Annotated in this window: 51 protein-coding genes, 24 tRNA genes, 1 other RNA gene, 1 riboswitch and 1 other annotated feature (2 of these 78 running past the window's edge); of the genes, 17 read left to right on the plus strand and 59 right to left on the minus strand. The window is 45.4% G+C overall.

The features are described from left to right. The 4 genes in view from IGI71_RS15440 to IGI71_RS15455 are tightly spaced (at most 16 nt apart) and all read right to left on the minus strand, a layout consistent with a single transcriptional unit that may run on beyond the window. On the minus strand, positions 1-162 hold the beginning of the coding sequence (locus IGI71_RS15440) for a 16S rRNA (uracil(1498)-N(3))-methyltransferase (RefSeq protein ID WP_005227767.1). 594 nt of this gene lie to the left of the window's left edge; the window shows 162 of its 756 coding nt (coding positions 1-162); it begins with the start codon at positions 160-162; its stop codon lies beyond the left edge, outside the window. A gap of 1 nt (position 163) precedes the next feature. Further along, the gene (gene prmA, locus IGI71_RS15445) at positions 164-1,111 is read right to left on the minus strand and encodes a 50S ribosomal protein L11 methyltransferase (protein ID WP_010749037.1); all 948 of its coding nucleotides are present in this window, start codon (positions 1,109-1,111) and stop codon (positions 164-166) included. An 11-nt stretch (positions 1,112-1,122) separates the two neighbouring features. After that, the gene (locus IGI71_RS15450) at positions 1,123-1,611 is read right to left on the minus strand and encodes a DUF3013 family protein (protein WP_005227763.1); all 489 of its coding nucleotides are present in this window, start codon (positions 1,609-1,611) and stop codon (positions 1,123-1,125) included. 16 nt (positions 1,612-1,627) lie between these two features. Beyond that, positions 1,628-2,248 carry a DNA-3-methyladenine glycosylase gene (locus IGI71_RS15455; protein ID WP_151195732.1) on the minus strand — a complete coding sequence of 207 codons (621 nt, stop codon included), beginning with the start codon at positions 2,246-2,248 and terminating at the stop codon, positions 1,628-1,630. Positions 2,249-2,464: 216 nt separating this feature from the next. On the opposite strand from IGI71_RS15455, the gene IGI71_RS15460 reads away from it, so the two are divergent. From IGI71_RS15460 to IGI71_RS15475, 4 genes are all read left to right on the plus strand, one after another. Further along, positions 2,465-3,742: a replication-associated recombination protein A gene (locus IGI71_RS15460; RefSeq protein WP_123834770.1), complete on the plus strand. Its 1,278-nt coding sequence runs from the start codon at positions 2,465-2,467 to the stop codon at positions 3,740-3,742. A gap of 84 nt (positions 3,743-3,826) precedes the next feature. Next, positions 3,827-4,021: non-coding RNA, 6S RNA (ssrS, locus tag IGI71_RS15465), on the plus strand. A gap of 167 nt (positions 4,022-4,188) precedes the next feature. Continuing rightward, positions 4,189-4,479, plus strand: a complete 291-nt coding sequence (locus tag IGI71_RS15470; protein ID WP_430615886.1) for a hypothetical protein — start codon at positions 4,189-4,191, stop codon at positions 4,477-4,479. Positions 4,480-4,543: 64 nt separating this feature from the next. After that, positions 4,544-5,023, plus strand: coding sequence for a universal stress protein (locus IGI71_RS15475; RefSeq protein WP_118215366.1), 480 nt, complete (start codon positions 4,544-4,546; stop codon positions 5,021-5,023). Between the two features lie 284 nt (positions 5,024-5,307). Here IGI71_RS15475 and IGI71_RS15480 read toward each other — a convergent pair whose 3' ends face one another. Continuing rightward, positions 5,308-6,888, minus strand: a complete 1,581-nt coding sequence (locus IGI71_RS15480) for an ABC transporter (protein ID WP_430615887.1) — start codon at positions 6,886-6,888, stop codon at positions 5,308-5,310. Beyond that, positions 6,889-7,644: an ABC transporter ATP-binding protein gene (locus IGI71_RS15485; RefSeq protein WP_430615888.1), complete on the minus strand. Its 756-nt coding sequence runs from the start codon at positions 7,642-7,644 to the stop codon at positions 6,889-6,891. Between the two features lie 270 nt (positions 7,645-7,914). Here IGI71_RS15485 and IGI71_RS15490 point away from each other — a divergent pair, with 270 nt between their 5' ends. The 3 genes from IGI71_RS15490 to abc-f all read left to right on the plus strand — a co-directional run bounded on the left by IGI71_RS15490 (position 7,915) and on the right by abc-f (position 11,812). Next, positions 7,915-9,915 (plus strand): KUP/HAK/KT family potassium transporter, encoded by a 2,001-nt coding sequence (locus tag IGI71_RS15490; protein ID WP_005227748.1) that lies wholly within the window; start codon positions 7,915-7,917, stop codon positions 9,913-9,915. A gap of 80 nt (positions 9,916-9,995) precedes the next feature. Beyond that, the gene (locus IGI71_RS15495; RefSeq protein ID WP_010749031.1) at positions 9,996-10,124 is read left to right on the plus strand and encodes a hypothetical protein; all 129 of its coding nucleotides are present in this window, start codon (positions 9,996-9,998) and stop codon (positions 10,122-10,124) included. Between the two features lie 104 nt (positions 10,125-10,228). Further along, a complete protein-coding gene (gene abc-f / locus IGI71_RS15500) occupies positions 10,229-11,812 on the plus strand; it encodes a ribosomal protection-like ABC-F family protein (RefSeq protein ID WP_430615889.1) in 1,584 nt (527 codons plus the stop codon). Between the two features lie 95 nt (positions 11,813-11,907). On the opposite strand, the gene IGI71_RS15505 is transcribed toward abc-f, so the two are convergent. From IGI71_RS15505 to IGI71_RS15575, 15 genes are all read right to left on the minus strand, one after another. Further along, on the minus strand, positions 11,908-13,368 hold the full coding sequence (locus IGI71_RS15505; protein ID WP_430615890.1) for a peptide MFS transporter: 1,461 nt from the start codon (positions 13,366-13,368) through the stop codon (positions 11,908-11,910). 357 nt (positions 13,369-13,725) lie between these two features. Beyond that, a complete protein-coding gene (locus tag IGI71_RS15510) occupies positions 13,726-14,910 on the minus strand; it encodes an acetate/propionate family kinase (RefSeq protein ID WP_005233419.1) in 1,185 nt (394 codons plus the stop codon). Between the two features lie 24 nt (positions 14,911-14,934). Then, positions 14,935-15,939 carry a class I SAM-dependent methyltransferase gene (locus IGI71_RS15515; RefSeq protein WP_430615891.1) on the minus strand — a complete coding sequence of 335 codons (1,005 nt, stop codon included), beginning with the start codon at positions 15,937-15,939 and terminating at the stop codon, positions 14,935-14,937. Between the two features lie 167 nt (positions 15,940-16,106). After that, complete coding sequence (gene comGG, locus IGI71_RS15520; protein WP_015510479.1) at positions 16,107-16,478, minus strand: competence type IV pilus minor pilin ComGG; 372 nt, start codon at positions 16,476-16,478, stop codon at positions 16,107-16,109. Next, positions 16,441-16,866, minus strand: coding sequence for a competence type IV pilus minor pilin ComGF (gene comGF, locus IGI71_RS15525; RefSeq protein ID WP_142964475.1), 426 nt, complete (start codon positions 16,864-16,866; stop codon positions 16,441-16,443). Before comGF ends, comGG begins: the two co-directional genes overlap by 38 nt. Next, positions 16,856-17,170, minus strand: coding sequence for a hypothetical protein (locus IGI71_RS15530; RefSeq protein WP_430615893.1), 315 nt, complete (start codon positions 17,168-17,170; stop codon positions 16,856-16,858). The genes comGF and IGI71_RS15530 overlap by 11 nt, the downstream gene beginning before the upstream one ends. Next, complete coding sequence (comGD, locus tag IGI71_RS15535; RefSeq protein WP_034857584.1) at positions 17,151-17,624, minus strand: competence type IV pilus minor pilin ComGD; 474 nt, start codon at positions 17,622-17,624, stop codon at positions 17,151-17,153. The genes IGI71_RS15530 and comGD overlap by 20 nt, the downstream gene beginning before the upstream one ends. After that, on the minus strand, positions 17,599-17,904 hold the full coding sequence (gene comGC, locus IGI71_RS15540) for a competence type IV pilus major pilin ComGC (RefSeq protein WP_015510483.1): 306 nt from the start codon (positions 17,902-17,904) through the stop codon (positions 17,599-17,601). Before comGC ends, comGD begins: the two co-directional genes overlap by 26 nt. Then, complete coding sequence (gene comGB / locus IGI71_RS15545) at positions 17,901-18,929, minus strand: competence type IV pilus assembly protein ComGB (RefSeq protein ID WP_430615894.1); 1,029 nt, start codon at positions 18,927-18,929, stop codon at positions 17,901-17,903. The genes comGC and comGB overlap by 4 nt, the downstream gene beginning before the upstream one ends. Then, on the minus strand, positions 18,883-19,845 hold the full coding sequence (comGA, locus tag IGI71_RS15550; protein WP_430615896.1) for a competence type IV pilus ATPase ComGA: 963 nt from the start codon (positions 19,843-19,845) through the stop codon (positions 18,883-18,885). Before comGA ends, comGB begins: the two co-directional genes overlap by 47 nt. Positions 19,846-19,933: 88 nt before the next feature. Continuing rightward, the gene (gene trmB / locus IGI71_RS15555) at positions 19,934-20,590 is read right to left on the minus strand and encodes a tRNA (guanosine(46)-N7)-methyltransferase TrmB (protein WP_333718797.1); all 657 of its coding nucleotides are present in this window, start codon (positions 20,588-20,590) and stop codon (positions 19,934-19,936) included. A 57-nt stretch (positions 20,591-20,647) separates the two neighbouring features. Continuing rightward, entirely contained in the window at positions 20,648-21,427 is a 780-nt protein-coding gene (locus IGI71_RS15560; protein ID WP_005227730.1) for a phosphotransferase family protein, read from the minus strand. A gap of 104 nt (positions 21,428-21,531) precedes the next feature. After that, positions 21,532-22,743, minus strand: coding sequence for an ABC transporter permease (locus IGI71_RS15565; RefSeq protein ID WP_275853834.1), 1,212 nt, complete (start codon positions 22,741-22,743; stop codon positions 21,532-21,534). Continuing rightward, on the minus strand, positions 22,740-23,474 hold the full coding sequence (locus IGI71_RS15570) for an ABC transporter ATP-binding protein (RefSeq protein ID WP_005227728.1): 735 nt from the start codon (positions 23,472-23,474) through the stop codon (positions 22,740-22,742). Before IGI71_RS15570 ends, IGI71_RS15565 begins: the two co-directional genes overlap by 4 nt. Positions 23,475-23,552: 78 nt before the next feature. Further along, positions 23,553-24,032, minus strand: a complete 480-nt coding sequence (locus IGI71_RS15575) for a hypothetical protein (RefSeq protein WP_430615897.1) — start codon at positions 24,030-24,032, stop codon at positions 23,553-23,555. A 212-nt stretch (positions 24,033-24,244) separates the two neighbouring features. On the opposite strand from IGI71_RS15575, the gene IGI71_RS15580 reads away from it, so the two are divergent. The 3 genes from IGI71_RS15580 to IGI71_RS15590 all read left to right on the plus strand — a co-directional run bounded on the left by IGI71_RS15580 (position 24,245) and on the right by IGI71_RS15590 (position 26,195). Beyond that, complete coding sequence (locus IGI71_RS15580) at positions 24,245-24,670, plus strand: HIT family protein (RefSeq protein WP_005233401.1); 426 nt, start codon at positions 24,245-24,247, stop codon at positions 24,668-24,670. Continuing rightward, positions 24,671-25,045, plus strand: coding sequence for a YtxH domain-containing protein (locus IGI71_RS15585; RefSeq protein ID WP_005227717.1), 375 nt, complete (start codon positions 24,671-24,673; stop codon positions 25,043-25,045). Positions 25,046-25,160: 115 nt separating this feature from the next. After that, entirely contained in the window at positions 25,161-26,195 is a 1,035-nt protein-coding gene (locus IGI71_RS15590; RefSeq protein ID WP_373193519.1) for a peptidylprolyl isomerase, read from the plus strand. Between the two features lie 170 nt (positions 26,196-26,365). Here the strand turns inward: IGI71_RS15590 and IGI71_RS15595 are convergent, their stop codons facing one another. The 5 genes from IGI71_RS15595 to IGI71_RS15615 form a co-directional block, all read right to left on the minus strand. Continuing rightward, positions 26,366-27,310 (minus strand): 3'-5' exoribonuclease YhaM family protein, encoded by a 945-nt coding sequence (locus IGI71_RS15595; RefSeq protein ID WP_034872173.1) that lies wholly within the window; start codon positions 27,308-27,310, stop codon positions 26,366-26,368. Between the two features lie 16 nt (positions 27,311-27,326). Further along, positions 27,327-30,002 (minus strand): AAA family ATPase, encoded by a 2,676-nt coding sequence (locus IGI71_RS15600; protein ID WP_430615899.1) that lies wholly within the window; start codon positions 30,000-30,002, stop codon positions 27,327-27,329. Next, the gene (locus IGI71_RS15605; protein ID WP_430615900.1) at positions 29,999-31,189 is read right to left on the minus strand and encodes a metallophosphoesterase family protein; all 1,191 of its coding nucleotides are present in this window, start codon (positions 31,187-31,189) and stop codon (positions 29,999-30,001) included. Before IGI71_RS15605 ends, IGI71_RS15600 begins: the two co-directional genes overlap by 4 nt. A 193-nt stretch (positions 31,190-31,382) precedes the next feature. Next, positions 31,383-31,724, minus strand: a complete 342-nt coding sequence (locus IGI71_RS15610; protein ID WP_005227708.1) for a YlbF family regulator — start codon at positions 31,722-31,724, stop codon at positions 31,383-31,385. A 70-nt stretch (positions 31,725-31,794) separates the two neighbouring features. After that, a complete protein-coding gene (locus IGI71_RS15615) occupies positions 31,795-33,957 on the minus strand; it encodes a PBP1A family penicillin-binding protein (protein ID WP_430615901.1) in 2,163 nt (720 codons plus the stop codon). 191 nt (positions 33,958-34,148) lie between these two features. Here IGI71_RS15615 and IGI71_RS15620 point away from each other — a divergent pair, with 191 nt between their 5' ends. Continuing rightward, positions 34,149-35,003, plus strand: a complete 855-nt coding sequence (locus IGI71_RS15620; protein WP_430615902.1) for an RluA family pseudouridine synthase — start codon at positions 34,149-34,151, stop codon at positions 35,001-35,003. Positions 35,004-35,097: 94 nt separating this feature from the next. Here the strand turns inward: IGI71_RS15620 and IGI71_RS15625 are convergent, their stop codons facing one another. The 3 genes from IGI71_RS15625 to IGI71_RS15635 all read right to left on the minus strand — a co-directional run bounded on the left by IGI71_RS15625 (position 35,098) and on the right by IGI71_RS15635 (position 38,752). Further along, complete coding sequence (locus IGI71_RS15625; RefSeq protein WP_087628081.1) at positions 35,098-36,120, minus strand: M23 family metallopeptidase; 1,023 nt, start codon at positions 36,118-36,120, stop codon at positions 35,098-35,100. A gap of 196 nt (positions 36,121-36,316) precedes the next feature. Further along, positions 36,317-37,036, minus strand: coding sequence for a pseudouridine synthase (locus tag IGI71_RS15630; protein ID WP_074934655.1), 720 nt, complete (start codon positions 37,034-37,036; stop codon positions 36,317-36,319). A 69-nt stretch (positions 37,037-37,105) separates the two neighbouring features. Next, a complete protein-coding gene (locus IGI71_RS15635) occupies positions 37,106-38,752 on the minus strand; it encodes a putative polysaccharide biosynthesis protein (protein WP_430615904.1) in 1,647 nt (548 codons plus the stop codon). A 199-nt stretch (positions 38,753-38,951) separates the two neighbouring features. Between IGI71_RS15635 and murE the strand changes: the two genes are divergently transcribed. After that, entirely contained in the window at positions 38,952-40,472 is a 1,521-nt protein-coding gene (gene murE / locus IGI71_RS15640; protein WP_333718798.1) for a UDP-N-acetylmuramyl-tripeptide synthetase, read from the plus strand. A 71-nt stretch (positions 40,473-40,543) separates the two neighbouring features. On the opposite strand, the gene IGI71_RS15645 is transcribed toward murE, so the two are convergent. Continuing rightward, positions 40,544-40,843 carry a DUF5960 family protein gene (locus IGI71_RS15645; RefSeq protein WP_005227682.1) on the minus strand — a complete coding sequence of 100 codons (300 nt, stop codon included), beginning with the start codon at positions 40,841-40,843 and terminating at the stop codon, positions 40,544-40,546. Positions 40,844-41,063: 220 nt separating this feature from the next. Between IGI71_RS15645 and IGI71_RS15650 the strand changes: the two genes are divergently transcribed. Continuing rightward, on the plus strand, positions 41,064-41,294 hold the full coding sequence (locus IGI71_RS15650; protein WP_005227680.1) for a hypothetical protein: 231 nt from the start codon (positions 41,064-41,066) through the stop codon (positions 41,292-41,294). Positions 41,295-41,399: 105 nt separating this feature from the next. Here IGI71_RS15650 and leuS read toward each other — a convergent pair whose 3' ends face one another. Both leuS and IGI71_RS15660 read right to left on the minus strand, forming a co-directional pair. Further along, on the minus strand, positions 41,400-43,814 hold the full coding sequence (gene leuS / locus IGI71_RS15655) for a leucine--tRNA ligase (RefSeq protein ID WP_333718799.1): 2,415 nt from the start codon (positions 43,812-43,814) through the stop codon (positions 41,400-41,402). A gap of 87 nt (positions 43,815-43,901) precedes the next feature. Continuing rightward, positions 43,902-44,121, minus strand: a binding site (T-box leader). 42 nt (positions 44,122-44,163) lie between these two features. Next, positions 44,164-45,861, minus strand: a complete 1,698-nt coding sequence (locus tag IGI71_RS15660; protein WP_430615906.1) for a LysM peptidoglycan-binding domain-containing protein — start codon at positions 45,859-45,861, stop codon at positions 44,164-44,166. Between the two features lie 300 nt (positions 45,862-46,161). Here IGI71_RS15660 and IGI71_RS15665 point away from each other — a divergent pair, with 300 nt between their 5' ends. The 4 genes from IGI71_RS15665 (at position 46,162) to IGI71_RS15680 (ending at position 49,822) form a co-directional block, all read left to right on the plus strand. Further along, the gene (locus IGI71_RS15665) at positions 46,162-46,812 is read left to right on the plus strand and encodes a phosphatase PAP2 family protein (RefSeq protein WP_005227675.1); all 651 of its coding nucleotides are present in this window, start codon (positions 46,162-46,164) and stop codon (positions 46,810-46,812) included. Positions 46,813-46,826: 14 nt separating this feature from the next. Further along, positions 46,827-47,810: a TIGR01212 family radical SAM protein gene (locus IGI71_RS15670; protein ID WP_375806662.1), complete on the plus strand. Its 984-nt coding sequence runs from the start codon at positions 46,827-46,829 to the stop codon at positions 47,808-47,810. Next, positions 47,785-48,363: a tRNA (mnm(5)s(2)U34)-methyltransferase gene (locus IGI71_RS15675; protein ID WP_181409220.1), complete on the plus strand. Its 579-nt coding sequence runs from the start codon at positions 47,785-47,787 to the stop codon at positions 48,361-48,363. The genes IGI71_RS15670 and IGI71_RS15675 overlap by 26 nt, the downstream gene beginning before the upstream one ends. Positions 48,364-48,526: 163 nt before the next feature. Then, positions 48,527-49,822: an ISL3-like element ISEfa11 family transposase gene (locus tag IGI71_RS15680; RefSeq protein WP_275851999.1), complete on the plus strand. Its 1,296-nt coding sequence runs from the start codon at positions 48,527-48,529 to the stop codon at positions 49,820-49,822. An 87-nt stretch (positions 49,823-49,909) separates the two neighbouring features. Here IGI71_RS15680 and IGI71_RS15685 read toward each other — a convergent pair whose 3' ends face one another. The 27 genes from IGI71_RS15685 to IGI71_RS15815 all read right to left on the minus strand — a co-directional run. Further along, positions 49,910-50,689 carry an alpha/beta hydrolase gene (locus IGI71_RS15685; protein ID WP_430615907.1) on the minus strand — a complete coding sequence of 260 codons (780 nt, stop codon included), beginning with the start codon at positions 50,687-50,689 and terminating at the stop codon, positions 49,910-49,912. A gap of 22 nt (positions 50,690-50,711) precedes the next feature. Then, positions 50,712-52,169, minus strand: coding sequence for an MDR family MFS transporter (locus tag IGI71_RS15690; RefSeq protein ID WP_016609940.1), 1,458 nt, complete (start codon positions 52,167-52,169; stop codon positions 50,712-50,714). Positions 52,170-52,235: 66 nt separating this feature from the next. Beyond that, positions 52,236-53,420 (minus strand): methionine adenosyltransferase, encoded by a 1,185-nt coding sequence (gene metK / locus IGI71_RS15695; protein WP_005233362.1) that lies wholly within the window; start codon positions 53,418-53,420, stop codon positions 52,236-52,238. Next, positions 53,418-53,499: riboswitch (SMK box riboswitch) on the minus strand. (Overlaps the previous gene by 3 nt.) 91 nt (positions 53,500-53,590) lie before the next feature. After that, positions 53,591-53,662, minus strand: a tRNA-Glu gene (locus IGI71_RS15700). A gap of 15 nt (positions 53,663-53,677) precedes the next feature. Then, a tRNA-Ile gene (locus tag IGI71_RS15705) sits at positions 53,678-53,751 on the minus strand. 17 nt (positions 53,752-53,768) lie between these two features. After that, positions 53,769-53,839: transfer RNA gene (locus tag IGI71_RS15710), tRNA-Gly, on the minus strand. A 7-nt stretch (positions 53,840-53,846) separates the two neighbouring features. Further along, positions 53,847-53,919: transfer RNA gene (locus IGI71_RS15715), tRNA-Phe, on the minus strand. A gap of 8 nt (positions 53,920-53,927) precedes the next feature. Continuing rightward, a tRNA-Asp gene (locus tag IGI71_RS15720) sits at positions 53,928-54,001 on the minus strand. A gap of 39 nt (positions 54,002-54,040) precedes the next feature. Beyond that, a tRNA-Met gene (locus tag IGI71_RS15725) sits at positions 54,041-54,114 on the minus strand. Positions 54,115-54,180: 66 nt separating this feature from the next. Beyond that, positions 54,181-54,270: transfer RNA gene (locus IGI71_RS15730), tRNA-Ser, on the minus strand. Positions 54,271-54,282: 12 nt separating this feature from the next. Beyond that, positions 54,283-54,354 (minus strand) — tRNA-Glu (locus tag IGI71_RS15735). Between the two features lie 9 nt (positions 54,355-54,363). Continuing rightward, positions 54,364-54,451, minus strand: a tRNA-Ser gene (locus IGI71_RS15740). A 21-nt stretch (positions 54,452-54,472) separates the two neighbouring features. Continuing rightward, positions 54,473-54,546: transfer RNA gene (locus IGI71_RS15745), tRNA-Ile, on the minus strand. 17 nt (positions 54,547-54,563) lie between these two features. After that, positions 54,564-54,634: transfer RNA gene (locus IGI71_RS15750), tRNA-Gly, on the minus strand. A gap of 1 nt (position 54,635) precedes the next feature. Continuing rightward, positions 54,636-54,712 (minus strand) — tRNA-Asp (locus IGI71_RS15755). Positions 54,713-54,750: 38 nt separating this feature from the next. Continuing rightward, positions 54,751-54,824: transfer RNA gene (locus IGI71_RS15760), tRNA-Met, on the minus strand. Positions 54,825-54,890: 66 nt separating this feature from the next. Beyond that, positions 54,891-54,980: transfer RNA gene (locus tag IGI71_RS15765), tRNA-Ser, on the minus strand. Positions 54,981-55,006: 26 nt separating this feature from the next. Continuing rightward, a tRNA-Ile gene (locus IGI71_RS15770) sits at positions 55,007-55,080 on the minus strand. Positions 55,081-55,093: 13 nt separating this feature from the next. After that, positions 55,094-55,167 (minus strand) — tRNA-Met (locus IGI71_RS15775). 28 nt (positions 55,168-55,195) lie between these two features. Continuing rightward, a tRNA-Ala gene (locus IGI71_RS15780) sits at positions 55,196-55,268 on the minus strand. Positions 55,269-55,281: 13 nt separating this feature from the next. Then, positions 55,282-55,355, minus strand: a tRNA-Pro gene (locus IGI71_RS15785). Positions 55,356-55,366: 11 nt separating this feature from the next. Further along, positions 55,367-55,440: transfer RNA gene (locus IGI71_RS15790), tRNA-Arg, on the minus strand. Positions 55,441-55,451: 11 nt separating this feature from the next. Next, positions 55,452-55,537, minus strand: a tRNA-Leu gene (locus IGI71_RS15795). 18 nt (positions 55,538-55,555) lie between these two features. Further along, a tRNA-Gly gene (locus tag IGI71_RS15800) sits at positions 55,556-55,627 on the minus strand. Positions 55,628-55,637: 10 nt separating this feature from the next. Continuing rightward, a tRNA-Thr gene (locus IGI71_RS15805) sits at positions 55,638-55,710 on the minus strand. Positions 55,711-55,717: 7 nt separating this feature from the next. Then, positions 55,718-55,799: transfer RNA gene (locus IGI71_RS15810), tRNA-Leu, on the minus strand. 14 nt (positions 55,800-55,813) lie between these two features. Further along, positions 55,814-55,863 (minus strand) — tRNA-Lys (locus tag IGI71_RS15815); it runs 23 nt beyond the window's last position.

Genomic DNA, 55,863 nt, shown 5'->3' on the forward strand with positions numbered 1-55,863 from the left:
TTCTTTGATCTTGGCAATGATCGCCAAATGATCCTCAAACACTAAACCGACTTTTGCCCCGGGAGTCATGCGCATCACTCGGATCATATGGTGGAAGGGTTCTCCCGAAACGGCAAACACCGCTTTTGCTTCATAAGGCTCCTGTAAAAAATATCGCTGCATCTTACTCCACCTCTGGTTTTTTAAAGGCGATCGCATACCAGTCTTTTTGATTGAACAATTGATCGATCTCAAAGCCTTGTGCGATCATGGCATCGATCACTAATTGTTTTTTCGTCTCAATGATCCCAGAAACGATCAAGGTCCCTTCTTGCTTCAATAGACGCCACGCATCAGGGATCATCAATAGAATGATGTCCGCTAAAATATTGGCAACGATAAGATCAGCAGGGACCGTCACTCCTTGCAAGAGATCATTGGCCTGCACGGTCACATCGTGAGCAATAGGGTTCATCGCCATATTTTCTTGGGCGGACCTCACAGCGACTTCATCTAGATCATAAGCGAACACGTCTTTGGCACCTAAATATTTACTGGCGATACTCAACACGCCTGAGCCCGTCCCGACATCTAAGACGGTTTCACCGCCTCGCAAGTAGACTTCTAGGGCTTGTAATGTCAAGCGTGTCGTAGGATGCGTGCCGGTTCCAAAAGCCATCCCCGGATCAAGGGTGATGATCTTTTCATCTTCTTGCAGCGGTTGATAGTTTTCCCAGCTCGGCACGATCGTCAGATAGCGGGAGATACGGACTGGATGGTAATATTTTTTCCAGGCCGTCGCCCATGCTTCTTCCACGACCTCGCTCGTTGTGATGGTGTTTTTGCCGATCGCCAAACCATATTCTGGCAGACGGTCGATGGCTGCTTTGATCGTCGGCAGCACTTCTGGTAAAAAGATCGTCTCTGGGAAATAGGCACTGACTTGGGCGCCTTCTTCTAAGGTCGTATAGGTTTCTTTATCCAAAATTTCGCCATACGCATCGCTTTTAAAATTTTCGATATCTAAAACGTCCTCGATCGCTACCCCACTTGCTCCGTGTTCCATTAAAATATTGGCGACTGCTTCCACTGCTTCGCTAGCTGTCGCTACGGTTACTTCATTCCATTTCATGTTCGTTCTCCTTAGTAACTAGGGTACGGGATCATGGTTTCCCCAGCTCCCGCTTGATAGTTCGTCATTTTCTCCACAAATTCTTCTTCGTTGAATCGCAATTCAAAGATCGCTTCTTCACTGTCATCGTTCAAGAAATCAAGCAGATCGCTTTGGCCTTCTTCTAAAATTTCTTGAATGTAATCAACCAATCCGTCTAACAAGGCTTTTTGGATCCCTTTTTTCCCTGCATAAGGGATCGTCGCTAAATAATCTTCTTCATCAAACGTTGATTTTTGTGGATCATACAGCAAAATCCCATCTTCAAATTCAATGATCGCTTCTTCTGATGCCACACCTTGTGCATCGTCGATCTGCACGTGGTGAGGATTTTCAGCAAACAAGCGCAGCACCAATTCGATCGTATGATTTTTGGCATCCCAATCGATCGCCACATCATAGTCGGTGATTTTTTTCGTTAATCGCTGATCTAAGTAAGTCAATATCGTTTCTTTCGCCATCACTATTCCTTCTTTCTTAACACCATCCATGGTCTTGCTGAACAGCGGTTTTTCGTATATTTGTCAAATACGGATTGCCAGCCACCGCAAAACGAAGCGGCATCTGGGTCCATTCCCCTTTATTTGGGATACCGATTCGAGGCAATGTCAAAATTTCTTTTGGGGTACGTCGTCGCTCAGGAACCAAATGCAGTGGGCTTGTAAAAATCGATTCTCCATAAAGCTCAGCGGGGATCTGCAGTGCCTGTACCAGTTTCCCGGGGCCGTTGGCTACATCCGGTCCTGTTTTTTGTCGTTGTTGTTCCATCAAGGCGATCCCATCCACCGGTTCTAGCCCGCGAATCATGATTCCTTGCGGGATGCCTTTTGGCTGCGTAATAAAGTTGACGATTCGATGCGTATGCATCGTATATAAATAAATCGTACCTGGTTCCTGATACATCGCCCGAACCCTTGGTGTGTTTCGCATGCCCACACTATGAGCCGCCAAATCATCGGGACCTAGATACGCTTCACAATCCACGATATACCCACCTACAGTTCCTTCTGGGGTCTCATGTTCCAAATACATTCCTAATAAGGCACGTGCGATGGTCGTTGTCGGCTGTGTCGCAAAAAGTGCCATTAATTCATCCATTCTCATCACCCTCTTTATTCTACACAATTCTCGGCGAACTTACTATCTTTGACTACAGAGTTACGACGATCTCAACGATTTCTTTTCAACGAACCTGATTTTTGCTGACTGAGTGGAAAATAAGCGCCCTTTTGTTTCTGCAAAGACGCAAATCAGCTTGTTTATGAGAATATACGTTCTTATGTTATACTTACAGGAAAAGGAGAGGATCGTTTTATGCAGCAGCCACTTGCTTATCGAATGCGGCCACGGAACTTAGATGAAGTCGTCGGACAGCAGCATTTGGTTGGCCCGGGGAAAATCATTCGCCGAATGGTCGAAGCCAAAATGCTTTCTTCGATGATCCTATACGGACCGCCGGGAACCGGAAAAACCAGCATTGCCAGTGCGATCGCCGGCTCGACACGCTATGCGTTTCGCATGCTGAACGCCGCCACAGATACAAAAAAAGACCTGCAGATCGTGGCAGAGGAAGCCAAAATGAGCGGTACTGTCATTTTATTGCTTGATGAAGTCCATCGACTAGACAAGACAAAACAAGACTTTTTACTGCCCCATTTAGAAAGCGGCAAGATCATTATGATCGGTGCCACGACGGAAAATCCCTACATTACGATCAATCCAGCGATTCGCAGTCGGACACAGATTTTTGAAGTCAAACCGCTCCAAGAAGAAGATATTTTGACCGCCATTGATCAAGCCTTAGCAGATGAAACTCGCGGACTTGGATCAGAAACCATCGTATTGACCGATGATGCCCGCTTGCATCTCTCGCGAGCGACCAACGGTGATTTACGAAGTGCGCTAAACGGCTTAGAGCTCGCTGCTCGTTCCACCCCAAAAGGACCAGACGGCATTATTCATTTGACCTTAGCGATCATCGAAGAGTGCGTCCAGCGTAAAGCATTGACCCACGATAAAGATGGGGATGCGCACTATGATGTGATCTCTGCTTTTCAAAAATCGATTCGCGGCAGCGATGTGGATGGTGCGCTGCATTACTTAGGTCGTTTAGTAGAGGCAGGCGATCTGGCAATCATTTGTCGGCGCTTGATGGTCATCGGCTATGAAGACATTGGTTTAGCTAACCCAGCAGCCGCTGCTCGAACCGTCAATGCTGTGTTAGCCGCTGAACGTTTGGGCTTGCCAGAAGCTCGGATCCCTTTGGCCGATACAGTGGTCGATCTATGTCTGTCACCAAAATCCAACTCTGCCTACATGGCATTGGATGCAGCGATCGCAGATATTCGCAGCGGTAAAGCTGGCGATGTCCCGGATCATTTACGAGACAGTCATTACAAGGGTGCAGAAAGCTTGAATCGGGGTGTCGGCTATCAATACCCGCATAATTTTGATGATGCCTGGGTCGATCAGCAATACTTACCTGATAAGCTGAAAAATACTCATTATTACCAACCCAAAGCCACCGGGAAATATGAGCAAGCCTTAGGTCAACGGTACCAGCAATTGCAGCAGCGAAAGAAAAAAAACTAGGTACTTAAAAAAATAGTGACTTTTTGGTATCGTTTTCAAACAACTTTATTGCACCTTCGTCATTCCTATGCTACTATAAGGGTGGGAATTCTGTGATGTACGAGTTGTCCCTTTTGTGTGTTGACCGAACATTTTTATTGATATCTTGGGATCCGTCTTGTGTCAATGCTGGTAACATGCCTTTTCCTTTGGTAGTTCGAAGCTTAGACCGTGGAACCCACCTGCTAGAATTTGCGGGATCAATACTATGGGAAAAAGAACGGCATCAACGGATATTACCCATTCTTTTTAGAATGTGCCATCTGTTTTTAACAGATGGCTTTTTTGCGTTCTCTAACTGATAGCAACAGTGAAACGTCCTTGCCTGACATCAGAGTAAGGGTGGCTTTTGCTATTCTTTCTAGGGTTCGCTATACTAAACCTATCAACTTAGGACAGGATGGCGTATGTTTATGATTCTTCTATTATTTACGATCGTGGCACTCGTATTATTCGGCACCAGTTATTTGCTTTATGCCAAACAAGCGATTTTTTTCACTTTGATCCCTACCACCGAGGCGAATAAGGTCTTCTTAAAAACCTATAGTCTCATTCATTTCCTTTTAGGCGTGGTGGCATTGGTTGTGAGCTTTGTCGATAAGGAGCTGATTGCCTTGTTTTATTTGGCTTTGTTGCTGCTCTCTTCCGCATCTTTCAGCATCTTGCTGGCACAAAAAATGAAAAAAAAGGAAGATTAGGTTTTCTTTTTCCAGAAAAAAGCATTACAATAAAAGTAGAAGATAACAGATGGGAGTGTTTCTTATGTTACAACAATATCAACGAATCATGGTAGCCGTCGATGGGTCTAGCGAGTCAGAATTAGCCTTCAAAAAAGCCGTGAACGTGGCACAGCGGAATGATTCTGAATTGGTTTTAGCACATGTGATCGACACTCGTGCCTTTCAAACCGTTTCTTCTTTTGACGGCATGCTTGCTGAACAAGCAACCGAAATGGCCAAACAAACCTTGAAAGACTATGAGGATTATGCCCGCAAGCATCAAGTAACTGCGGTCAAAACGGTGATCGAATACGGCTCGCCAAAACCGATCATTGCCAAACAATTGCCCGAAGATCACGACATCGATTTGATTATGATCGGTGCCACTGGTTTAAATGCCGTGGAACGAATCTTTATCGGTTCCGTTTCTGAGTATGTCATTCGCCATGCCGGCTGTGATGTGTTAGTTGTACGGACAGACCTAGAAAACAAAGTTCCAGCAAAAGACCACACGAACGCTTAATAGTGAGACGACCTGCCGCTGCTGGGCAGGTTTTTTTGTACAAAAAAAACCGTGACAAAAGCAAAAGAGGCAACGAGCGCTCAGGTCTCATTGGTCTTTTTGACTTTGGTCACAGCTCTTTGACAAGTCGGTTATCCAAACTTGTACAGCAAAAAATGAAAGCAAAGTAATAGGTACTCCTATCTAACCATGTTTCCGCTTGATTGTAAATAGTTTTTCTGAATTTTCTGAATAAATAGTTAATTTACCCATCCTTAAATAAAAAAAGCAAAGCGTCGCTTCCCTTAGGAAAAACGACGCCAAAATCTATGGTGATAATGGGCTATCCAAAGGACGCTGGTCAAGAGGATCACAAAGAAAACGGGACCATTCAATAACCAAAAATCAACCGAAGTCGCAGCAAAGCCGTAAAGGATGATAACAATGATGGAAAGAAACAGCGTTGCGATCGTTCCAATGGCTAACCCAAGACTCCCCGCCCCTCTCGTAAACAATTGACTGATGTTGGTCCAATCCAAAAGCAGCAGCCGATAATCACGAGCAAAATATTTCAAGCACAAAAGAAAACTGCTCCAAAGTGCCCCGATTAGAAAAGAGACAGCCAAAATCAGCGGCATTCTGAACAGAAGGACTGCTGCCAGTACGATGACTGCCGTTAAGCTCAGCTGCAAAACGACCCCAAAGCGGAATTTTTCCCGCAAGTAGCGCTTCATTGATAGCGGCAAGGAGCGGACAAACAAGAAATTCTCCTGATCCAGTGAGATCAAATTACTGATAAAAGAAGTCGGGTTGACCATCAATGCTGCCAAGGCGATCCCCGCCACAAAAACGACACCGATAAACCGCTCATCCAATTCACTTAACTGAATCGCTCCTGTCAACACAAAGGACACTAAGAAAATAATGGGCATCAGCAACGAAGAAGAAAAGACTTGCATGATCAAATTCGGATCTCTGATCAACTGCGAATTGTAATTAAACAACAGCTGGCCCAAGCCTTGATTGGGTTTATGCTTCCGACGAACACTCCCTTGGTTGGGCGCCGCGGCTGCCACTTGCTCATAAAACTTCGGCAAGATCAATCGATAGAGGGCAAAAAGCAACACGCCTGCTGTGGCGATGATCCCTAGCAAGCTAAGCAAACCAGTCGTTTGAAACGGTGCCACCATCACATAATAAAAGGGCAATAAAAAGCTGATCGCTCCCCGATCTACCACGTCTGTCTCATAAGTATTCACCTGATTCATCATTAAGACCCCGATCACAACAACCAGCATCGTCACGCCTAGCAATAAACTAGTGACCAATTTTTTATGCTTCAAGAAAAACTTCGTTCGTGTCAGACTGAAGACGATCAAGCTACAAATGCTGAAGATCAGGACTAAAAACAAGCCGAACAGCAAGAACGCCCATAAGATCGTCAACAAGAAAAAGACGTTTGCCCGAATCCCTGTCAGGAGAAATAAGACCAACAGAGGAAAAATAAACGGCGCAACGGTGAGAAACACCACCACGATCTTTGCCAGAAAAATTTCACTCTGTCGAAAAGGCAGCGGCAAATACGCTGGCAGATCTTGACTCTCGAAAAAGACATTGTAAATGGACGAAATCCCTTGGGAAAAGCCTAAGATCCCGAACAAAGCGACATAATAGGTAAAAAAGCCTGGCATCTGACTAAAATCCAATGTAATCATCGTCAACCCATAGACTAGCAGAAATACTACCCCAGAAAACGCATATTGAAACAACAAATAACTGGTCAAAGTCGAACCAGCCTTGCCTTTTTTGCGGGCTTTATCTGTCAGTTGGGGATTGGCATACCGCAAATTAACGGAGGTCAGAGTCAGAAATTGTTGTTTTCGCATCTACGCTTCCTCCGCTTCTGCAAGAATCGCTTCTTCTTGACTTCTCCCAGTCATTTGCAGATAGATCGTTTCCAAAGAAAGCGACGGATGCTGTGCCAGCAAATCTGCCACTGAGCCATTGTACAGCAGCTCACCTTTTTTCAAAATCGCCAATTGATCGCACAACTGCTGGGCGGTGTCCAAGACGTGGGTGGAAAAAATCACGGTCTTGCCCTTGGCAGCGTGCTGTTTCATCATTTCTTTTAAATCATACGCCGCTTGGGGATCTAAGCCTTGTAATGGTTCATCCAAGATCCAAATGTCTGGATCGGGGATCAATGCCCCAATCAGCAGCGTTTTTTGCCGCATTCCATGGGAAAAGCTGGCGATGGTCTCTTCTTCATGAGACAGCATATCAAACAAGCGCCCTAATTTTTGCAAACGCTCGGCCTTTTCCGCTGCTGGCACCTCATACGCTGCGGCAATCAAGTCCCAATACTCCCCTGCCGTTAGCTGTAAAAACAAATCTGGCGTGTCCGGCACATAAGCAATTTGTTTTTTTATCGCTTCGCGATGTTCCACGAGGGATTGGCCATCAAAATAGATTTCCCCACTCGTCGGTTGCAAAATACTCACTAAGCTTTTGATCGTGGTCGACTTCCCTGCTCCGTTGTGTCCCAGAAAGCCAAAGATCTCCCCTTGACGGATCGTCAGGGAAAGATCAGACACCGCTTTTTTTGGTCCATACTGTTTCGTCAGATTCTTGATCTCAATCATTTTCCTGCCTCCTTATTCCATACCTATTGTTATCTTACGCTGAAAAGCAGGAAATGAAAAATGTTTATTGCCATTTTTAACAAATCAATTGACAGGAGCTGCAAAAACAAAGATAATAAGAGCACTTTAGGGGAGTAGCACATGGATCGTTCCATGATCTTAGATCAACAGCAAGCGGGAATCCGCTGGTTTAAGATGTTTCTTGCAAGACCTAAGTGGCAAGGGGCCGCTTAGGTCTTTTTGCAGTTTAAAATGGAGGGAAAACAGTCAATGAGTTCAAGTAAAATGAAAAAAGTGACCGCCGGCGGACTTTTAGTCGCCATGGGGGTGGTCTACGGTGATATCGGTACGAGCCCGCTTTACGTAATGAAAGCCCTGGTGGAGGACAATGGCGGACTACGCACCTTAACACCCGATTTTATCTTAGGCAGCGTCTCGCTCGTCTTTTGGACGCTAACGCTGTTAACAACGATCAAGTACGTCTTGATCGCATTAAACGCGGATAATCATGGAGAAGGCGGGATTTTCTCCCTTTATACTCTAGTTCGTAAAAACAGCCGCTATTTGATTATTCCAGCAATCATCGGGGGCGCAGCCCTGCTAGCAGATGGCGTGTTGACGCCAGCCGTGACGGTGACCACTGCCATCGAAGGATTACGGGGGATTCCAGTCTTTTTTGATCGCTTCGGCAATGACCAATCGATCATCGTCGGCATCACCTTAGCAATCTTATTGGTCCTCTTTGCCCTGCAGCGCTTTGGGACTGAGTTTGTCGGCAAAGCCTTCGGACCGATCATGCTAGGCTGGTTCACTTTCTTAGGGATCGTCGGGGTGATGAACTTTGCTGGTGACCTTTCGGTGATTCGCGCCCTTGATCCCCGTTATGCGATCAATTTGCTCTTTAGTCCCGATAACAGTGCCGGTCTCTTTATTCTCGGCAATATCTTTTTGGCAACGACTGGTGCGGAAGCCCTCTACTCAGACTTAGGTCACGTGGGCAAGAAAAACATTTATGCCAGCTGGCCCTATATCAAAATCTGCTTGATGCTAAATTACTTTGGTCAAGCGGCGTGGTTGCTGCAAGTCTATCAAAACCCGACTTATCAAGAAATCGAAAACTTGAATCCATTCTTCCAAGCGTTGCCGCAAGGGTGGACAGTCTTTGGTGTCAGCTTTGCCACCCTCGCTGCCATCATTGCTTCGCAAGCCCTGCTGTCTGGCTCCTTTACCTTGGTTTCTGAAGCCATCAAGTTGAAACTATTGCCTCGGATGCAAATCATCTATCCGGGGGCGTCTATCGGGCAAATGTATATTCCTGCCTTGAACACCTTGCTGTGGATCGCCTGTTCTGGCGTGGTCTTGTTCTTCCAGACCTCTACTCGGATGGAAGCTGCTTATGGATTGGCCATTACGGTAACGATGTTGATGACCACTATTTTGCTGTATTTCTACTTGCACCAAAACAAGAAGACCCGTTTCTTGGCACCGTTCATCACGCTCTTTTTTGCAGCGATCGAGGGGATTTTCTTTATCTCCAGTGCGACCAAATTTTTCCATGGCGGTTACGTTGCCATCTTATTAGCCAGCGTGATCATCGGCGTGATGCTGATTTGGGAATGGGGCAATCGTATTCAAGAAAATGCTGCCGAAGAAGTTGCGCTTTCTACCTACATCCCTCAATTGAAACAGTTGCGGGAAGATGATTCTTTGCCGTTATCTCAGACGAACGTCGTCTTCATGGTTCCTAAACTGCAAGACGATCAGATCGGTCAGCAGTTCATCTATTCCATTTTAGACAAACGGCCAAAACGTGCCAAAGTGTATTGGTTCGTCAATGTGGAAGTCACCGACGAACCCTATACGAAAAAATATGAAGTTTCGATGGCAGATACCGATTTTATCGTTAAACTAAAGCTTTATCTCGGCTTTCGGGTGCCGCAAGAAGTCAATCTCTACATTCGCCAAATCATTCAAGAATTGATGAAAGATGGTCGCTTGCCGCTGCAGCCGCAACGCTACTCCTTAACGCCTGGACGCAATGTGGGCGATTTCCAATTCGTGATGATCGAAGAAGAGCTGTCGAATGCAACTGCATTAAGCAAATGGCAGAAGCAAGTCATGCAGACGAAGCTTTTTATCAAACGCCATACCATTTCACCTGAACGCTGGTTCGGCTTAGAATACAGCGATGTGGTTCATGAGACCGTTCCATTAGTCATCGGTCAGATGAAAGAAAGCTCTCTGACAGAATTACGCATCGAGGAACGCTAAGAAACCGCCAGTACTGGTTGAACTTTCTGATACTTTCAGGTACACTGAAAAGACAAAGACACAAAGGAGGGAAAACGACCATGATGCGCATGACTAAAATAACAAGTAATGAAAATTACCAACGATACCATATCGCATTTAGCCATGCAATTGGTTTTACAGTTGCTGTTGACGGGACGAGTCTGTCCAAAACAGTTACATTTACGTAAAATCAATGGCCATCTCAAGGTATTTTTCTCAAGAGAATCTGAGTTTAAATAACACTGGCCATGGATATCCATGGCCTTTTTGAGTGGTCTCAAGGAGAGAGATCATGATCATACAAGCAATTGCTATTAAAAAAACCATCGGCGGGAATCCGTTATTTGAGGAGTTATCCTGCCAAATCGAAGCTGGGGAAAAAATTGCCCTAGTCGGCATCAACGGAACGGGCAAATCAACCTTTTTACAAATCTTGACTGGCAGTGAAGGCGTCGATAGCGGCGTTATCAGCCGCCAAAAAGGCTTGAGGATCGGGACGGTCGAGCAAGAGCTGACAGTTTCTGAAGCAACCGTTACCCACTACCTGCTCCATTCTGCTGCTACCATTCAAGAACTCAAGCAGCAAATGAGCCATTACGAAGCCTTGATGGCAGAACCCGATACTGGTTTAGAGAAGTGTCTGATCCGTTATGGCGAACTGCAGCAGCGCTTTGAAGAGCTGGGCGGCTATGGATTGGAAGACCGTATTTCTACGATCTTACAAGGCTTAGGAATTCCCCATCGGCAGGACGCACGCTTAACAGAGCTTAGCGGCGGTGAACGGGTCAAAGTCGCTTTAGCCAAAGTGCTAGTTGCCGATGCTGACTTGCTGTTACTGGATGAACCAACCAATCACTTGGATCTTTCAAGTATCCGCTGGTTGGAAAATTATTTACAGAATACGAAAAAAGCGGTTCTAGTCGTTTCTCACGATCGGCACTTTCTCGATCAAGTCACCACCAAGACCTGGGAACTGGAAGAAGGCGCCTTGGTTGAGTATCCTGGAAATTACAGCCGATTTCGTGTCTTGAAAGAAGCTCGCTTGGCGGAACTGACCAAAAATTACGAACTGCAGCAGAAAGAAGTCCAGCGGCTGAAAGTCATGATTCGTCGGTTTCGTCAGTGGGCCCATGAAGGAGACAATGAATCCTTCTTCAAAAAAGCCAAAGAATTGGAACGCCGCCTAGCGAAACTAACGCTGGTCAAACCGCCAGCGCCCCCGAAAAATCGGCTGCAAGGCTTGACAAATGGCGGAAAATCAGGCAAAGAGGTGTTCATGGTTCACGATTTGCACCAGCAATACGCCGATCAGCTCCTATTCAAAGACAGCACTTTTGCAATCTACCGTGGGGAGCATCTAGCCATCATCGGCGACAATGGTACCGGAAAATCAACCTTACTCAAATTACTTCTCGGTCAGGAGCTTCCTAGCGGCGGTACTATCAAGCGCGGCAGCAGCTTACAAATTGGCTATTTGCCCCAGCAGCTGCAGTTTGCCGACCCCGAGAGCCGCTTGTTGGCCTACGTCCACACGTTGACAGGAAACGAAGAAACGGCTCGTCGGCAATTAGCCAAAAGTGGGTTTTATCAAAGTGATGTGGCCAAACGAATCAAAGATTTATCTGGTGGTGAAAAAATCCGTTTGGCGTTACTGAAACTCTTTTTAGAAAAAATCAACGTCCTGATTTTGGATGAACCAACCAATCACCTCGACAGCTATGCCCGAGAAGAAATTGAAGAAATGCTGCAAGATTATCAAGGGACCCTGCTGGCAGTCAGCCATGACCGCTACTTTTTACAGCAGCACTTCCAAGAGGCCCTGGTCATTGCACAGCAGCAGATCACACGCCAGCCACTGAGCCCCTTGATTGACTAAGACATTGATTCGCAACAAAAAAACTTGATTTTTCTACCGTATGCATGGGTTGTTCAATCCATGCATAGGCGGAAAATCAAGTTTTTATTTTTTGATCAATGAATGTTGCCAATCAAATTGCGGATCGGTTTTCTAGCTAAATACAAGATGATGCCGACAACAACGGCTACTCCGCCGACGATGCCATAGTACATCCCTTCTGTTTGCGGTGTGTAGAACCGAGCGATTTGCGCATTGATGGCTTGTGAAGAAGCGTCTGCTAATAACCAAATCGCCAAGGTTTGTGCTTCGAAGGCTTTCGGCGCTAGTTTAGTCGTCACCGACAAGCCCACCGGTGAAAGACACATTTCCCCTGCAATCATAATGAAGAAGCTCAATACCAACCATAATGGGCTGACCCGTTCTTCTACTCCAAACAAGAGGCTTGGCAGCATTAGCAATAGAAAGGACAAACCGGCTAAGACTAAACCGATGGCAAACTTCACTTCTGTCCGTGGCTGACGAGAGCCTAGTTTGGTCCACAACCAGACAAAGACAGGTGTCAATAAGACGACAAAAAGTGGATTTAAGGTTTGATACAAACTTGCTGGAATATTGATGCCGAATAACGTTGATTGCGTACGGTCAGCGGCAAACAATGCCAAGATCGATGAGCCTTGTTCTTCCAATGACCAAAAGACGATCGCTGACAAAAACAGCGGAATGTAGGCCAACACTTTTTTCTTTTCATCTGGTGTGACATCTTTCGAACGGAGCATTTTGGTAAAGTAGTAGATCGGTAAGAAAATACCTAGAACACTGATAAAGTTGATGAAGAAATCAACCGTCAGATGGCCAGTTGCAGCTGCTGCGCCAAACAACACTGCCAATGCGAGAAGAACCAGAACGACTGCTCGGAAGAAGGTTTTCTTTTCGGCTGCCGATAAGGGATTTGTTGGCGCGATCGCTACACTTTTCAACGTGGTTTTTCCTTGCACATAATACTGCATCAAACCGATGAACATCCCGATAGCAGCAATCGAAAAGCCTAAGTGGTAGTTGACCTCTTGTCCTAAGATCCCGACGATGATCGGTGCTAACAAGCCGCCAATATTGATCCCCATGTAGAAAATCGAGAAACCAGCATCCCGACGGATATCGTCTTTGCTGTATAAATGCCCCACCATACCCGACACGTTAGATTTCAAGAGTCCGGTTCCGATGACGATCAGCATCATGGACACAAACAACGCTGGAATCCCTAAAGGTGTTGCCAAAACGATATGTCCTAACATGATCAAGATCCCACCATAAAAGACGGATTTATTTGATCCTAACAGACGGTCCGAGATCCAACCGCCAACAATACTTGACATATACACTAAGGAACCGTAAATCGACATGATCGCCACAGCCGTTCCTTTTGGCAACCCTAAGCCGCCGTTGGCAACTGCATCGTACATGAAGTACACCAAAATCGCCCGCATACCATAATAACTGAATCGTTCCCACATTTCCGTGAAGAATAAAGTTGACAGCCCTCGCGGCTGACCTAAGAATGTTTTTTCTTTTTCCATATGTAATGGCCCCTTATAAAAATTAATGAAAATAAAATAGCGGAATTTTTCTGAAAATTCACAAATGCCAGTTTATTCCCATTTGGCAACTTTTACAAGGGTATTTCCCTGAGAACATCTTGTAAAAAAGGGAGGAAATTTAAATTCAAATGAAAGCAAAATGAGAAGCCCTCCACCTAGGTGCAGTATGAGCCAATTTTCATATGCATAATTATTAAATTTTCTGTTTAAAAAATTAGAAAATGGTCTTCACCAATTTTTCTCTCTAGCCCCATTTTGCGGACTTTCCTACAAAAAAACACATGCAAGCATTTCTCTTGCATGTGTTTCAGCTTCTATTCTAAGGAAGGTTTTCGCTTAGCCGCGTAAACGTTCCACATCGCGAGCGATCATTAATTCTTCATCTGTTGGGATCAAAAGTACTTTGACTTTTGACTCTTCAGTTGAGATCACTAATTCTTCGCCGCGTTTTGCATTTTGATCGGCATCTAATTCGCAACCAAACCAAGTCATGCCTTTGATAACTTCGCTGCGGACGTGGGCATCATTTTCACCGATACCAGCAGTAAAGACGATCGCATCAACACCGTTCATGGTTGTGACATAGCCACCGATGTATTTACGGATGCGGTCAGTAAAGACGTCATAAGCAACTTTGACTTCTTCTTTGTCGTAGTTTGCTTCTAGATCGCGCATGTCGCTGGAAATACCAGTTAAACCTAATAAACCAGATTTTTTGTTTAAAACATCCACCATTTCATCGATATTCAAATCTAATTTTTCCATTAAGTAAGGCAAAACAGCAGGATCGATGTCACCTGAACGTGTGCCCATCGTTACACCAGCTAATGGCGTGAAGCCCATTGATGTATCTACTGATTTTCCGCCGTCAACCGCAGTGATCGACGCACCGTTTCCTAGATGGCAAGTGATGATTTTTAGTTCTTCGATTGGTTTGCCTAACATTTCTGCTGCACGCTCAGAAACATAACGGTGGCTTGTACCGTGGAAGCCGTATTTACGTACTTTGAACTCGTTATAGTACTCTAATGGCAAGCTGTATAGGTAATTGTGTTTTGGCATCGTTGCATGGAAAGAAGTATCAAAAACAGCGACACTGATGATTTCTGGCAAGATTTTTTTGAAAGCAGTGATCCCCATCAAGTTTGCTGGGTTGTGTAATGGCGCAAATTCAGCCAATGCTTGGATGCGTTCCATCACTTCGTCTGTGATCACAACTGAGTCAGGGAAATCTTCTCCGCCGTGAACGACGCGGTGACCGACGCCAGTGATTTCATCATAGGCACCTAAAATGTTTAATTCGATCAGTTGATCCAATAACATTTTTACAGCTACTTCGTGATCGTTGATGTCGATGATTTGTTCGAATTTTTGATCTTCCCCATATTTGATGGTAAAGATAGAATCTTTCAAACCGATCCGTTCAACGATTCCTTTAGCGACAACTGTTTCCTCTGGCATTTGATATAATTGCCATTTTAAACTTGAACTTCCAGCATTGATTGCGATTGTTTTTGACATGATGATCTCCTTATCCGAATTATATTACAGATTTGCTGCTTTCCAAGCCGCAAATTGTTCAAAAAGTTTTGTGATGTTCTTTGGTTCTTTCAGTGAGGCTAGCTTGACCAGCAAGACTTCGTCTGCTTGTTTGCTTGTCCCTCCATGGTTTTGTAAAAGCAAAATACTTTTACGTGAATGTTCATTTTTAAAGAGTTCTTCAGGAAGCTGAATCATTCCTTGCAAATAAACCTTTTCTTTCAGCCATTTTTTCAAAAATTCACTCTGTTCCGTTTCCAAGAAGTTGCTTGGTACTAAGAACAAACCGTAACCGCCAGCTTTGACATAGTTCATCGCTTGTTCCATCAACAAATGATGGGCGTAACTGTGCCCTTCTGGAGCCGCCGTAATGAAGCTGCGGGCTTTGTCATCTTGTGGGTAATAGCCCACCGGTAGATCGCTGATCGCCAGATCCATCGGTTCGATCAAAAGCTCTTGCAAGCCATCTTGATGGAACAAATGCAAGGGCGCTTTGGTCCATTCGCCAGTCGCAGCTGCGATCGCCAACAAGGTTTCGTCAATATCCACACCGGTTCCTTCTACTGGACGCTTCGCTAATTGCAGATTCAGCAAGACTGTCAATAAGAGATTCCCCATGCCTACCGATAAATCAAGAAGTTTCACTGGTTGGTCGGCACTACTCAACTGCTCGATCAAATAGACGAATAAAAACCCAAGACTATCTGGTGTCAGTTGGTGATTGGCCTGCAGGCGCTCCGTTTGGCCGCCTTTCAACAAAACCAACTGCGCAAGCTTGCGTTTTTCTTCTGCCGATAGTTCCATTGCTCGAATTTCTTGATAGATGGTTTCTAAACGAGCAGCAGTTGCTTCATCTGGTACCCCATCGATCACGCGAACTTGGTATTGATCAACAAAATTTTCGATCGTCTCTACGTAAGCATCAAAAAAAGACGTTTCCAATGCGTTTTGAAGCAGTTGGATCGCTTCAACGGTCAAATGAAAAGACGTTTCCATTTTTTCTGCGGACATCTTGCACCTCTTTTCAAAACTATAACAACATATATACCTGTTTAATTTTAGCCGATTCATCCAAAATAATCAATCGCTTTCGTTTAGAATAATTTGTGAAGCTGTAAACATTCTTTTTCTATTTCTGTATGAAAAAGGATGGTCGAAACAACCATCCTTTTCCTGTACTATTCTTCTTGGTCATCTGTGTCTATTTCAGGCTCTTCTTCGGGTAACAAAAAGGTAAATGTAAAGCGGCGGCTTTTGACATGGCACTCGATCTGTAAGAGTTGTCCTTGCCGTTCATAGGTCAACTTTCCTACATTATAAAGTCGTGACCCTTGATCTGCCAATTCGTTTTGCAAGAATTCTGCATGAAACAGTTCGCTCATGATGCGGGCTTCATAGGTTTCAATGGTTTTTGTATAAAAAAGGGCTGTTGTGCGGCTGTTTTCTAACACTAGCAATAACATCAAGCTCAACAGCTGCACAAACAACAATGCTGTGAGTAAAATACCGCCTTTATGCCGCCTCTTGTGTGTGAATTTTCCATTGTCCAATTTTCTGCTCTCCATTCTCAAAGGAAACGGTAAAGCGGATCGCTGCGCCAATTTTCTCAAAAGACACATCCGTTACTTCTGTCAATAGTGGTTGATACCCATTGTTGTCCCGCTTTCGCAGTACGCGATTGATGCGATCGATGGTGACCGAATTGTTTTGACTGCTTCGCAAATACAGTGTGGTCTCACTGACCGATAGATAGGTACAGGTACTTAATTCCCGTTCCAGCTGAAACAAAAACACATGCCATTCTTGATCTTTGCGAGCCATGATCTGCTGATTGACGGGTGCGAGGTGCTTAACGATCCCGCTGATCAGCAATAAGCAGATCGCCAATACCCATAAAGAAAACAGACACTCCAACAAAGTAAAGCCTTTACTCTTCATACACGATCTCCCAGAGCTGCTCGCAGCTTTGGATGCGTGCCTGTTGATGCTGCGCTGCTTGCCAAAAGCGAACTTGATAGACTGCCTGACGCTGCGTCGTGTAGGTAATGGTTGACGCATCAAAGGAGTGGTTCTGGACTTCTTCATACAGCACCCGCAGCATTTGGGCTTTTTCTTGCAATGCCGCACTTTGCGTCAGTGAAGCGGTCTGCATTTCTAAAAACAGTAACACACAAGTTGCCAACACCCCAAAGCCAATCAGGCTTTCTGCTAAGATGAACCCACTATTCAACGATTTTTTCATAACGGCCACTCCCAAATAAAAACTTATAGCTGATGGTTTGCTTTTTCTCCTGCCAATAGAAAATGATCCTTCGCAGACTGCTGTTGTTGCCGGATTGACTACTAAAAAGAATATCGGGAAACGCCTGCATCGCTAGTTGAGGAGGAACGTCGATCTTGGTAACTGGCTCAGTTGCAGCGCCGTAAAATGAAACAGTTGGTGTTGGCTCTGCTTGATAGATTGCTCGGGTTTGTGTGTTATCGATGATGGCCGATTGCTGCAAGGTATAGAGTCCTTTTTCTAAGCGAGCACAAAAGCCGAAAACTTCCGCCGATCGTTGATAGTACTCGATAGCCACGACGGGGAAAAAGAGAAAGAGACTACTGACCAAGAGTACCAAGAGACTTTCCATCAAGGTAAACCCAGAAAATCCCCTAGTGCCATTGTTCTCACTTTCTCTGCTCATAAATCGCATATTGTTCCTCAGATACATACCCTTCTGCAATCAATTCTTCTTTCGAAGGCACCCGATCTTCATTTAGACGAAAGAGTTCGATCTGGGTTTCCACTACTTTCACGATCGCCGCATTTCCTTTCTCATCAATGATTCCTCTTTGATTGGCAAGATTTGGGACAAACAACAAAACCAAAATACTGATCACTAATAAAACGACTAGCATTTCAACCAATGTAAAGCCTTTTTTGACACGCCAAATCCCCTGCTTGCGAGGAGATGCTACTTTCTTTTCTATCATTCGATCACTCCTTGGATATTTCCATAGATTGGTAAAAACATAGCGGCATAGATCCCAACGATCATTAAAGCAACCAACAAAAAAATCAGAGGCTGAACCCAGTGAATGGCTTTTTCGATTCGTTGAAACAAGCGTTCCATCAATAATTGACTGTATAAAAAAAGCTCTTCTCCTAACTTTCCTCGTACTTCTCCTTGAAAGACGATCAAAGAAAATTCGGGTGTGAGAAACGAGAAATGACGAAGTTTTTCTGGGAGTTCGCCCCCAAGTGTCAAGGTCACTCGCAGTTCTCGTGCTAATTCTTGGATCAAGGTAGCTTTATTGGTGTGCTCCATACACTCGATGATCTGTTGGATATCTAACCCTTGCTGAAACAACTTGCCCCATTCCAATGCGAAAAAACTCGTGTGATAACTCGTGTACAATGCTCCGAACAATGGCAGGTGGCTGAAAAACACAGCTTTTTGCAAGGCAGTGCGGCGGGCAAACACCCAGCGGCTGATCACAAAAAGCAGCACACTTAACAACAAGAAGAGGATAAGTACTGCTGGTGCCCAAGTGATGGCGTGAATGCCCCAATGACCTTCGTCGATCATGCCAGAGGCTAGCAATTGGGGCAATAAAAAGCGGTGCATCCCAAAAAGCGCAGCTATTAAAAAGACCAGTAACAAAAGCGGATAGGCAGCTACTTTGTACAGCAGCTGTTTTTGCTTGTTGACCAATTTATGGTAGTCGACCATCCGCCGCAAGGTCGCCGTGAGATCCCCATGATTTTCTGCTAAATGAAGCTGACTTTTTTCAGTAGCCGATAGCGACAACGGCGTTACCGCTGCTGCAAAGCTTTGCCCTTGGGCGAGATGGACAATTAGCTGTTCGATCACAGGTTCAGAAAACTGGCGGCTGCGCAGCAGCACTTGGAGGCTTTCTTGTAGGGAAAAGCCACTCTCCAATAACACCGTGAAGGTGACTAAGAGGGCTTCAGTTGCACGGCGTGGTAGCTGGGGCTTCTTTTTCATAAACTTCATCGCTGATCCACCCACTTTCTTTCACTTGTTTTAATACCTGCTGCCACTGTTTTTCCACTTGCCCCTCATAAAAGTGATATGCCAGCAATCCATGAGGTTCATTCGCTTCATTTGGCAACAATCGCTGATAAATGATCCCTTGCAGCGCATGTGCCAGACGATCGTCTGTCCCGAGCAATTCCAGCAGCCGCGTATTGGTTTCTGCTACACCTCGGGCATGGATCGTGGCAAATACTCGGTGACCTGTCAGAGCGGCTCGTACAGCGGCTTGCGCCGTTTCTTTGTTACGAATCTCGCCGATCAAAAGCAGGTCTGGACGATGCCGCAAGGACAAGCGAATCAATTCATCATAGTCTTGTTCGATCTTCAAATTGGTTTGCAGCTGTAAAAAGCGCGGCTCCTCGATCTCCACAGGATCTTCGATGGTAATGATTTGCCCCTTGGTTGCCAGAGCTAATTGATACATGAGGGTCGATTTCCCTGAGCCAGTGGGGCCAGAAAACAAATACAGCCCTCTTTGTTTGGTTGCCTGTTGGATTTGCTGGACGTCTTCTGCAAAAAAATAGCGCAGGTGCTCCTGAGTCAAAGGATAAAGAAACCGCATCACGAGACTTTCACGCCCTTGGTAATCACCGACTGTGGAGATGCGCAGCCGCTGCAGCTGATCGCCTAACGGATAACTGACTGCTCCTAACTGAGCTTTGCGTCGTTCTCCCACCTCCATTCCTCCTAAAAATTTGAAGCGAGTGATCAGCTGCTGGGCTTCTTCGTTGGTCAGTACTTGATAGGTCTTTCTGAGATAGCTTTTACTGAAAATCACCTCCATCTGTGTACCGCTCGGCAAAATGGCCAGATCCTGCATGCGTTCTTGTCTGCCATAGTGAATCAACTCATCTGAGAATGCTTGAATATCCACGACTTATCCCTCCTAAAAAGAAATACGCAAGCCTTTTGAGAATAGAAAAAAAAGACGAAGCAAATTTGCTTCGTCTTTCGTCACTTCTTTATTCCTGCGGGTCTTTTGCCACAAATTGGGCTTCCACCCGATAGATTCGCTGCCCGCGGCTTGAGAATTTTTCTTCATATTCCGTCATGATATTGTTCTCAAAGCTACTGTTATGCAGGTCCAACCAAACTTGTTTGATGATCATGCCATATTGAGAAAAGCTCGCTAAGGAATACTCAAACAATCCTTGGTTGTCCGTTTTGAAATGGATTTCGCCATTAGGTCGTAAAATTTGCTCGTCCACCGCTAAAAAGGCTTTAGAAGTCAAACGGCGCTTCTCATGCTTCTTCTTAGGCCATGGATCAGAAAAATTCAAATAGATCTGGTCTACTTCATTGTCTTCAAAATAGTTGGTCAAAGCCGAACCATCCACATGCAGCAGCTGCAAGTTTGGGATCTCCTGCTCGATCATTTTATCCAATGCGATCGAAACGACACTGATCTGCATCTCTACCCCAATATAATTGATTTCGGGATGAGCTTTCGCCATTTCCGTAATAAATTGACCTTTTCCCATGCCGATCTCGATGTGTAGCGGATGATCATTGCCAAAGCGTTCATGCCAACGCCCTTTCCATTCGGTAGGCTCTGCAACGACGTATTGTGGATGAGCTTCAATCAGCTCTTTTGCACCTGCACGTTTTCTTACTCTCATGTTTCTTCCTTTCCGAAAAAACAAGATGGAACCAAATTGCCTCGCTCCATCTTCTCTTCATTCACTATAAATTCGTTTTAATTGTAAAATCTCTGCATTCATGGCTTTGTAATCGCCCCGCAGATAATATTTTTTGACCTCTTGCAGCATACTCAACAATGCATACCAATAAATTTTTTCGATCACTTCGCTGCTGCTATGGATACCGTAGCGCACCAGCCAATGGGACCAGCTGGATAGCGGCACATAGTGACCTAAAATAGTCCCGATATCGATTGCTGGATCTGCAAACATCACGGAATCCCAATCGACTAAATACAAATAGTTTTGACAAACCAGCCAATTTCGATAATTGACATCGCCATGGACGACCGCGGCTTTTTGCTCGTCAAAAGCTGGAATATTGGCTTTTAAATACTCGGTGACCAAATGAATAAAACGGTTTTGAGCCACCGCAGAAGGCAGCTGATCTTGATAATCCATCAGCATTTGTTCAGGCGATCTGACTTGTCCGCCGATTTTGCTTAGCATCTGTGCCAGCGTTTTTGAATGATGCAAGTGATACAACACATCAATGACGTCATTTCTTTGGCCGATCTCATCGGGATCTAAGACCCGTCCATCCAGCCATTCTTGTGCGGAGAGCGTATCCCCATTTCCCGTCCGTTTCGTCCAGACGAGTTTGGGTGCAATGCCCTCTTTAGAGAGTGCCGCAAGCATCGGGGTCGTATTTCGTTTGATAAAGACTTTGTCGTTGTCCTTGAGCCCGATATAGGCTTTCCCGGTGTCGCCTTTGATCGGCCGCATACGCCAATCTTGATCCAAGCGAATATCCATCCTAGCTTCTCTCCTTATTTCGCAGTACCTCTTATTCTAGCTTCCTAAAGGGTTGCCGTCAAGCGCATATGCGTTCGCTTTTTGTAAGAGAGGTTTCCTGAGGATCAGGCGTGCATTTTCTTTAATCGCCCTGGCAAGTAGATGCCTAAAAAAAGACCCGTAAAGAGGAAGAAGCCCACAAAAGCGATGCCCCCTTGCCAAACAACGGGCAAGCGCAAGCAACAGATCACGCCGAAAAAAACAGTCGTCACAAGCAAAAGTGACCCGATAATTTTTTTGATTGCTGCGGCTTTTTGTTTTTCTGGCACGGGATACAAATGGGTCAAAACCATGTATTGAAATTCATTGATCAAAGGGATCAGTTGGAAACCGATCAGATAAAGAAACAAGCAGCCAATCAGCAGACTGATCCAAAGCTCATCGACAAAGAATAAGACGAAGCCACCAATCAAGGATAAACGAACATAAAGACCGCCGTATTGCCCACCACGAATCACTCGGCGCAAGTAAAGATAAAGATACGTATTGCTTTGGGCTGGTTTGATCTTTGCCAGCAACCAGTCGAGGTATTTGCGCCGTTTGGCTTCCGTCGTGATTTGGGGAACATCTGTAAACAAGTTGATAAACCGATAGATCCGTAATAAGCGTGATTGCTCAGCTTGGATCATATAGTCCCAATCCAAGAGCTGACGATTAGATTTCACGCCAAAGAGGAACCAGATTGCTTGGAGGATGCTGATCACCAACCCTAGCCAAGGTGCTACATAAATACTGGCAAGTGTGGCAGCTAACGCACTGGCGAACCAGATTCCTCGCTGCTGTTTGACTTGCTGATGTGTTTCTTGATACAACCGAATCCGCTGCAGTGAAAGATCCCCCAGTTTTAACAGCCACATCATTCCTAAAAAGAAGGGAAAGGAAGCAAATGTACTGTTTGCGGTGACCACGACTAAAGGCATCGTTGCTCCTACGGCTAAAAATAAGACCCCAAAGGGCAGCCAGAGGGAATAACGCAGGGCTTGACTGAGGTAACTTCTCATTTGCCCTTCTTTCGCTAACAGAAAAATCAAATCTGCCGGTTTCGTCAGTGTCGCTAAGCGTCCCAGCGGTAAAACAAAGAGCCAAACAGTGACCACGATGATGCCGCCTAATGGAAACGGCCGCGGCAATGTTTTTAGCAATTCCGAATAATAGAGCCCCAGACCTCCCACTAAGAAGGTGCTGATCAAAGCAAAATGATCATTGAAGACATAGCGCAAATAGCGTGTCATCTGTTTTTGATGCCGCTGTAAGCGTTGCGAGAAAAACTGCTTCATGCTTGACTCTCCTTTGTCAGTGCGAGGTACAGATCATCAAGGGAGGCTTCTGGTGCTTGAAATTGGCTTCTTAGCTGCGCCAATGTCCCTTGTGCGCGGATCTCACCGTTATGCAGTAGGATGAATTTGTCACAATACTTCTCTGCGGTTGCTAAAATGTGGGTGGACATCAAAATCGATGCTCCAGTTTGTTTCATCTCATTCATCAGTTCCAATAACGCATTGATCGCTAAAGGATCTAATCCTAGAAAAGGTTCATCAATGATGTAGACGCTCGGCTCAATCAAAAAGGCACACAGCACCATGACTTTTTGTTTCATCCCTTTTGAGAAGTTTGCTGGGAACCAATCGAGTTTGTTTTCTAAGCGAAAGGTTTTTAACAAACGCTCCGCTCGCTTCATGGCTTCTTCTTGCGGAAGATCATAGGCCATCGCTGTCACTTCAATGTGCTCTCTTAAGGTCAATTCTTCATATAAAGATGGGGTTTCGGGAATATACCCGATTTGTTTGCGGTATTGCTCTGGGTTTTCCTTCAAGGTCAAGCCGTCGATCGTGATCGTCCCGCTGTGAGGTTGCAGTAACCCGATGATTTCTTTGATCGTCGTACTCTTCCCCGCCCCATTCAAGCCAATCAGACCAACGAGCTCACCATCGCCGATCGTAAAATCAATATTTTTTAGGACTGGCAGCTGGTTATAACCGCCTGTCACATTCGCTACTTGTAAAGTCATTCTTTCCCTCCGATTCGCCTAATTACGGCTTTCTGTCAACGTAGGCTCTTTTTTTCAATCCGCTAGCAAAACCGTTGCTTATTTTTCTTTATTCGTGACTTGTAAGATAAATTCGTTTGCTCCCACTGTAATGGTTTCTTGCGGCAATTCTTGGCTGCCAAAGCGTTCTTGCCACAGTTGTGCATCACTCGCTGGAAAAATGACCATTTGGATCGCACCGGCGGCAAGACGGGTGGTAAAGGCTTGAACAGCAGCAGGTTCAGCATAGGAAACCAGACTGATCCTCAGCTCTTCTTTTTGATACCCTTGGTCGATCGCCCAGGTCTCAACGGCTGTCTCCAATTCACTCTGCACCGTAGGGTCCATCGCTGTTTCAGTGACGATGGCGGCATTGACTACTTCTTCTTTTGGGCGCGTTAGCGAATAGGTGATCGAACCTGCGAACACCACGAACAGCGTGATCGCAATCAACCATTCTTTATAGGCATAAGCCAAGTAGCGGAGCTTCGCTGAAGTCGTTTTTTTTTTCTGTAAGGTTTCTTTGATGATCGGTTTCATAGGTTCCTTCTTTCCAATTGATTTCTGATATTAAGTCTAGGGTTGTTGGAATCTAAATGCAAGCGTTTCTCGCTCGCTTTTCGCATTTCTTTAAAAAAGCGCCTTTGTTGAAGGAACAGTTGCCTTGTTCCGACTTTTTCAAAGAGGAAACCAGACGAAAAAAAGCAAAATATGGTAAAGTAGAGGTAATAGATCAAGGAGGTTTTTTTACAATGGAAAATTGTATTTTTTGTAAAATCAATAATCGTGAGATTCCTAGCTACAAAGTCTACGAGGATGAGCAAGTCTATGCCTTTTTAGATATTTCCCAAGTCACCCCTGGTCATACATTGGTCATTCCCAAAACGCATGTGACGGATATTTTCGAGTACGATGAAACGTTGGCAGCAGCGGTTTTTGCCCGTATCCCTAAGATTGCTCGGGCGATCGAAAAAGCATTCCCTGAGATCGAAGGCTTAAATATCATCAACAACAATAAAGAATTGGCGTACCAATCGGTCTTCCATTCCCATGTCCATTTGATTCCTCGCTACAGCAAAGACGATGATTTCAAGATTCATTTTGGCAATCATGCAGAGAATTACACGGGGGAAGAGCTGGCGGCAATCGCCGAAAAAATTGGAAAGCAGGTGAACTAAATGATCGGTAATTTTCTTAAAGGACTTTTGTTCGGTTCCATCGCCGGCGGCTTAGGCGGTTTGCTTTTTGCACCAAAAAGCGGCAATGAAACCCGTGAAGAATTGATTCGCTATTTAGATGACACGACAGAAGCGACCTTAGAATTCAATGACAGTGTCAAACAGCTCAAAGATGCTGTGATGGTAACCCGCAAAACGATCGACGAAACGATCCCAGTTGTGACCGAATCTTTCACGAAAGATTTGGAAGCCTTCAAATTCCAAGCACAACCGCGCCTTGCTCGGATAAAAACCCAAATGGAACAATTGAATCAGCACATCACGACGATTCAAGCCCAAAGCGCAGAGGACGACAAACAAATCGAAAATTTGTAGTTTTTATGAATTTTGTTTGAAACATCCGCTGTTTTCTTTCCAACCATTTCTAGAAGTGGTATAGTAGGTGCAGTGATTATTATGAAACTTTTTAGAATTAGGAGTGCTTAAACGAATGAAGAAAAAATTACTTTTAGTAGCAGTCAGTGCAATGAGTCTTTTTGCATTAGCGGCTTGTGGAAACTCAAGTGAGGAAATCGCAACAATGAAGGGCGGTAAAATCACTGTTCAAGATTTTTATGACAAAGCAAAAACAAGTACAGAAAATCAACAAGCGTTGCGTGAAATGATCGTCTTGAAAGTCTTTAATGAAAAATACGGCGATGACGTAACGGAAGAAATGATCGACGAACAATTCAACAACGTGGCTGAGCAATACGGCGGCAGTGATTCCTTTGAATCAACATTGACTGCCTCTGGTTATACGGTGAAATCTTACCGTGCAGAATTAAAACAACAACTTGCGTTACGTGAAGGCTTAAAAGCCAACATGGATATCACTGATGAAGACATGAAAACTGCTTGGGATTCTTTCCACCCTGAAGTAGAAGCACAAATCATCAAAGTAGCAAGTGAAGATGATGCCAAAGACGTCTTAGAAGAAGCGAAAAAAGATGATGCAGACTTTGGCGAAATCGCTAAAGAAAAATCAACGGATGCGGCAACAAAAGAAGATGGCGGAACGATCAAATTCGATTCTACTTCATCAGCTGTACCAAGTGAAGTAAAAACAGCCGCTTTTGATTTAAAAGATGGTGAAATCTCTGAAGTGATCTCTGCAACCAACACGTCAACTTACACGACAGAATACTATATCGTGAAAATGGTGAAAAACCAAGACAAAGGCAATGATATGGATAAATACAAAGATGAATTGACTGAAATTGCTCAAAACACTTTGTTGAATGATTCAACCTTTATGGCAGCAACGATCGGTCAAGAATTGCAAGCAGCTAATGTGAAAATGAAAGACTCTGACTTAGCAGACTTGCTTTCTGATTACATCACAGCGGCCGAAACAGAAGATTCAACTGCTGACTCTTCTGCTACCGATGCAACGGACAGCTCAGCGGCAGATTCTTCTGCTACTGAGGCAACCGATGATTCTACTGCAACAAGTGAAAGTGCTACAGATTCTTCTGCTGAATAAACGAACAAAGAAGTGCCGTCATAGCGGTGCTTCTTTTTTTGTGCCGATTAGATTTCTATCTACGATTCAACTGCTTTTTCCAGCAGCTAAAAAAGCCACGCTAAGCAAGCCTAACGTGGTTTTTGTTCTTTCTATCATTCACTTTGATCGATCAAGCTACAACATCACCGCTACACTTCTTTCGGTACATAAAAACTCCGATTGTCCATGCCAAAAATTCGGTCTGTGTATTGACCAGGTTCCGTTAAACGAATCGACGTCAGCATCATTTGCATGGAAGCATCCAAATTATCGATCTGATGGAGGATCTCCGCTTCCATTATGCGGGGGCGAACAGGTGACCCATATTCTAATAAGCCATGGTGGGCTAAAACCATATGCCGCAAAACAACGATATCTTCTTCTTTGTCATCAAATTTCAAAGCCATACAGGCTTGCGTGATTTCTTCATCCACTAAGACCAAATGCCCTACTAGATTCCCCGCCAAGGTATACTCTGTCGTCATCGGACCTGTCAACTCGATCACTTTTCCTAAATCATGCAAAATGATACCCGCATACAGTAGTGAAGCATTCAATTCAGGATACTCTTTGACGATTGCTTTTCCTAACCGCAGCATAGTGGTCGTATGATACGCCAATCCACTAGCGAAGGCATGGTGATTGCGCTTCGCAGCTGGAAAGTCAAAGAATTCCTTTTTATACTTGTTCAGTAAGAAACGGACGATGCGATTCCAGTGAGGATTCGTGATCTCAAACAAGGTTTGACTGATTTCTTCTTCCATCTCTTCTTTTCGCAAGGGTGCTTTTTCCATGTATTGGCTTGGTTCATGGGGCTCTTCCGGTTTCGCTAAACGCAAATGCATGATTTTGACTTGCGGATTGCCTTGGTAGACCTCCCGTTTTCCATCTAGCAGTACTACTTTCCCGGGTTCAAAACGGGCGATTTCTTCATCTGATGCATCCCAGAACTTTCCGTCGATCGTGCCGGATGTATCTTGAAAGGTGAAGGCAATAAATTTTTTGCCGTTTTTCGCGATCCGCACATCGGCATTCTTGATCAGCAAGAAAAGTTGAAACGTTTCATCAACAGTTAATTCACGAATTTTTTTCATGGGCTTATTTGGCCGATCAGCCAAATCTTTCACTTCCTTTACTCAGATCCTGGATAGGCTGCTGGTACTTCTGATAATAGCTTACCATTTCTTGGTCAGAAGACAAACAAATTACTTGATAACTTTGCCCAAACTCTTTTAACAGTGCGGCAAAGCGTTCCTTACGAACACTGTCATAATGCAACCAACCATCATCAATAATGATTGGACACAATGGGTGATTTTTTTGCAGCGCTAGATAACCGAAGCGTAACGCCATGATCAACTGATCCTTCGTGCCTGTGGACAGGTCGATGATCGAAAACGTCTCGCTGGCATTTGCCGCTACCAACAAGCCATTTTCCAAAAGAATCTTTTGATAACGTCCGTTTGAAAGCTGTTCAAAATAGGTTGAAGCAGCCGACAATAGCTGCGGCAATTGCTGTTCTGACAACTCGGTCGTGACATCCGTTAAAATCGAAGCCGCCAACTGACGACTCCCCCATGCCACAGCAAGTTCTTCAATGACCGCCTTTAGCTCACTTTCTTCTTGATAAAGCTGATTCAAGGTGCCATTTTTTTGACTAGCTGCTGCTTCTAATTCCAAACGCTGTTTTTGCTCCGTCAACTGCTGTATTTGTGCCTGAAGCTGTGTTTGCTGCTGCTTGATCTGGTCTTTTTGCTGCAGCAATTCTGCTTGCGTCACTGGTTTAGGATAAATCGGTGTTAACATCACCGCCAATTCTTCTGCTCGCTGCTGCGTGCGTTGCGCCGCTTCCCATTGCTTCAACCAGAGGCTGATTTCTGCAGGGTGATCTAAGCCTTGTTGCTGTAAGAGATCACTGGCCTGGGAAAGCAGCTGGTCGCGTTCATTGCGGGTGCGGGTCAACTGTTGGGCCAGCAGCGTGCTAGGTTGTTGCAGTCGTGAAAGCTTGATTGTTTGCATCTCTTCATTAAACCTCTGCAAGATCGCTGCTTTTTCTAACAAGGTTTTGTTTTGCAGCGGCAGCCACTCCGCATACGGGCGGAATTGCTCCTCAAAGGGGGCCAATTCTTCCGTGACCGCTTGCCGTTCTTGATAGGCTTGCTTGCGCTGCTGCGAGTAGGCTTGATAGCTAGCAACATCTTCATCATAGGCCAATAGATACGACTGCCAGTTTTCCACCGGCAAATCACCAAAAAAGGGTGTCAACGCTTGGTGGGCACGGCTGATCTGCTGTTGCTTTTGCTGCTGTTCATTTTCCAGCTGTGCCAACTCTTCGCCCAGTAGATCCAACTGCATGAGGACCGTCTGCCATTCTTGCTTGATGCCTTGCTGCTTGTTTGGTGCTGCTTTCATCAGCGGCAAAATACTGCCGGTGATCGCTGCGATCCCCGCACCTAATGCAAGCCAGCGCCAGGGACTTGGCAAAAAGATACCGATCACTGCGACTAGCCCACCGACGATCCCCAGCGGCCATAGTGGGCGAGAAACGGGCTTGCGGCCAATCAATTGAGGATGCTGCTGTTCTAAGCGGGCCGCGGTGGCTTGCAAAGGTTGCGCTTTTTCTTCTAAATGCCTCATGCGCTTTTCGAGCTCTTCTAACTGCACACGTTCTTGCAGTAAACGTGTGGTTTGTTCATGGATCGAAGCCGTTACTAGCGGCGGCGATTCTCTGCTCCACTGGCGCTTTTCAATCAAGCGATTCAACTCTGTGATGGCGACAGTTTCTTGTTGATTGGCTGCTGCTTCACGATCTGCCAAACGCGCCATCGTCACTTGCTGCTGCAGCAAGTGATTGATCTGATGCTCGTGATCAAGGTAAAAGAAATACTTGTCTGATTCTTTTCCTTGCTCCAACTGATCTAATTCGGCTTCTTTTTTGCGAATTTCTTCCGTCAGCTGCTGATACTGCTGATAAAACTGTTTGATGGCTTGGACTTGCTGAGGATCGGCTAGCGTATCTGCTGGTGCCATTTGCTGCCACTCTTCATAAAGGCCCCAGTGACTCAGCTGTTGCTGATTTTCCTGATAAGCGTCATTCAATGCTTGATACTGGTGCCGCAAGTCTTGGATCTGTTCTTGCAGCTGGGCGATCTGCTGATACTGCTGTTGGATGCGGCTTTCTTCGCTTTCTTTTTCCGCAATCGTTTTTTGCAGTTTTTCTAATTGTTTTAACGCTTGATTCAAAGGCAGCTTTTGCCCTCGTGGCTTGTATTGCTGCTGATTGATGGTTTCATATTGCGCCACTTGCTGCAGCATTTTTTGACTGCCGCTGATCCCTAGAGAAATCAACGCTTGGTGCAGCTCATTTTCTTCTAGCTTATCGATCTGGGTCAATTGCTCTTGCTGAAAAGTAAAGACATCGAAGAACAATGCTCGATTGAGGGGCTGCAGGTGTTGTGTCAGCCATTGCTCATCGACCGTCTGGCCAGCGACATGGACTTTGGCACGACCACGGTCCACTTGCCGATAGCGTTCCACGATCACTTCGCCGAAGGGTTCCAGCGCCAACCATAACTTGCCACCGTAAGCAGCACCGTTTTTGGGGGTATAGTCTTTTTTCTTGGCTGTCTTTTTCGAAAAGCCAAACAAAATGGCGGCAATAAATTGATACAACGTCGATTTTCCGATCTCGTTGTGCCCAAAGAGCAGCTGATTTTGCGGATGAAAGGCAAAGCTTTGTTCATGGTATTTCCCAAAACCGGTAATCTCTGCTTTTAAAATTCTCATGACTGCTCCTCCCATTGAAAGTCGTCTTTCAACAATTGCTTGGCTTGCTGCAAGACTTCTTCTTGAAATGATTCATGGGTGATCCCCCGCTGGATCAGTGGATGCTGCAATAGATCCGACAATCGATCCGCAAACATCTCTGGCGACTCATACATCGCTAAAAACTGCAGCATATAATCTTCTGATACCGCCAATGCGATCTTGTCTTCATTGGCTTGCTCGACTTCAAGGGCATAGATCACTTGCAGCGGCTCTGTTTGTGCCAACCGTTCATTGAGGTAGGTCAGCCATTCATTTTTTTCCGCAGCTGGAAACCAATCTGGCGGCAGCTGCTGCACATCGGTCAACACCAGATGCAGCAAGCGCGAACGAGGACTTTTTAAGCGCTCGATGATCGCTGGCAATACGGCATTCGAGGCAGTCACATCCGCTAAGGAGACCACTTGCTTTTGCCAAGCGATCTCTGCGATCTCCAAGCGCTCGATCGTTGGTCCCTGCGGCGTTAAGTCTGCCAAAATCACCCCAGTCGCCTGTTCTTTCTTGGTCTTTCCTTGAGGTGTACCTGGATAGAGAATCGGTGGCTGCTCTGAGAGCGTCTTAGGTACATGGATGTGCCCCAAGCCCCAATAATCATAGCCTTTTTGCTTCATTTCACTGATTGAAAAGGGGGCATACCGTTCACCAGCTTGGTCCCCGTGGTAAAGCCCGATATGGTAATCCACCGCTGCTCTTGCAGGAAATTCTGTTACTTTATTTTCAGTAATCCAAAGATGTTGGTAGCTAAATCCACTGATTGCATAGGTTTCACCGTTTTTCGTTGTTCCTTGAACCGTTTGAACTTCTTCTGATGAAAAGAGAATGACGTTTTCTGGAAAAGCAAACCAATACCGTTGCGGATCATAATAATCATGGTTGCCGAAAATCATATAGACAGGGATCTGTGCTTCCCCTAGTCGTTGCAGTTGGGCAAAAAAGTCATGCTGCACTTTTAGACTCGGCCGTGCTTGATGGAATGTATCCCCAGCCAGCAAAACAAAATCGACCGCTTTTTCTAAGGCAACATCCACCAAATTACGGATGATTTTTTGATTGATGGCAGGGAGTTGGGTCTTCACTTTTTCAGATAACAAATGAACCCCTTCAAATGACCGGTCGATATGCAGGTCTGCACTATGTAAAAATCGCATTTCTTTCTCCCTCCTTAATGCTTCTATCATAACATTTCTCAGGCATTTCGTCAGCAAAATACGAAAATTTGTTCGCCTTTTTCATAAAAAAAACCAAAGAAGCGATTTTGAAACTTCTTTGGAAAAGGCTCTTGCAGTTGCAGCCGATTGCTCTGAAGATTCACTTGCTTCTTTGGTCTTTGTTGGTTGGCGATTACGCTTCGTATAGATCTCTTACAGGACCCATGATGATGCGGTTCAAGTCATTGGCTACTAAGCTGAAGGCTTGCTCTTTTTGCATCAAGTCAGAAACAATGCCGTCTTGTTGAATTTTTTGCGATAATTCTTGGGCTTTTTGCGCTTCTTCTTCTGTCATTTCTTCGCCAGCCATCATTTTTTGTTGCAGGCTTTGTTGCAACTCTTGAAACTCTTTGAATAACGCATACGCTTCTTCATTTGCTTTCAAGCGGTCGAAAGAACCTTTCAAATCTTGAAACTGTTCTGACTCGCGTAATTCACGTTCTAATTGGTTTGCTGTATCATAAATATTTGCCATTTTGACGCCTCCTCTTTTTTTCTAGTATACCATTCTTCTCAGGTTCTAGACTAGCAGTTGCCTAATTCCTTTAATTTCCGCTTATGGAATTCCATAAGCCGCCAAACAGTTCTTTCGTTCCTTCTTTGATCTTGCTGCCGAATTCCTTCATGCCTTCTTTGGCGCTTTCGGCAAAGTCATCGATGGTTTCCTGCCAATCATTGCCATTTTGTGACGTACTGCTCTCAGGATCTGGTACTTCATCGGCTGCCATCAATTTTCCACCTGTCCAATAAGCGTCTGCAACTTGGAATTGGGTGCCTTGACTATAAGGCAGTAAGCTTTCGGCCTCTGCTTTGAATATTTTCCCAACGACTTGCCCACTGGTTCCTGTTAAGTAATGATCTTCACTCACATGCTCAAATCCTAACCAAGTTGAAAGAACCATATCAGGAGTATAGCCGACGATCCATTGGTCATTGACCTTAGAAGCATCAAAGTTGGTCTCTGTCGTACCCGTCTTACCGGCGATCGTAAAGCCGTACGGACTGGCACTAACACCCGTCCCGTTAGAGAAGGTGCCGAGCATCATGCTCGTCATTTTATCAGCGGTCTCTTTAGAAATCACCCGTTTGCCTTGCACAGACGTATTGTCAACGATCACGGCACCAGTTGAATCAACGATTTTGGTGATCAAATGCGGTTTGTAGTAATACCCGTCATTTGCGAAAACGCCATACGCTGCTGCCATCGTCATGGGTGATTCCCCTTTTTCCAAACCACCTAAGGCTAAGCCATAATATTTGTCGGATTCGGTCAAGGAAAGTCCAAACTCTTGTGCTTTGCTGTACCCACGATCTAAGCCGATCTCATGCAACAGCCAAACTGCTGGCAGATTCAGGCTTTGGGCGAGGGCTTGATACATGACTGCTTCGCCAGCATAGGTCCCATCAAAGTTTTGAGCATCATAAAAATCGAGGGGCTCGTCTTTCAGGATACTGTCGGGTTCAAACCCAGCTTCTAGGGCAGGGGCGAAGACGCTGATCGGTTTGATCGTGGAGCCTGGTGAACGTTTCATTTGCGTGGCAAAATTAAAGCCTCTAAAGACGTGCTCGCCACGACGACCCACCACCGCTTGCACCCCACCGGTATTCGGATCAAGTGCGACAGAGCCTGATTGCACCATCGTGCCATCAGCGGCATTTTCAGGGAACAAGGCATCGTTTTTATAGGCAGCTTCCATTTGCGCTTGGTAGTTTTGATCCAGTGCTGTATAGATCTTGTAGCCGCGATTCATGACATCATCGGCGTCCAACCCATAGGATTCGGCTTCATCGATGACCGCATCGAAATAATAAGGATACTTATAGCCAGATTCTGAATTGCCAAATCCATCATACAGTAAATTAGCTAAGGCAACTTGTGATTCTTGGTCAGCAACGGACTGGTCCAACTTGCCGTTATCCACCATCAAACTCAAGACGGTATCGCGACGGTTCGTGGCGTTTTCCAGATTGTCGATCGGGTTATAGATCGAAGGACCTTTGAGCATCCCCACCAACGTCGCAGCTTCTCCCACGCTTAGTTCAGAAGCATTGACACCGAAATATTTTAGCGAGGCATCTTGAATGCCCCAAACCCCGTTACCAAAATAGGAACTGTTCAAATACATTTCCAAAATCTCATCTTTAGAATATTTCTTCTCGATCTCGATCGCTAAGAAAAGCTCCTTGGCTTTTCGACTAAAGGTTTGATCCAAGGACAGATAGGCATTTTTGGCAAGCTGCTGGGTGATGGTACTTCCCCCACCGCCTTCGGCACTGCGGTTGACCAGCATGCGCAGGGCTGCTCGAGCGATCCCCTTGATATCAAACCCGTGATGATTATAGAAGTTGCGGTCTTCGGTTGAGATCAAGGCGTTGACCACATCACTGGAAATGGCATCAAGAGAAACGTACGTGCCTTTTTGCGAGTACAACTGCCCTGCTTCATCGCCATTGGCATCAAAAATCACCGTCGATTCTTTCAGACCTGACTCTAATTCACTGACTTTCGTATTTTTGGCGATATAAAACAAATACCCGCTCATGATTAAGATAGCAACTAAACTAAGTAAAATAAAAATTTTATTTACGTGGTATTTTTTCCAAACCCGCTTGCGCCATTGATGAAATTGCTGCAAATACGGTTTTAACCAGCGCCAAAAGGTCAGCCAACCGGTCTTTATTTTGTGAAGGATGTGTTTCCAATCCATTACTTCACGCTCCTTTGGTTAAGTGTAGCATAAATGACTTTCTTTGTTATACGGCTCTAGACGTAATTTCATTCGAAAAGAATGCTTTATTATTCTAGCATTGAATGCTCTGTTTTTTATTGTTTTTTTTATAAGAAAAGCTTAAAGATGCTATAATAGTCGGTAGCGAACAGCAAAGAAAGGACGTTTTTATGGAATACACCATGACTTTACCCAAAAATCACCCGCCCATGCCGCTTCGCGATTTGTTAGAACGGGAGTGGCTCGTCCCACGAAAAGTGCGCCATTTTCTGCGCACACGGAAAAATGTAATCGTCAATCAGCAGCCCGCGATGTTTCATCAAGAAGTTCGTGGCGGCGATCAAATCACTTTGATCATTGAAGACAGTGATTACAGCTATCAGCCGATCCAGTTAGGCCAAGCAGACAAAGTCGACGTACTTTTTGAAGATGAGCACTTATTGGTGCTGAACAAGCCTGCGGGGGTCAAGACGCACCCCAATCAGCCATTAGAAGCAGATACCCTATTGAATGATGCAGCTGCTTACTTTGCGCCGAAACAGCAGCAGCCTTATGTGGTCCATCGTCTAGACAAAGAAACCAGCGGTGTCGTTTTATTCGCAAAAAATCCTTTGGTGTTGCCGATCTTGGGTCGAATGTTGGAAAACAAACAGATTTTCCGCCGCTATCAAGCCAGAGTTTGGGGCAAACTTACGCAAGATCAAACGATCGCCAAAAAAATCGGTCGTGACCGTCACGATCGTCGCAAGCGGATCATTGACCCCCGCAACGGTCAGTCAGCCGTCACCCATGTAACCATCGCCCACACCCAACAAAAGACGACCGATGTGTATTGTGTGTTAGATACGGGGAGGACCCACCAAATTCGCGTCCACCTTGCCAGTATCGGTCATCCAGTCGTCGGTGACCCGCTTTACCAAAACAAACCAGCGCCGCGTTTGCTGCTGCATGGCTATGAATTGCATCTGGAGCATCCCTTTACCAAAGAACAGTTAGTGATCATCGCTCAACCGGGCTTGTGGTAAACAAAAAAAGCATGACGACTTGAGGAACCCCTCTTGTCAGTCATGCTTTTTGGTTTCAGATGTTTTTTTCAATGTTTCTACTCGGTGCTTCGGCTTATAGCGGTAAGTAAGCTGCTGGATCAACGAAATCTGACCACAACGTCTTACTCAATCCAAAGTGCAAATGGACGCCAGTCGAGTTTCCAGTCGTCCCCATCGTACCGACTTGCTCGCCGACTGCAACGGTTGCCCCCTTCGAGACACTGATAGCTGTTAAGTGAAAATAATACGAGTAAAAGCCGTTATCATGAGCCAAAATCACGTAATTCCCCGTGCTTGGACCATAACCAGCATCTTCTACCTGACCATCACGAGCGGCGACGATCTTCTCCCCCGCTTGACCTGTAAAGTCGATCCCATCATGCTGCGTCCCAGAAAAACCAGTTGGGTCAGCTCGAGTACCAAAACCGCTGGAGATCGACACGGCGCCCGTGATTGGCAGTGAAAATTCACTGGCTGCTGCTTTCTCTGCTGCTTCTTTGGCTTTTTGTTTTGCTTCTTCAGCGGCTTTTGCTTCTTTGTCCACTTTTTCTTGCAAGTCTTGTACTTGCGCTTGCGTTTGCTGCAGCTGCTCTTGTTGGCTCTGCAATTCTTCTTTTGCTGTTGCTAGTTGCTCTTTACTATGTACTAATTGGGCTTGCGTCAAGGTTTGGTACGAAGTGATTCGTTGCTGTTGGGCTTCTTTTTCCGCCAATTGTTGGTTCACTTCCCGTAAAGCCGCTTGTTGTTCACTAAACTTGCGTAGTTGTTGGATCGTGGCTTGTGGTCCGTCGACTACCAGGCTGCTTGGCGCTTGGCTTTCTTGATGCTGGGCTTTTTGGTCATTCAGAGCAGCGATCTGCGTTTGAACTTCCTGGCTTTCTTGTGCTAATTGGGTTAATTCTTCCTGATAATCCGCTAATTGACTTTCCAGCGCTGTGACTTTCTGTTGGCTAGTGGTGACTTCCTCTTCATACGTGGCAAGTTCTGCAGTCAAAACCGTCAGTTCCTCGGTGCTCTTCGTTTCAGCAGCATAACTGACAGCTGGCTGGAAAAGCGGCAACGTAAGGGCGAGCAATAAAAAAATCTTTTTCTTCAATGAGGCAACTCCTTCTTTTTTTTAGTAGCTTGGCTACTTTAACATGCTTATTCATGAAAAAAAAGAGGGTTTTTCCAACAGTTTAAAGTCTATTGTTGCAAATTTTCATGTAAATTACCTATAAAACGGGCTTTTTTTACAAATATTGCAGCAGAATAACAACTTTTATAAGAATTTCTTTAGCTCGCCAATCGCCTTATCCTCGCTCTTGCAGCTTCGCCAATTCCTCAGACGTTAATTCCCGATACTCGCCTAATGCCAAATCATCTGGCAAGGACAGGCCTCCCATGCGAATCCGTTTCAAATAAACGACTTCTTTTCCTACTGCATGGACCATCCGTTTGACTTGATGAAACTTGCCTTCATGGAGGATCAGTTTGATCTCGCTGCGCATTTCGTCTTCATCGACGTTGAGGATCTGCAGCTCAGCCGGCAAAGTCCACTCGCCGTCTAATTTGATGCCTTTGGCAAAGATTTTTTGATCCTCCGCTGTCATGATTCCCTCAACTTGGGCATAATATTCTTTTTCCACATGCTTTTTAGGCGACAATAATTGATGCGCCAATCCGCCATCGTTCGTAATCAGCAAAAAGCCTTCGGTGTCTTTATCCAACCGTCCTACTGGAAACAGATCTTCGCGAAATGCTTCTTCAGAAAACAAATCTAAGACCGTCTCTTCATAGGAATCGACGGTTGCCGAAATCACGCCGGCGGGTTTATTCAGCAAATAATAAAACTGGCTTTGATAAACAATGGGTTCCCCCTCAAAACAAACGGTATCTTGTGTTTCTTGTACTTGTGCTTTGTCACTTTTGATGACTTGTCCATTGACGGTCACGAGCCCTTTTTTGATCAACTGTTTCACTTCTTTGCGGGAGCCATAGCCCATATCCGCTAAAAATTTGTCTAAACGCATCGGTTTCTTCCTTTCATATAAAACAGCCGCCAAGGTCTCACAAAGGAGGCTCAGCGGCTGCTTCTAGTTTTATTTGATGTGTAATTTCTGGCGTAAACGAACCATTGATGAGCCGAGTAATTTTTCAGCTAAACGCAATTTCAGCGCAATGTAGATGTATACACTGCCGCCGACTCCAGCTACTAGCAAGCTCAAGATAAAGGCTTGGACTTTTCTTTCAGAGCTCAAGACAAGCCCAAAGAGTTGGCGAGCGATCAACGCTGCGATCACCATAATGATCGTCATCGCGCCAATCAATAATGTCCGTCGCAACGTTAAGTTTACATTGAAATGGCCTTTGCGAATCATTTTGCGAATATTTAACCAGCAGACGATCCATAAGGCAATCGTGGTAGAAACCAATGGACCGTAGACTTGGAACAAACGAATCGCTGGATACTGCAAGATCACTTTCACCAGTAATCCTACAAAGAAGAAAACAACCGCTTCTTTGTTGTGGTACATCCCTTGCAGCATACTCGAACTAAGCATAAACAAGCCCAAGACCAGACCAGACAGACAGGCAGCGACTAAGACGCTCGCCCCTAACGCATCTGGACGATAAAACAAGGTGTATAGGGGATAAGACAGTACGATCATCCCAAAGGTCGCTGGAAACATTACAAAGGAATACAATTGCAAGTTGTTGCTGATCAATTTGGCTAAGTTCTTTTTGTCTTTTTTGGCGACTGCTTCACTGATCAAAGGCAGGCCCGTTGAAGCCATGGAAGTAGCTAATCCGATAACCACCATCGTCAACTTATCAGGATTGCTACCGAAAATCGCCATTAATTCTAAGAGCTGATCATTTGAAAATTCGGTAAAACTGCTCATCATTCGAACAAAGGTGTACTGATCCACCAATTTTAAAATCGTGATCCCAGAACCAACGATAATAAAAGGGATCGCTTCTTTGATGGTCGCTAAAACCAATTCTTTGGTTTGCAGCACGGTTTCTTCTTTGCTCATATCGACTAAGACATCCATCCGCACCCGTTGCTTTTGGAAGTAATAGCCTAAAACCAAAATACTGGCTAAGACACCGATAAAGGCGGCAAAAGTCGATTGCGTCACGGCTGCCGTGTACTCGCCTTCGATGACCCGCATAATGATAAAGGTCGCCAAAAGCATATAACAGACACGTGCAATTTGTTCCACCACTTGCGAGATCGCAAAAGGTTTCATGTCTTGGTTTCCTTGGAAATACCCTCGCATGACACTCATACAAGGAAAGACCAATAGTGCAATGCTCAATGAGCGCATTGCAGGAATCAATTCTTCCCCGCCACCTGAAGCCGTTGCCAACCATGGGGCTGCCAAATACATGATGCCGGCGGTCACCACGCCAAAGCCTGCCATCAATTGGAAGGCTCTTAAAAAGAGCTTCTGGCTCGTGCGGTATTCTTGGCGAGAATTATAAAAAGAAATCTGTTTGGCAATTGCCGATGGGATCCCCGCAGTGGAGATCATTAAAAATAAGGCGTAAACATTATAGCCCATTCCAAATAACGCATTTGCTTTATCCGCATTTGCGCCCATCCAATAATACCAGGGTAAAATGTAAATGGCGCCAAGCAAGCGTGAGCCGATATTTCCCATCGTCATCCAAGCAGATCCTTGAGCCATTTTTTCTTGTGTAGTTAATTCTTTTGACACTGAACGCATGTGATTATCCATCGCCATTATCTCCAACTTTCTACAAACATATCCCTTCTATTTTAATTCGAAAAAGGGTTGGTCGCAATCTATTTTTGCAACATCTTAAAGTTTCTTCAAAATAAGGAGAAAAAAAAGAAAACTTTTCCCTCCCAAACGGCGGTTTTTAGGAGTTATGCTATAATAAGAGAAATCTTTAGAGGAATGAAGGAGAACAACGATGCAAAAGGAACTCATTACCGTGCCACAGATCCGCAAGCTCTTATTGCAGGAAAACCTATTGAAAGAAATCATCACCCCCACTGATTGGGTTTATACCGTGCCGCAAGAAATGACTGATCTTGCCTTTACCTCATTAAGCTACGACTCGCGAACAGCCGATGCGGCGACGCTTTTTTTCTGTAAAGGGGCTTCTTTTAAAGAAAGCTACCTGGCTGCCGCCATTGACCAAGGGATTCAGTGCTACATTTCAGAAACGCCCTATGACAACTTTGCAACTTATGGAATCATCGTCACCGACATTCGAGAAACGATGGCAGTGATCGCTCAAGCGTTTTATGGCAACCCGCAAGAACAGTTGGTGACCATCGGCATCACGGGAACAAAAGGCAAAACCAGCTGCGCCTATTTTGCTCGGGCGATTTTAGCAGAATCGACGGGTCAAAAAGTAGCATTCTTTTCATCTGAGGAAAACTCAGTCGACGGAAAAACCTTTAATGAAGCAGTGTTGACGACCCCCGAAACACTGGATCTTTATAAGATGATGGCCGAGGCTGTCGCAAACGGCATGACCCATCTTGTGATGGAGGTTTCTTCCCAAGCCTATAAAACCAAACGGGTCGCCGGTATTACCTTTGATATTGGCGCGTTCTTGAATATTTCGCCTGATCACATTGGACCAGTGGAACATCCAACTTATGATGATTACCTTTACTGCAAACGGGAACTGATCCGCAACAGCAAACAGATGATTTTGAATCGCCAAAGCGATCACTACCACTTGCTGCGAGAAACTTGTGAAGTCCATCAAGTTCCTTATATCACCTACGGACGTTCAGACGCCGATTATGTCGTCCAAGAAGGGACAGATCTAAAAGGCTTTGCGCTGTCAGCTGCTTCTGATGTCTTGCAAGTCTCTGGTGAATATCAACTGGGGATCTTAGGTTCTTTCAACCATGAGAACGCCGCAGCGGCGATTTTAGCTGCCTGCTTAGCGGGTGCCTCTCGTGAGGACGCTCAGAAAGTCCTGCCGACAGTGATCATCCCTGGACGAATGATCGTTTTAGAAAAAGAAAATGGCGCAGTCATGATCGTTGACTATGCCCACAATTACCTTAGCTTCCAATCATTAAGTGAACTTGCCCGCCAATTGCGCCCAGAAGGCCGCCTGCTTTTTGTCACTGGCAGTGCTGGCGGCAAAGCCCAATCTCGCCGAGCAGATATGGGACGAGCGCTAGGAGAATATGCGGACAAAGTCTACCTGACCAGCGATGATCCTGATTTTGAAGAAGCATCCTCAATCGCAAAAGAAATCGCAGCTGCGATCACCAATCCTGAAGTTGCCATCATTCATGAGATGGATCGGGCTCAAGCCGTCAAATCAGCGATTGCTGAAGCAGACAGTAAGGATATCGTGATTATTGCGGGCAAAGGCGCCGAACAATACTTGAAAGTCGCTGGAAAAAAAGTCCCTTACATCGGTGACTTGACCTTAGCGCAGCAGCAAGCCAAACACCAATAGCAACAAGTTGCCTCAACAAAAAAACTTTCAGATGATTTAACAGATCATCTGAAAGCTTTTTTTCTGCGTGACTAAGGTTGTTCGTCTTCGTAAGTCTCATAGACATAGGGTGCGCCATCATAACGGAATTCTGTTGAAATGGCGGCGTCAAGGTCTTCGGTAAACATTCGTTTGCTGAAAGGAAACAAAAAGACTTGCCCTTCTTTGGCATCTTCGGCTGCTAAACGGTAAAACAGCTCTTCTTCTGTTAATTGTTGATTCAACTGTTCCAAGACATCGGCAGTGACTGCCTCTTCCTCATAGCCAGGTTTGGCAATCCGTGCATAATCTTCAAAAAAAGCCGACTGGCCTTCAAATGATTGATACTCCATGTAAGTCCCCTCTTTCTTTTCTCTTACTTTATTATACGAGAGTCCGTGAGGATCAGCGAATAATATGATCGGTCTACAGGGGAATTTTTACTCTTCTGGTGCTTAAATATGTCAGAAACATTTCAAGTGTATTACGAATCAATTATTTGACAAAATCAGATTGAACACGCATCCAAATTTTGTATAATGATACATAGAGACTATAAAAGGGGCAAATGTAATGAACAACGCAAAGAAAAAAATTTTCGTCGGTACTGGTGCTGCAATTGGTTTTGTCGCAATCGTTGCTATGATGGCTCAGTTCATGATTTCCAATCATCTATTTGGCGGAAGTGATGCTTCATCAGAAATTTTCACTCGCGCTACGTATCCAAACGGCTTTCTACTAGTGATCTTGATTCCATTGGTCGCAACAGCCGCTTTGTTCTATGGGATCATTCGCAAAAAATAACAAAAAAGTGTTGCTGAGAACTACTCAGTAACACTTTTTTTCTTTGTCGTCACCAAAAAGCTGCCTAACAGACCCTCGATCTGCTAGGCAGCTATTTTTTAGCGTTTAGTTTGCAACGATATTGACCAATTTGTTCGGTACGACGATCACTTTACGGATCGTTTTTCCTTGGAGCTGTTCTTGGACAAGTTCGTTTTCTTGCGCCAATTGTTCAAGCACTGCTTTTTCGGCATCCGCTGGCACCATTGCTTTAGCCCGAACTTTGCCGTTGACTTGAAAGACGACTTCGATCTCGTCTTCTACTAGGGCACTTTCGTCATAGGTTGGCCATGGCACATAAGAGATCCCATTGTCATTCCCGAGGATCGACCATAGCTCTTCCCCGATATGCGGTGCGATCGGAGCCAATAGCTGCACAAATCCTTCGACATATTCGTAAGGCAAGGCATCGGCTTTGTACGCTTCATTGACAAAGACCATCAATTGGGAAATCGCCGTATTGAAGTGCAGCTGCTCAAAATCTTCCGTCACTTTCTTAACGGTTTGATGGTAAACTTTCGACAATTTGCCATCGTTGAATGTCGTGATGCGGTCACGCATTTTGCCATTTTCATCGACGATCAAGCGCCACACACGATCCAAGAATTTACGACTGCCTTCAAGGCCATTCTCATTCCAAGCGATCGATGCATCCAATGGTCCCATAAACATTTCATATAGACGCAAAGTATCCGCACCGTATTGATTGATGACATCATCTGGATTGACGACGTTGCCGCGGGATTTTGACATTTTTTCATTGTTTTCCCCAAGGATCATCCCTTGGTTGAACAATTTTTCAAATGGTTCTTTCGTTGGCACGACACCGATATCATACAAGAATTTATGCCAGAAGCGAGCATAAAGCAAGTGCAAGACAGCGTGCTCTGCGCCACCGATATAAATATCGACTGGCATCCAGCGTTGCAATTTGTCGTAGTCTGCCAAAACAGACTTATTATGAGGATCGATAAAGCGCAAGAAATACCAGGAGCTTCCAGCCCATTGCGGCATCGTATTGGTTTCACGACGTCCTTTTTTCCCAGTTTCAGGGTCGGTGACATTGACCCAATCTGTGACATTGGCTAATGGCGATTCACCAGTACCGCTTGGTTTGATATTGTCGGTTTTTGGCAAACGCAACGGCAGCTGATCTTCAGGAAGCGTCGTAGTCGTCCCATCTTCCCAATGGATGATTGGGATTGGCTCTCCCCAATACCGTTGGCGAGAGAACAACCAATCGCGAAGACGATAGCTGACTTCTTTTTTCCCAACGTGGTTTTCTTCCAACCATGCGACCATTTTTTCGATGGCTGTCTCTTTGTCTAGCCCATCCAAAAAGTCTGAATTGATATGCAGTCCATCTTCGGTATAGGCAGCTTCTTCCACGTTGCCCCCTGCCAATACAGGAATGATCTCTAAGCCAAATGTTTTGGCAAATTCGTGGTCACGTTCGTCATGGGCAGGAACCGCCATGATCGCACCTGTTCCATAAGAAGCCAAAACATAATCGGCGATCCAAATCGGGATCTCTTTACCATTCACGGGATTGATGGCATAGGCACCTGTGAAGACACCAGTTTTTTCTTTGGCCAAATCTGTTCGGTTCAAATCAGATTTTTTCGACGCTTCTTCTACATAGGCATCAATGGCTGCTTTTTGTTCTGGTGTAGTGATTTGGGCCACTAGCTCATGTTCTGGTGCCAATACGGCGTAGGTCGCACCAAACAAGGTATCTGGGCGAGTCGTAAAGACGGTAAAGTCTTTTTCCATCCCTGCCACTTTAAACGTAACGTTGGCTCCGACAGAACGTCCGATCCAATTGCGTTGCATTTCTTTGATGCTTTCTGGCCAATCAACTTCTTCTAAATCGTCCAACAAACGATCAGCATACGCCGTGATTTTCAGCATCCATTGGCGCATCGGTTTGCGGATCACATCGTAGCCGCCCCGTTCGCTTTTGCCGTCAATGACTTCTTCATTGGCGATCACGGTCCCAAGCTCTGGTACCCAGTTTACTGGAACTTCGGCTTCATAAGCTAACCCTTTTTCATAAAGCTTGGTAAAGATCCATTGCGTCCACTTGTAGTACTCGGGATCTGTCGTATTGATTTCACGATTCCAGTCATAGCTGAACCCTAGCGCATTGATTTGACGGCGGAAGGTCTCAATATTTTTCTTCGTGAATTCCGCTGGATCATTTCCTGTGTCTAGTGCATATTGTTCGGCAGGCAGACCAAAGGCATCCCAGCCCATTGGGTGCAGTACATTGTAGCCTTGGCTGCGTTTGAAGCGGCTCAAGATATCCGTAGCCGTATAGCCTTCTGGATGTCCGACATGTAATCCTTGTCCGGATGGATATGGGAACATATCTAGCGCATAAAATTTTGGTTTGTCCGGCTCATCATGGGTGTTGAACTCATTTTTCTTTGCCCAATATTTTTGCCATTTTTTTTCGATTTCTTTGTGATTGTAATTCACGATGGACTCCTCCTAAAAAATTGGTGTTTTGCTCGTCAAATCAACCAGCAAAACTTAAAAAAAGTCCTATAAAAATCGCTATGATTTTTATAGGACGTTATCAACGTGGTACCACCTAAGTTTATCTGCTCCTCAAAAAAGCAGACCTCGATGTTTTAACGGCCATCGCCGTATCTGCCTAGCCAAATCAGGTTCAGTCAGATATCACTCGAAGACGAGTTCGAAAGGTGTGCTGTGCATTTCCACCAACCATGCACTCTCTAAAAGTCCCACCGTACTTCTACTATTCCTTCTCAAACGTGAAAGTTTCTTTGCACTTATCCTAACAAAAATCATTAGGAATAGCAATCTATTTTACCCTAACTGTTTGTCCTGGGTAAATAAAGTTATTTTGAATATTGTTCCATTGGATAAATTGATCCGTCGTGATGCCGAACTTATCTGCGATCCCCCAAACAGAATCCCCCGATGCGACCTTGTAGGTACCATTTGTCGCTGAAGTGCTGGTAGTAGCTGCCGTGCCGCCTTGCTTGACGACCACCTTTTGTCCTGGATAGATAAAATCATTTTTGATGTTGTTCCAGCTGCGGAATAGGTCCATCGAAATACCGTGTTTATTGGCAACTGACCAGACTGAATCACCAGAAGCCACCGTATAGGTGTTGCCTGCAGCACTGCTGCTGGTTTGGCTGCTGACGGTCGTGCTCGTCGTTGTACTTGTACGGGTAGAACTACCGCTGACAACCACCTTTTGACCTGGATAAACATAGTCGTTTTTAATATTGTTCAAGCTGCGGAACTGATCCATCGAGATGCCATGCTTGTTAGCGATCGACCAGACTGAATCGCCAGCTGCCACCGTGTAGGTGCCGCCACTGCTTTGGCTAGCCGTTGATGCTGTGCTGACGGTCGTAGTACTGCTGGTATTCGTAGACGAACCACCGCTAACGACAACTTTTTGCCCTGGATAGACAAAATCATTTTTGATGTTGTTCAAACTGCGAAATTGATCCATCGAAATGCCATGCTTATTGGCGATCGACCAAACGGAATCACCAGAAACTACGGTGTAGGTATTGCCTGATGTAGTTGCTGAAGCATTGCGATTGACGATCGATACCGTTGAAGTTGCCGAAGTACTTTGGGCGCTGCCGTTGACTTTCAAGGTTTGTCCTGGATAAACAAAATCGTTTTTGATATTGTTCAAACTGCGCAACTGATCCATGGAGATGCCATGTTTGTTGGCGATCGACCAGACTGAGTCCCCCGAAGTGACTGTATAGGTTTGACTGCCGCTCGTGCTGACAGCTGATGTCGTGGTCGTCGTACTCGTTGAAGCACTGGCTGTGGCGCCTCCACCGGCATTGCCAGAAGCTGGCGTGTCATATTTCGTTAACCCAAATTGCTGGATCACGGCATTCAGTGAAGAGGCATAGTTTGGTGCAGTCGCATAACGGCCTGCTAGCCATGCGGTTGCATCAAGATATGAAGTCGTATTGCTTTTCCAAGCGCCAGAATAATACGCGACACCGCTTTGTAAAGAAGTTGAGCGTAAAGTACGTGCGTTATCTTCAAATGATTGCGTGTAAGATGGGTAACGCTTAAAGGGTTCATTCATAGTCAACCATTGGTTGTTCAAATATTCTAAGGTACTCATATAAACGGTTTGACCGTTATAGCTGCCTTTGATTCCGAAAAGATTGTAATTCGGTGCTTTTGATAAGCTGCTTCGGCCCCAACCACTTTCTAAAATGGCTTGCGCGATCATCACAGAAGCATATAGATCGTTGGCGTTTGCCACAGGTTGGGCGTACGTAGCGATTTCAGCAATAAACGCGGAAGTATTCGGCGCGGCAAAATTGCTAGTAGAAACTTGGGCGATCGAGGTCTCTACGGCTTCTGCTTGAACCGATGACACCAATGGAGCTACAACAGAGCAAGCAGTCAGTGTTGTTCCTAAAACAACTGCACTTTTTTTGATCACTCGATACTTATCGCCCGATTGGTCTGCTTGACGATGTACTTTTCTTGATTGACTCGTGTTCATGTCCGTTATTCCTCCGTTTTTTCCTTATAGTGAACGTAGGTTTAGTATACAATTTCTTAAGAATTTATAAAAGGTATTTGAGCCGATTTCAGAAACTGTAAACTCTTTGTAATCAAACGAACATTTATTGCAATGAAGCAATTGGCCTGCTCCCGATAAACGTATCGCTTGCTCAGACGAGTAACCCCTTGCTCGTTCCCTGCTTTTTCCGACTTGTGATAAATGCTATAATACCTTCTAGATGTCTCTTTGACTTAATGACAATAATTGACAGAAATTCTCTAGAAACGAGGCTTATCCATGCATAAAAAACTTTATTTTCAATTTGCGGGCAGTTGCTTTTTACTGCTGTTCGTTTTTCTCGGCTATGTCGTGAAATTTTACCCTACTTGGTTGGTCTCCTTTGACGAAACCTTGACTCGCATCATCCGCAGCGGCTACCCGTTTTGGACACCGTTTTTTCTATGGGTCACAAAATTTGCGAATCCTACCACGATCATCTTGCTCTTTCTCGCTGTTTTAGCTGTCTTAGTGATCAACAAGTATTATGCTGAAGCTATATGGCTCAGTATTGGTACCATCGGGATTGCTGGGCTCTTTAATCCATTGATCAAACTGGTCTTTTTACGGGAGCGCCCAACTCTTGAACACTTAGTCACGGAATCAAGTTTCAGTTTCCCCAGTGGACACTCGACGGGCAGTATGATTTTTTATGGAACCTTGCTCTTCTTGGTCCCAGTTTTCTTCAAGCAGCCTTTTTGGCAATGGGGTATCCGCCTTTTGCTGGGCCTTTTGATTGGCTGCATCGGCATCAGCCGTATTTATGTTGGTGTGCATTTCCCCAGTGATGTGTTAGGCGGTTTTTGTGTCGGCCTGTCTTGGCTGCTGTTGACCTATCCGTACTACTTGCAAAAACGCTTTGTCTGGCGCTTCACGCGTAAACAATTATAAAAGAAGGTAAAAAAATGAATCCATTTCCTTATGCAGAAGATAAAAACAAACGATACCATTCGTGGAACTTTGCTTTGCGGCAAGAATTTGGCGAAAAAATCTTTAAAGTCCCCATCGATGCGGGCTTCGACTGCCCCAATCGTGACGGCACCGTTGCCAAAGGCGGCTGTACATTTTGCAGTGTGTCCGGTTCTGGCGATATGATCGTAGCTCCTGAAGCCCCACTGCCAGAGCAGTTTGAAAAAGAGATCGCCATGATGCACAAAAAGTGGCCGCAAGTGGACAAATACATTGTCTATTTTCAAAACTTTACGAACACCCACGCACCGGTGGCATTGATCCGCGAACGCTTCGAGCAAGTGCTGACACTACCTGGTGTTGTTGGGATCTCCATCGGGACCCGACCAGACTGCTTACCAGAAGATGTCGTTGACTATCTAGCAGAGCTCAATCAACGCTTTTATTTATGGGTCGAATTAGGACTGCAAACGACGTTTGAAACCACGAGCAATGCCATCAACCGCGCCCATGATTATCAAACTTACTTAGACGGCGTCGCCAGCCTGCGCAAACACAATATTCGTGTCTGTACCCATTTGATCAATGGCCTGCCAGGCGAGACGATCGAGATGATGCAAGAAAATGTCCGCCGCACCATTCAAGATTCTGATATCCAAGGCATCAAACTGCACCTGCTGCATTTGATGCGCAATACTCGGATGCTGCGGGATTATCATGAAGGACGTTTGCAATTGATGCGGCGCGATACCTATGTGTCATTGATCTGCGATCAGTTAGAAATGATCCCCCCAGAGATCATCATTCATCGCTTGACAGGCGATGCACCATGGGATTCTCTGGTAGGTCCCATGTGGAGTTTGAAAAAATGGGAAGTCTTGAATGAGATCGATCAAGAAATGCTGCGCCGCAACTCCTATCAAGGGAAATTCAATGTGCGAAAGGAGCCTGTCAATGCTGCCGACCGCCATGCGCTATAGCCACACCCTTTTAAAAGAAGTTCTGCAGCCGGGACAAACCGCCGTTGATGCCACGATGGGCAACGGCTTTGACACGGAATTACTGGCTTCCTTAGTTGGCCCAACTGGTCAGGTGTTTGCGTTTGATATTCAAGAACAAGCCCTGCAAGCTACCAAAAAGCGGTTGGCTGAAAAAGAGCTGTTGGCGCAAGTCCAGCTGATCCATCAAGGCCATGAGACGCTGGCAGATGTTGTGAGTGGTCCGGTTCATGCCGCCATTTTCAATTTAGGCTACTTGCCGAAAGGGGACAAAGCGATCATCACGCTGCCTGATACAACGAAAACGGCTTTAGAAGCTTTACTGACACGTTTAGCCCCGAAAGGTAGAATCATCCTCGTCTGCTATTATGGACACGCTGGCGGCGAAGCAGAGCTGAAAGAAGTACATTCCTTTTGTCAGCAGCTGCCGCAAGAGGCATTCAATGTCCTTTCCTATCAATTTATCAATCAGCGCAACCACCCGCCGATCTTATTTTGTATCGAACGAAAAAACCATCAGTCCTCGGCACGTTAAGGTGTCGATCGACTGATGGTTTTTTTAGGCTCTATAATTTATGGGACTGATGAATCAGAATTGATTCTTCAGCCCCATTTTCATTTTAGGTATTAAAAAACATATCGTTCTCTAGTATGATTAAATCACCACAAAATAAACAACTGAGAGGACGATATGCTATATGAATGATTCTATCAAAAAAATGCTGAGAATAATAGAGAAAGATTTGATGATTACAGAGGTCTCTTACGAGACCCTTCAGAAGAAAAAGACGTTGGTCGTCGATGCTGTTCTCTCGCCTACTCCTCGTGCTTGTAGAAGTTGTGGTTCTACTGTGGTAGATGGAAACGGGAAAGCAATTATAGTGAAAAATGGGAAGAAGGAAACGATTGTCCGTTTTGAACAATACAATCATATGCCTTTGATTATGCGCCTAAAAAAGCAGCGCTATACCTGTAAAAACTGTCGCACCCATTGGACTGCTCAAAGTTATTTTGTCCAACCCAGACATTCAATCGCAAATCATGTTAGATATAAAATTGCTTCTTTACTGACTGAAAAAGTATCTTTATCTTTTATTGCGAAAAGCTGTCAGGTATCTTTGACCACCGTTATTCGTACATTGAAAGAGTTTAAAAGCTATTTACCAAAGCAATCTAAGAAGATTCTCCCAAGAGTATTGATGGTTGATGAATTTCGTTCGCATGCTTCCATAGAAGATAAAATGAGCTTTATTTGCGCAGATGGCGAAACAGGAAAACTAATAGATGTTTTGCCTACGCGTAAATTACCCCGATTAACAAGTTATTTTTTAGGTTGTACCAATCCGGAAGAAGTAGAATTCTTGGTGACAGACATGAACGCCGCCTACTTCCAGCTCACCAAACGTGTTCTGCCAAATGCGAAAGTAGTGATTGATCGGTTTCATATTGTCAAACACATGAATCAAGCGTTCAATGAGTTGCGTATCCGTGAAATGAATGAACTTCGTAAAGCCGGACAGAAAAGCCAGGCAGAAAAACTGAAAAAGAACTGGCGCTTTTTGCTAAAAAATCGTGCAAACATCAACCATTATGAATACAAAACATGGAAAAGTTTCCGAGCACCAAAATACCCATTTCTTACTGAAGCAATGATGATTGATCGATTGCTTGAGTTTTCTCCGCCCCTAAAGGAGGCGTATCCCTTTTTTCATGAATTAGTTGAAGCCTTTCGAGACAAAGACCCTGACTTATTTTTCTCCTTATTGGCAGAACTTCCCGAAACGTTAGATGACAGCTTTCGGGAAAAGCTTCAAAACCTTCTTACTCATGAAGAAGGCATCACCAACGCAATGATCTATCCTTATTCCAATGGAAAAATAGAAGCGAAGAATACCCACATAAAGACAATGAAACGAGTATCCTACGGATTTAAATCATTCGAGAACATGAGAATTAGAATCTTTTTGATCAATCAATTAATCAATGTAAGATAACAAAAAATCTGAGCCAGAATGTGGTTCATTCTGACCCAGATTTGATTTTGCACAACTCATCAGTCCTTATTGACAAAGAGCCTTTTTTTATTCACTAAAAAGCCATTGCAGGACTCGTTGGATCCATTGATCCCAGAAATTCCAATCATGATCCCCAGTTCCCGATTCAAACGTTACGGCTAGTTTGCGTTTTTGCAGCTTATCCACCGCATATTCACTTGCCGGATACAGCTGATCCTCGGTTCCGCAGCTAATAAAAAAGTGCGGCGCTGTGCTTGGATCGATGGTCTCAATCAGATGGATCAAATCATTTTCTGACCCTTTGAATTGCTCTAATGGTCCAAAAATTCCTTCCCAATAAGCTTGGCTTCGCAGCTGCAGCAAGGAATCCATGCTTTCAGCCAGCGCTAATGCCCCAGACAAAGACGCTACCGCCGCAAACTGGTCAGGCTTTCTCAGCCCGAGTTTTACTGCCCCGTAGCCCCCCATCGAAAGCCCAGCCGCAAAAGTTTTTTCTCGTTTTTGCGTCAGCTGAGGAAACAGCTCATGGCAAATCTGTGGTAATTCTTCGGCGATAAAAGTCCAATACTTCATCTCATAGGTCGTATCGGTATACCAACCCAGATCAGTAGACGGCATGATGACCGCTAGTTGATACTCTGCGGCATACCGCTCGATCGACGTCCGTCGCTGCCAGACACTATGATTTCCGTTCATCCCATGCAACAAATAAAGCACCGGGAGATCTGTGCCCGTCGATTGGCTTTGCGTGCCGATTTTTTTCTTGGTACTTTGAGGCAAGATCACATCGATCATTACCTCCATTTCAAGAACATTTGAATAGATATTTGCTTGTAAAAAAGCCATACAATCACCTGCGATCCTTTTTTTATATTGTACCAGATTCTCGCGAAATCGTGCGGGTCAAACCAATCGCTAGCACAATAAGTAGAACACCGATCCCAAAAACCCAGTGTAGACCGCTATAAAGAATCTCCCGTAATTGCCCTAATAATGCGGTTGGCAGCTGGCGCGCAGCGGCTGGATCTACTAGCTGGTTCATGACACTGCTATCATTGACTTGTGCCTGTGCTAAGCCTACGCTATTACTGGTGTTTAAAACGATACCGAAGACCGCTACCATGATGGTTTGCCCGATCGTTCGCAACAGGGTATTGAAAGAAGTCGCCACGCCGACTTGTGTGGGACCAACGCTGGTTTGGGCAGTAACCGTACAAACCACCATCGTTGCCCCTAACCCGACGCCAGTAATAGAAGAAATGACTAAGAACAACCAGAATGACGTCTGTGCAGGTGTCAAAAACAGCCACAAAGCACCGGTAGCCGTGATCAACAAGCTAACCGTCAAGACCCAGCTGACACTGTGCTGTGTCAACCAACGGCTGGCTAAGAAGGAACCAATCATCCATAAAATCGACAACGGTGCCAACACAAGCCCGCCAATCCCCGCACTCATGCCTAAGACCCCTTGCATCCACATTGGGATATAAACATCGATCCCCATCAAGAAGCCGCTAGCCAAAGCTGCTACGATATTGACCACCACAAATAATTTTGAATGAAACAGCTTCAGATCAATAATCGGATCTGCTGCTTTTTTCTCCACCCGAACGAAGCCGATGAACATAAGGACAGAAAAAACGAACAGACTGAGGACAGGCAGACTCACACCATAATCTCCCAGCAACTGGAAGCCTAGCAGGAGCCCTACTAGCGTCAACATCAACAAGAGACTGCCTGCATAATCAATGTTGACTGCAGCAAAGGCCTTCTTTTCTTCATGAAAATAAAACCAAATCAAGGCAATCAGCCCTAATCCAATGGGTACGTTGATAAAAAAGATCCAATGCCACCCGATCGTATCTACGATCAAGCCACCGGCTAAGGGACCAACGACACTGGCGATCCCCCAAGCCGTACTATTGAGCCCTAAGACTTTCGCCCGCTTTTCAACGGGATACAGGTCCGCAATGATCGTTAGGGCAACGGGCATCATGGCCCCTGCGCCTAATCCTTGCAACGCTCTGGCAATGATCAACGTCAACATCGTGTTGGCCATCCCACAAAACGCCGACCCGATAATAAACAGCAACGTCCCAAATAAAAAGACTGGTTTGCGGCCGATATTATCGGCAAACTTGCCGTAGATCGGGGTCAACATCGCACTGGTCAAAAGATAGATCGAGAAGACCCAGTTCATGATCTCGATCCCTTTCAATGAACTGACGATGGTAGGCATCGCTGTCGTAATGATCGTTCCTTCGATCGCGGTCATAAACGTTGCGACAAAGACCGCAATGGTGACTAATTTTACATTGGTTCGCATATAACTCCTCCTTTTACTCCAAAAAAAAGAACCTCTATTGATGGTCATCAATAGAGGTCGCCTCTTTTAATCCTTCACACTTGCCAAAAGTGCCGCCACCTTGTCGGTGCGTTCCCATGGCAAATCGATATCTGTACGACCGAAATGTCCGTAAGCGGCAGTCTGACGATAAATCGGACGGCGCAAATCTAACATTTCAATAATTCCTGCTGGTCGCAAATCAAAGTTTTCCCGTACCGCTTGGATCAAGCGCTCGTTGCTGACGGTTCCTGTACCAAAAGTGTTGATGCTGATCGAAACGGGCTGTGCCACACCGATCGCATAGGCTAATTGTACTTCCACTTTTTTGGCTAGCTTTGCTGCTACGATGTTTTTGGCAATGTAGCGAGCCGCATAGCTGGCTGAACGGTCAACTTTGGTTGCGTCTTTTCCAGAAAACGCACCGCCACCATGACGTGCATAGCCGCCATAAGTATCAACGATGATTTTTCTGCCAGTCAAACCGGCATCCCCTTGAGGACCGCCGATCACAAAACGACCAGTAGGATTGATATAATATTTTGTCTGCTCGTCTAAAAGATCGGCAGGGATCACTTCTTTGATCACTTTTTCGATGACATCACGGTGGATCGTTTCATTATCAGCCGCATCATCATGCTGGGTACTAATAACGACGGTGTCCACTCTTTGTGGTTGATCGTTATCATCATATTCAACGGTTACTTGTGATTTTGCATCTGGACGCAAGTAGCTTAGTTCGTTGTTTTTCCGCAACTCTGCTAAGCGACGTACCAGCCGATGGCTCAAGGCGATTGGTAAAGGCATTAATTCAGGTGTTTCATCAACGGCAAAACCAAACATCAAGCCTTGGTCACCAGCACCGATGTCTTCTTTATCCGTTTCTCCACGACTTTCTAAAGCATCGTCGACCCCTTGAGCGATATCTGGTGATTGCTCATCGATCGCTACCAAAACAGCAACCGTATCGCCGTCAAAGCCGAATTTTGCTCGTGTATAGCCGATTTCTTTGATGGTTTCTCGGACGACTTTTTGAATATCTACATAAGCAGAAGTAGAAATTTCTCCAAAGACTAAAACCAATCCGGTAGTAACTGACGTTTCGCAAGCGACCCGTGCCATTGGATCTTCGGCAAGCAACGCATCTAAGATGGCATCACTGATTTGGTCGGCTACTTTGTCTGGGTGTCCTTCTGAAACGGACTCTGATGTAAATAAGTGTTTCTCTGTCATTTTTGTATTCCCCCTAATATATGTTTCGGTTACAAGGCATCTTCGCAGCTGCGAATCCTTTCGGGAACTTGCAACGGACTGATTATAACAAATTTTGACTGCTCATGCTTGAGAAAATGATAAAAAGATCGTTTTTGGGCAATAAAAAAACACTCTCAAGAGTGTTTGCATGATCCGTACGGGATTCGAACCCGTGTTACCGCCGTGAAAGGGCGGTGTCTTAACCGCTTGACCAACGGACCAGTTTAAAAATGTAATGGGCCTAAATGGACTCGAACCATCGACCTCACGCTTATCAGGCGTGCGCTCTAACCAGCTGAGCTATAGGCCCCAAATAAAAAAATGCAAAGCGGGTGACGAGAATCGAACTCGCGACAACAGCTTGGAAGGCTGTAGTTTTACCACTAAACTACACCCGCATTCCTATGGCGCGGGACAGAATCGAACTGCCGACACATGGAGCTTCAATCCATTGCTCTACCAACTGAGCTACCGAGCCAAAAACAACGGTCTGGACGGGACTCGAACCCGCGACCTCCTGCGTGACAGGCAGGCATTCTAACCAACTGAACTACCAAACCAGAAGCTTTGTATTGCTGCTTTGCCGTTAAACAAAGCAATTGCGGGAGCAGGATTTGAACCTACGACCTTCGGGTTATGAGCCCGACGAGCTACCAGACTGCTCCATCCCGCGATAAGTAATTACTTTAAAGTAATTAAAGGACTGTAATTCTTTTGCTCGCAACAAAAGAAACAGTTAAGGAGGATAAGGGATTCGAACCCTTGCACGGTTTTACCCGCCTGACGGTTTTCAAGACCGTTCCCTTCAGCCGGACTTGGGTAATCCTCCAAAAGTAACAAATGATCCGTACGGGATTCGAACCCGTGTTACCGCCGTGAAAGGGCGGTGTCTTAACCACTTGACCAACGGACCAATAAAAAACGGAGAAGGAGGGATTTGAACCCTCGCGCCGGTTTCCCGACCTACACCCTTAGCAGGGGCGCCTCTTCAGCCACTTGAGTACTTCCCCAAATGTATGACTACATTTTGATGGGCCTAAATGGACTCGAACCATCGACCTCACGCTTATCAGGCGTGCGCTCTAACCAGCTGAGCTATAGGCCCCAAAAAATAAAAGCTAAAGCGGGTGACGAGAATCGAACTCGCGACAACAGCTTGGAAGGCTGTGGTTTTACCACTAAACTACACCCGCATGGCGGTCTGGACGGGACTCGAACCCGCGACCTCCTGCGTGACAGGCAGGCATTCTAACCAACTGAACTACCAAACCATATTTAGCTTTTATTGCGCTTTTGAAAACAAAAGCAATTGCGGGAGCAGGATTTGAACCTACGACCTTCGGGTTATGAGCCCGACGAGCTACCAGACTGCTCCATCCCGCGATAAGTAATTACTTTACAGTAATTAAAGGACTGTGATTCTTTTGCTCGCAACAAAAGAGACAGTTAAGGAGGATAAGGGATTCGAACCCTTGCACGGTTTTACCCGCCTGACGGTTTTCAAGACCGTTCCCTTCAGCCGGACTTGGGTAATCCTCCATAATAAAACAGATACAATGCCACAATGGACCTTGTAGGACTCGAACCTACGACCGGACGGTTATGAGCCGTCTGCTCTAACCAACTGAGCTAAAGGTCCAGGCTCTTAAAAATCGCGGCGGAGGGGATCGAACCCCCGACCTCCCGGGTATGAACCGGACGCTCTAGCCAGCTGAGCTACACCGCGTAAAAAAGAATCATTTATTCAAATGATATGGAGCCTAGCGGGATCGAACCGCTGACCTCCTGCGTGCAAAGCAGGCGCTCTCCCAGCTGAGCTAAGGCCCCTTTTGAAAAAGTATCGGGAAGACAGGATTCGAACCTGCGACCCCTTGGTCCCAAACCAAGTGCTCTACCAAGCTGAGCTACTTCCCGTTATTAAAAAGCGCGCCCAAGAGGAGTCGAACCCCTAACCTTTTGATCCGTAGTCAAACACTCTATCCAATTGAGCTATGGGCGCATATTAAGAAATGCCGAGGACCGGAATCGAACCGGTACGGTGATCACTCACCGCAGGATTTTAAGTCCTGTGCGTCTGCCAGTTCCGCCACCCCGGCTGAAAATTGCTAAGGCAAAGCGGAAAACGGGGTTCGAACCCGCGACCCCCACCTTGGCAAGGTGGTGCTCTACCACTGAGCTATTTCCGCATATTCCTGATGCCGGCTAAAGGACTTGAACCCTCGACCCTCTGATTACAAATCAGATGCTCTACCAACTGAGCTAAGCCGGCAATGAAGTGCGGGTGAAGGGACTTGAACCCCCACGCCCGAAGGCGCTAGATCCTAAATCTAGTGCGTCTGCCAATTCCGCCACACCCGCATAGGTTATTACTATGAGTCGTACAGGGCTCGAACCTGTGACCCTCTGATTAAAAGTCAGATGC

It is taken from the genome of Enterococcus sp. DIV1279b, from assembly GCF_050531515.1.
Taxonomy (GTDB): domain Bacteria; phylum Bacillota; class Bacilli; order Lactobacillales; family Enterococcaceae; genus Enterococcus_D; species Enterococcus_D casseliflavus.

Excerpts from the sequence above, each read along its gene's own strand:
- IGI71_RS15575 (WP_430615897.1), bottom strand. The coding sequence starts at position 24,032 with ATGAAACCGATCATCAAAGAAACCTTACAGAAAAAAAAAACGACTTCA.
- IGI71_RS15600 (WP_430615899.1), bottom strand. The coding sequence starts at position 30,002 with ATGAGAATTTTAAAAGCAGAGATTACCGGTTTTGGGAAATACCATGAA.
- IGI71_RS15505 (WP_430615890.1), bottom strand. The coding sequence starts at position 13,368 with ATGGAAAAAGAAAAAACATTCTTAGGTCAGCCGCGAGGGCTGTCAACT.
- IGI71_RS15620 (WP_430615902.1), top strand. The coding sequence starts at position 34,149 with ATGGAATACACCATGACTTTACCCAAAAATCACCCGCCCATGCCGCTT.
- IGI71_RS15590 (WP_373193519.1), top strand. The coding sequence starts at position 25,161 with ATGAAGAAAAAATTACTTTTAGTAGCAGTCAGTGCAATGAGTCTTTTT.
- IGI71_RS15585 (WP_005227717.1), top strand. The coding sequence starts at position 24,671 with ATGATCGGTAATTTTCTTAAAGGACTTTTGTTCGGTTCCATCGCCGGC.
- IGI71_RS15645 (WP_005227682.1), bottom strand. The coding sequence starts at position 40,843 with ATGGAGTATCAATCATTTGAAGGCCAGTCGGCTTTTTTTGAAGATTAT.
- IGI71_RS15685 (WP_430615907.1), bottom strand. The coding sequence starts at position 50,689 with ATGGCTTTTTTACAAGCAAATATCTATTCAAATGTTCTTGAAATGGAG.
- IGI71_RS15610 (WP_005227708.1), bottom strand. The coding sequence starts at position 31,724 with ATGGCAAATATTTATGATACAGCAAACCAATTAGAACGTGAATTACGC.
- IGI71_RS15515 (WP_430615891.1), bottom strand. The coding sequence starts at position 15,939 with ATGTCCGCAGAAAAAATGGAAACGTCTTTTCATTTGACCGTTGAAGCG.
- IGI71_RS15650 (WP_005227680.1), top strand. The coding sequence starts at position 41,064 with ATGAACAACGCAAAGAAAAAAATTTTCGTCGGTACTGGTGCTGCAATT.
- IGI71_RS15560 (WP_005227730.1), bottom strand. The coding sequence starts at position 21,427 with ATGGATATTCGCTTGGATCAAGATTGGCGTATGCGGCCGATCAAAGGC.
- IGI71_RS15475 (WP_118215366.1), top strand. The coding sequence starts at position 4,544 with ATGTTACAACAATATCAACGAATCATGGTAGCCGTCGATGGGTCTAGC.
- IGI71_RS15660 (WP_430615906.1), bottom strand. The coding sequence starts at position 45,861 with ATGAACACGAGTCAATCAAGAAAAGTACATCGTCAAGCAGACCAATCG.
- IGI71_RS15605 (WP_430615900.1), bottom strand. The coding sequence starts at position 31,189 with ATGCGATTTTTACATAGTGCAGACCTGCATATCGACCGGTCATTTGAA.
- IGI71_RS15510 (WP_005233419.1), bottom strand. The coding sequence starts at position 14,910 with ATGTCAAAAACAATCGCAATCAATGCTGGAAGTTCAAGTTTAAAATGG.
- comGF (WP_142964475.1), bottom strand. The coding sequence starts at position 16,866 with ATGAAGAGTAAAGGCTTTACTTTGTTGGAGTGTCTGTTTTCTTTATGG.
- IGI71_RS15670 (WP_375806662.1), top strand. The coding sequence starts at position 46,827 with ATGAATCCATTTCCTTATGCAGAAGATAAAAACAAACGATACCATTCG.
- abc-f (WP_430615889.1), top strand. The coding sequence starts at position 10,229 with ATGATCATACAAGCAATTGCTATTAAAAAAACCATCGGCGGGAATCCG.
- IGI71_RS15480 (WP_430615887.1), bottom strand. The coding sequence starts at position 6,888 with ATGCGAAAACAACAATTTCTGACTCTGACCTCCGTTAATTTGCGGTAT.
- IGI71_RS15680 (WP_275851999.1), top strand. The coding sequence starts at position 48,527 with ATGAATGATTCTATCAAAAAAATGCTGAGAATAATAGAGAAAGATTTG.
- IGI71_RS15490 (WP_005227748.1), top strand. The coding sequence starts at position 7,915 with ATGAGTTCAAGTAAAATGAAAAAAGTGACCGCCGGCGGACTTTTAGTC.
- IGI71_RS15570 (WP_005227728.1), bottom strand. The coding sequence starts at position 23,474 with ATGACTTTACAAGTAGCGAATGTGACAGGCGGTTATAACCAGCTGCCA.
- comGB (WP_430615894.1), bottom strand. The coding sequence starts at position 18,929 with ATGAAGTTTATGAAAAAGAAGCCCCAGCTACCACGCCGTGCAACTGAA.
- trmB (WP_333718797.1), bottom strand. The coding sequence starts at position 20,590 with ATGAGAGTAAGAAAACGTGCAGGTGCAAAAGAGCTGATTGAAGCTCAT.
- prmA (WP_010749037.1), bottom strand. The coding sequence starts at position 1,111 with ATGAAATGGAATGAAGTAACCGTAGCGACAGCTAGCGAAGCAGTGGAA.
- IGI71_RS15495 (WP_010749031.1), top strand. The coding sequence starts at position 9,996 with ATGATGCGCATGACTAAAATAACAAGTAATGAAAATTACCAACGATAC.
- IGI71_RS15565 (WP_275853834.1), bottom strand. The coding sequence starts at position 22,743 with ATGAAGCAGTTTTTCTCGCAACGCTTACAGCGGCATCAAAAACAGATG.
- IGI71_RS15450 (WP_005227763.1), bottom strand. The coding sequence starts at position 1,611 with ATGGCGAAAGAAACGATATTGACTTACTTAGATCAGCGATTAACGAAA.
- IGI71_RS15690 (WP_016609940.1), bottom strand. The coding sequence starts at position 52,169 with ATGCGAACCAATGTAAAATTAGTCACCATTGCGGTCTTTGTCGCAACG.
- IGI71_RS15665 (WP_005227675.1), top strand. The coding sequence starts at position 46,162 with ATGCATAAAAAACTTTATTTTCAATTTGCGGGCAGTTGCTTTTTACTG.
- IGI71_RS15460 (WP_123834770.1), top strand. The coding sequence starts at position 2,465 with ATGCAGCAGCCACTTGCTTATCGAATGCGGCCACGGAACTTAGATGAA.
- IGI71_RS15530 (WP_430615893.1), bottom strand. The coding sequence starts at position 17,170 with ATGAAAAAATCGTTGAATAGTGGGTTCATCTTAGCAGAAAGCCTGATT.
- metK (WP_005233362.1), bottom strand. The coding sequence starts at position 53,420 with ATGACAGAGAAACACTTATTTACATCAGAGTCCGTTTCAGAAGGACAC.
- IGI71_RS15470 (WP_430615886.1), top strand. The coding sequence starts at position 4,189 with ATGTTTATGATTCTTCTATTATTTACGATCGTGGCACTCGTATTATTC.
- comGC (WP_015510483.1), bottom strand. The coding sequence starts at position 17,904 with ATGATAGAAAAGAAAGTAGCATCTCCTCGCAAGCAGGGGATTTGGCGT.
- murE (WP_333718798.1), top strand. The coding sequence starts at position 38,952 with ATGCAAAAGGAACTCATTACCGTGCCACAGATCCGCAAGCTCTTATTG.
- IGI71_RS15675 (WP_181409220.1), top strand. The coding sequence starts at position 47,785 with ATGCTGCCGACCGCCATGCGCTATAGCCACACCCTTTTAAAAGAAGTT.
- IGI71_RS15455 (WP_151195732.1), bottom strand. The coding sequence starts at position 2,248 with ATGGATGAATTAATGGCACTTTTTGCGACACAGCCGACAACGACCATC.
- IGI71_RS15635 (WP_430615904.1), bottom strand. The coding sequence starts at position 38,752 with ATGGATAATCACATGCGTTCAGTGTCAAAAGAATTAACTACACAAGAA.
- IGI71_RS15615 (WP_430615901.1), bottom strand. The coding sequence starts at position 33,957 with ATGGATTGGAAACACATCCTTCACAAAATAAAGACCGGTTGGCTGACC.
- IGI71_RS15485 (WP_430615888.1), bottom strand. The coding sequence starts at position 7,644 with ATGATTGAGATCAAGAATCTGACGAAACAGTATGGACCAAAAAAAGCG.
- comGD (WP_034857584.1), bottom strand. The coding sequence starts at position 17,624 with ATGCGATTTATGAGCAGAGAAAGTGAGAACAATGGCACTAGGGGATTT.
- IGI71_RS15580 (WP_005233401.1), top strand. The coding sequence starts at position 24,245 with ATGGAAAATTGTATTTTTTGTAAAATCAATAATCGTGAGATTCCTAGC.
- IGI71_RS15630 (WP_074934655.1), bottom strand. The coding sequence starts at position 37,036 with ATGCGTTTAGACAAATTTTTAGCGGATATGGGCTATGGCTCCCGCAAA.
- IGI71_RS15595 (WP_034872173.1), bottom strand. The coding sequence starts at position 27,310 with ATGAAAAAAATTCGTGAATTAACTGTTGATGAAACGTTTCAACTTTTC.